Here is a 55,619-nt window from a genome sequence, read left to right as displayed (position 1 = left end):
CTCGCCGGTGCGGATGTCGAGATCGAGGTTCTGGAGGTTGTGCTGACGTGCACCGCGAATCCGGATGAAGCCCTGTGTCATGAATGCCTTGCGGGGTGGGGCAGACATTCTAGGAACCTGGCGAGGCTTTCGCTTGCGGCGGTGGCCTAACGCGCACGGTCATGCAGGGGCATCTCTGGCGAGGACGGCATTGCAGCAGAACAGGCTGGGGCGGCCAGGTTGTAGGCAGATTCACACGCATTTGCAGGCGGCTTTGATCGCGTACCCTACAAATGCCCGCCTCACGTTTGAAGGACGGCGGGCTTTTCGCAACAAATAACCAGGGAGTTCACATGACACCAGAAGAAACGCTTCAACATTGGATCGCAGATGAGCAGGCCGTTCTCGAACGTCTGCAAAGAGGTCGGGGCTCTGCCATCGCGCACCCCGAAGAACTCGCCGGCAAATCCGGACTTGAGGTTATGCAGCAAATGATGGGCGGAGAGTTGCCGTACGCCGAGTGCGCGAAATCGCTAAGCTTCTTCGCGATCAAGGCTGCCCCCCACGTACGGCCAACTCAATCCGATGGGCGCCATTCAGGGAGGATGGATCGGCTCCATCCCCGACTCGGCGTTCGGCTGCGCCGTTCTGTCTTCACTGCCTCCAGGCCAAGCGTACTCAACAAGTGGCCTCGACATCGGGTATCGACAGTTCCTGACACTGAAAACGTCGCGCGTGCGCGTCGAAGTTCGGCTCACATGCACAGAGGGGCGAGATGCGTTTGGCGAGGCGAGTTTGTATGGCCCCGACGAGACCATCTACGCCGAAAGCTCCACGACATGCCGCCTTGTGGGGATTCCTGTCAGGTCGTAGCGCCGACGGTTCGATCGTGCCGGATTGGCTCGGGGAAACAAGATCGATCCAGCTTGCTACGAGGTGATAGACGCTTCGGTTCGCGCAACGGATCGATGCGAGCCGTCGCTGAACTCACCACGGGCGCCTTCTTTTTCACCAGCGCACTGGATATCAATGCACGGCACTCGCGACAGTGCGTCGACGCCTTGTGCGCATCACTGCGGCATGCGCAAGGCGTCGATCACACCGCCGCAGGCAATGAAGCCTAGAGCCTGCTAACACCATCCAAGTCCGTCGCCGATCAGCGTCGCGACTTCCACTCCACCATTTTTCTCGATGCCGAGTCGCATTCGAGCGGAACCACTTGTAGGAAACGTAGCAAACATGATTCTTCTGGAAAAACTCAAGGGCGACAGCTCCCCTTTGCCGCCTCGGCCCTCGACGAAGGCGTTGGCATTCGCCTGGTTAGGCGGCTTTCTGATCATTGCCATCCTGGCCTGCTTGACCAATTGGTTGACCGTGGCAATGGTGCTTGGGTCCTTCGGCGCATCGTGCGTCCTGGTGTTCGGCTATCCCGAAGCGCCCTTCTCCCAGCCTCGAAACGTCGTTGTCGGCCACTTCCTCAGCTCACTCGTCGGACTGGTTTGCATGCAGATGTTCGGGGCGCAGTGGTGGTCAGTTTCCATCGCGGTCGGAACGGCCATCGCGCTGATGATGGTCACACGCACCGTACATCCGCCGGCCGGATCGAATCCCGTCATTGCGTTCCTGGGTGACCCCGGATGGGGTTTTCTGCTCTTCCCCACGCTGGTCGGCGCGATCTGCATCGTGGCCTTCGCGCTTGTGTACAACAACGTGACTCGAACAGATCGGTATCCAAAGTACTGGTGATCGCGGCTTCGCCCTAGGAAGACATGAAGGGGCTTGCCTGCGGCGGCGCAAGGTTGCTCGCCGCGCGGGGCTTCTACTGCGCTACCGTGCAGGGCCTCGCCCGACAACGCACGGGCGCACTTACACGCGGACACACATGACCTACCTCGTCGACGAAGAAATCACCTTCCGGAAGCTGGAGATCCTGCTTGTGTTCATGGAGACAGGGAATCTCGCGCGCACCGCCGAGCGCCTGGACACCAGCACCGTGAGCGTGCATCGGGCGCTGCACTCGCTGGAGACGGGTGCCCGCTGCGCGCTGTTCCGGCTCGAAGGGCGCAATTTGCTCCCCACCGACGCCGCCAAGGCGCTCGCAGACGTTGCGCGCGAGGTGCTGCGCACGATGTCGGACGGTATCCGCGCGACACGCGAGGTGGCCGGCTACTCGGCCGACCGCATTCGCATCGGATCGCTCTATTCGCTCACGAGCCGGACCGTTCCGAAGGTCATCATGGCGATGAAGCTGCGCAAGCCCGACCTTCACACCGAACTCGTCCTGGGCTCGAACGCCGACCTGCTGCAGAAGCTGCGCGATGGCGCGGTCGACGCCGTGTTGATGGCCATCCCCGGGGAAGCGTCCGATGTGGAGTCGGAGCCGCTCTTCGAAGACGACATCTTCTTCGCCGCGCCGCTCGGCTCCCGCTATGCGGAGATGGCTGAAATCGATCTCGGCGCTTGCGCGCAGGAACGCTTTGTCAGCCTGTCGGAAGGCTTCATCACGTACAGCGGCTTCATGGAATCCTTTCGCATTGCCGACTTCACGCCCGACGTGGTGATGAAGACGGGCGACATCTTCTCGCTGATGAATCTCGTGAGCGGCGGCGTGGGGTTCACCTTGTTGCCCGGGCGCGTGCGCGGCGCACTGCCGCCCAACGTGCGATTGATTCCGTTGCAGGCGCGGTATCTCGTGCGGCAGACCATTGCAGTGAACTTCCTGCGCACCCGCGAGCGCGATCCCAATCTCCTGGCCCTGCTGGCGGTCTGCCGCACGTCGAAAACCGAGCTCTCCTGAGCGCGTCCCCGCGACATCGTCGCTGCAGGGTTTACCCGCGACCGTTTCGCGCAGCGTAAGCATCGCGAACCCTCCTTAATTGATTGCGCAGAGGGGCGCCGGTACCTTTCGTCTCCATAGCGCAGCAACTTCAAGCGGCGCAAACAAGGAGACAACCGCATGATCATTCTCGGTACCGCCCTGCTGGCCCTGTGCCACCTGCTAGGCATCTTTCTCGGCGATCTGCTGGGGCAGTTGCTTGGCGTCAAGACCAATGTCGGCGGCGTCGGCATCGCGATGCTGCTGCTGATCTTCGCGCGCATCTACATGCAGAAGCGAAACATGCTGCCCAAGCTGACGGAACTCGGGGTGGAGTACTGGGGGGCGATGTACATCCCCGTCGTCGTCGCCATGGCGGCACAGCAGGACATGGTGTCCGCCTTGCGCGGCGGCCCGGTCGCGGTGCTTTCGGCCATTGCAGCGGTTGCAGTCTGCGCCTGCGTCATCGCGGTGATCAACCGCTCCGAACGGCCTGCTGTCGAGGCCGAGAGCATTCCCATGCTGCACGACAACCCCTTGCTGACCGAAGCGGAGTGATTGACATGATCGAAATCCTCGAAAAAGCCGCCATCCAGAACGGCCTCGTGACGGCCTTCGCAGTGGTCGGGCTGATCATCCTGCTCTCGGGCCAGATCTCGCGCCGATTGACCTTCGGCCGTGTGCACGGCTCGGCCATCGCGATCGTGATCGGCCTGGCGCTCGCCTACTGGGGCGGCACGCAGACGGGCGGTCACAAGGGCATTGCCGACATGTCGCTGTTCGGAGGCATCGGACTCATGGGCGGGGCCATGCTGCGCGACTTCGCGATCGTCGCGACGGCCTTCGAAGTGCAAGCGACCGAGGCACGCAAGGCAGGCTTGATCGGCGTGGTGTCACTGCTGCTCGGCACGGTGCTGCCCTTCATCGTCGGCGCCGCCATTGCGTGGAGCTTCGGCTATTCAGACGCGGTGAGCATGACCACCATCGGCGCCGGCGCGGTCACCTACATCGTCGGTCCGGTCACCGGCGCCGCGATCGGTGCGACCCCCGACGTCATGGCGCTGAGCATCGCGACGGGGCTGGTGAAGGCCATCATCGTGATGGTCGGCACACCCATCGCGGCGCGTTTCCTGGCGCTGAAGACACCGCGCTCGGCGATGGTCTTCGGTGGATTGGCGGGCACCGTCAGCGGCGTTTCCGCCGGACTTGCCGCCACCGACCGAAAGCTGGTGCCTTACGGCGCACTGGTCGCGACCTTTCATACCGGGCTTGGATGCCTGCTGGGCCCCTCGTTGCTGTTTTTTGCCACCAAGGCTCTGGTCGGCTGAGGATTCACCATGGACCGTATCAACTGGAACACCAGGGCGGACAACCGAGCGGCGCGTCTTGCACGAGCGGCTGCCGCACTTGGCAGGCAACTCACCGGCAAGCGCGTGGCCACCGAGGCGATCGGCACATTGCTCGAAGCCGTCCTGGAGCCTGGCGACCGCGTCTGCCTCGAAGGCAACAACCAGAAGCAGGCCGACTTCCTGGCGCGAGCGCTGGTGCAGGTCGACCCCACGCGGGTGCACGGCCTGCACATGGTGCAATCGGTTCTCGCGCTGCCGGAGCACCTCGACGTGTTCGAGAACGGCGTCGCATCCCGACTCGACTTCAGCTTCTCGGGCCCGCAGGGCGCACGGCTCGCCAAGCTGGTCTCCGAAGGGCGCATCGAGATCGGTGCCATTCACACCTACCTCGAACTGTTTGCGCGCTACTTCGTCGACCTCACGCCGCAGGTGGCGCTGGTGGCGGCGCACGCGGCCGATGCCGAAGGCAACCTCTACACCGGCCCCAACACCGAAGACACGCCGGTGATCGTCGAAGCCACCGCCTTCTCGGGCGGCATCGTCATCGCGCAGGTCAACGAACTTGTCGACGGCGCGACCACCACGCTGCCGCGCATCGACATCCCGGCCGATTGGGTGAGCTTCGTCGTGAAGGCGCCCCGGCCCAATTTCATCGAACCGCTGTTCACGCGAGACCCCGCGCAAATCAGCGAAATACAGGTGCTGATGGCAATGATGGCCATCAAGGGCATCTACGCCGAATACGGCGTGCAACGCCTCAACCACGGCATCGGCTTCGACACCGCCGCCATCGAACTGCTGTTGCCGACCTATGGCGAGTCGCTCGGCCTCAAGGGAAAGATCGGCAAGCACTGGGCGTTGAATCCGCACCCGGCGCTGATTCCCGCCATCGAGGCCGGCTGGGTGCAATCGGTGCACTCCTTCGGCTCGGAGCTCGGCATGGAAGATTACATCCGCGCGCGATCCGACATCTTCTTCACCGGGCCGGACGGCAGCCTGCGCAGCAATCGCGCGCTGTGCCAGGCGGCGGGGCACTACGCGTGCGACCTGTTCATCGGTTCGACGCTGCAGATCGATCTTGACGGCAACAGCTCGACGGCGACACTGGGTCGCATCGCAGGCTTTGGCGGCGCGCCCAACATGGGGGCCGACGCGCGCGGCCGCCGCCACGCGAGTCCGGCATGGCTCAAGGCGGGGCGCGAGGCGCGCAACGGCCGCACCGGCGCGGCCGGCACGCCGCGCGGACAGAAGCTGGTCGTGCAGATGGTGGAGACCTTCCGTGAGCACATGCAGCCGGCCTTTGTCGAGCGGCTCGATGCCTGGCAGCTCGCCGAGCAGGCGCGAATGGAGTTGCCCCCCGTGATGATTTACGGCGAAGACGTCTCGCACATCCTCACGGAAGAAGGCATTGCGAACCTGCTGCTGTGCCGCAACGACGCCGAGCGCGAGCAGGCGATCCGTGGGGTGGCCGGCTATACCGCCGTCGGGCTGGCGCGCGATCGGCGTGCGGTCGAGAACCTGCGCGATCGCGGTGTCATCCGCCGACCCGAAGACCTGGGCATCGATCCACGCCAGGCCACGCGCAACCTGCTGGCGGCGCGCAGCATGCGCGACCTGGTGCGTGCTTCGGGCGGGCTGTACCAGCCGCCGCGTCGATTCAGGAACTGGTGACATGCAGCTCACCCCCAGCCTCGCCCACTTCGTGTGGCTCGGACACCCCCTTGCAGGGGGCAATCCCGGCGGCCCGGCAGAGCCGGTTCCGCGGGATTTCTGGCCGCGCTTGTGGCGGTTTCATGCGTCGCTCACAGCGCGCAAAGTCACGGAGCATCAATCATGACAATTCCCGCGGGGCTTGAAGCTCTCGATTTCGTCTTCTCGGGCAGCCGGCCTGCAGGCAGCTTTGCGCCCGTGCTGGTGGGGGTCGTCGGGTCCGGCAACCTCGAGGTGCTGCTCGAGGCGTCCGCCGGCGACGACTGCAGGGTGCGCGTCGAGACTTCGGCGCGGGGCTTCAGCCCGATCTGGGAGGCTGTGCTCGGCGACTTCCACGAGCGCCATCCGCTGGCGGGCGTTCGCATTTCCATCAACGACATGGGTGCGACGCCTGCCGTCGTCAGCTTGCGGCTCGATCAGGCCGTGGCTGAATTGCCGACTGCGGCGCAAGGAGGACGGCCATGATCAGCTTTGCCGAATGCTCGGCGCGAGAACGGCTCGCGTTGCTGCTCGACACGGACAGTTTTCATGAATGGCTGCCGCCGGCCGAGCGGCACACCAGCCCGCATCTCGCGCAACTCGGCGTGCCCTCGTCCTTCGACGACGGCGTGGCGATCGGCCGGGCCAGGCTCGGCGGGCACGATGTGTTTGTGGCCGCGCAGGAAGGCGCCTTCATGGGCGGCGGAGTCGGCGAGGTGCATGGTGCCAAGCTGGTCGGACTGCTGCGCCGTGCGCTGCGTGACAGGCCATCGGCCGTGGTGCTGCTGGCGGAGTCGGGCGGCGTGCGCCTGCACGAGGCGAACGCCGGGTTGATCGCGGTGTCCGAGGTCATGCGCGCGGTGCTCGATGTCCGCGCCGCGGGCCTGCCGGTGATCGTGCTGATCGGCGGCGCCAACGGATGCTTCGGCGGCATGGGCATCGTGGCACGCTGCGCCGACTGCATTGTGATGAGCGACGTCGGGCGGCTCGCGATGTCGGGCCCCGAAGTGATCGAGGCGTCGCATGGCGTCGAGGAATACGACTCGCGGGATCGCGCGCTCGTGTGGCGCACCACGGGTGGAAAGCACCGCTGGCTCACGGGCGATTGCGACATGCTCGTGGAAGACGACGTGGCCGCCTTCCGCAAGGCTGCGCTCGATGCCATCCACATGGCAAAGCCCGTGACGCTGGCTTCGTTGGAACACGAACATGCCCTGCTTGCAGCGCGCATGCAATTGCTGCCGGCTGCCGACCCGGAACTCGACGATGCCACCGCGCTGTGGTCGCGCCTGGGCATCCCTGAGGCCCAACGTGTGCCTGAACTGGATGTGGCTGCGGTGCGCGCACTGCTTCCCCAATGAGGACCGAAACCATGGACTGGAATCTTCTCGCCACCCGGCTCTTCGGAGCCGAACACGGCATCACCGCAGACGGCGATTTCCTGCAAGGCACTGCGCGATTCGATGGGCATCCCATCGCCGTCATCGGCACGACGAACCACGCGCCGATCGGCGTCAAGCTCGCATTGGCGCAGGCGCGCTTGGTGCTGGACACCATCGCCCGGCATCCGCAGCGGCCGATCCTTCTGCTGATCGACACGCAGGGCCAGCAACTGCGGCGGCGCGACGAACTGCTCGGCATCAATCGCGCCATGGCGCACCTCGGAGCGAGCATCGATCTGGCACGAAGGCTGGGCCATCGCGTGATCGGGCTGGTGTACGACCAGGCGCTCTCCGGTGGCTTCATCACGTCGGGCCTGATCGCCGACGGTTGCTACGCGCTGCCCGAAGCCGAGATCCGTGTGATGCGCATCCCGGCGATGGCCCGCGTGACCAAGTTGCCCGAGGACATGCTCAATGCGCTCTCGCAATCGAACCCGGTCTTTGCGCCCGGCGTGTCGAACTATGTCGCGATGGGCGGCGTGCGCTCGCTGTGGGACGGCGACCTGCCCGCCGCCCTGCGGAATGCGCTGGCGCACACGCCGCGCGAAGATGAGCGCGCTGTCGACGGCGCCGAGCGCGGTGGGCGGCGATTGGCCGCGGCCATCACCCAGCGCGTGCTGGACGCAGCCTGAGGTCCGCACATGATGCCGCTGCGCCGCCATCGATTGGTCCACTTGTCCGACGCTGGCTGGGCCGGTATTCGCGCCCGCGCATGGGACACGCAGGCACAGGCCTGCATCGATCACTGGTCGCTGCACCGACTGCCCCTGGTCGTCACACGACAGCCTGCGTGCAACGAGTCATGTGACGCACCGATCGCGCTCGGCTTGCCGGCCCCGCTGCGATGGGACCGGCGGCGCATCGCCGTCCATGTGCCGCGCAGCGCCATCGCGTGGTTCGACGAATTCCCGCGTGCGTCCGAAGCGGCAACGCTCCTCCCACGCGCACCGCGTTCGGCGTGGCGCACGCTGGAGCGCGCTCTTGCCGACTGCGGGGCGCCCGCACGCGTGTACGGCAGCTATGGCTGGCATTTGTTGACCGGGCTGGAGTACTTGCGTGACGGCTCCGATATCGACATATGGATCGCAGTCGGCGACGCCGATCATGCGGACACGGTCGCTCACCATCTGGAGCGGTTGACACCCAAGCATCCGCGGCTCGATGGCGAGCTCGTGTTCGATGACGGAACGGCGGTCGCCTGGCGCGAATGGAGTGCCTGGCGCGCCGGCCGGGCGCGCCATCTGCTCGTGAAGCGCTTGCATGGCGCAGCGATGGCAGACGCGGCCTTCCTGCGCCGCCGTGCGCACGTTCTGGAGATGGCCGCATGAACACGTCCGCGACTCGACGCACTGCGCAGCGGGCGCACGAGCGATGCCTTGCCGCAACCGACATCGGACGCGCCGCCACACTTGCGTTGCACGACGAACTGGAACTCGCCCCCAAGCCGGGACTGGTGTCCTTCGTCGACAGCGGCAGCCACACGGACATGGATGCGCACACGTTCATGCGCAGCCTGTTCGCGCTGCGCCGCTATTTCGTGCAGATCAGTGCCTTGGGCGAAGCTCACGCACCCTTCGAAGCTCTGGAGCGTTGCGGCATCGCTGCCGAGCAATGCATGTTGGCGGCCACGGGAGGCATCAACACCCATCGTGGCGCAATCTTCACGCTCGGCCTGCTGTGCGCTTCGGCGGGCGCCCTCGTTCGCGATGGTGTGCCGCTCAGTCCCGACGCATTGCGCGAATCGCTGCGCCGGCATTGGGGTGATGCACTGCATGCACGCAGCCGGCGCGTCTCGACACTCCCGGGAGGCATTGCAGCGCAGCGGCACGGCTTGCGCAGTGCCTCGCAAGAGGCTGCGCTTGCATTCCCGGTGCTGTTCGAGAGCGCCATCCCTGCGCTCGCGGATGCACAGCGGCGCGGGTTGGGCGCAAGACCTGCGCGCATCGACACCTTGTTCACCGTGATGGCAACGCTGGACGACAGCAACCTCGCACATCGCGGCGGGCTTGCCGGACTGCGGTACGCACAACGCGCCGCACGCGGGTATCTCGCCGATGGCGGCGCCGCACGCGACCATCGATTCGAAGCCGCAGCGGAGATTCACAGCGACTTCGTCTCGCGGCGGCTTTCGCCTGGTGGTGCCGCCGACACATTGGCCGCAGCGTGCTGGATGCGCCGCGTCTGCGAGACCATCTGAAGATCCGTCGTCCATGGGCTTCGCGCTGATCTTCTCGGGCCAGGGCATGCAGCATCCTGCGATGCTTCCGTGGCTGACCGAGGACGAATCGCTGCAGACCGTCGAGCGCGCACTTGGGCGCGATTGGCGCGAACGTCTGGAAGATCCCGCATGGGCCGGCCGCAACGCGCATGCGCAACTGTTGCTGACAGCACTCGGCGTTGCCGCATGGTCGCAACTCGCGCCGGCCTTGCCCGAGCCTGCCGTGATCGCGGGCTACAGCGTCGGTGAACTGGCGGCCTTCTCCGCCGGGGGCGTTTTCTCGCCGCGCGACGCCATCGCCCTGGCGCAACATCGCGCCGCACTGATGGACCGCGACGCCGACAAGTGCGCCACAGGGCTGATGGCAATCAGCGGACTCGCACAAAAAGCGCTGGAACGGCTGTGTGCGGAGTTCGGCTTGGCGCTCGCCATCCGCAACGACCCGGCCAGTGTCGTCGTCGGCGGAGCGAAGGCGGCGCTCATGCCGGCCGCAGAATCTGCGCAGGGCCTCGGCGGCCATGTCACACTGCTCAATGTCCACGTCGCTTCGCATACACCGTGGATGGCCGATGCTGCGAAAGCCTTCGACGAATTGCTTGCCACTGGGCCTTTCGCGTTCGCGTCACCGCGAACCACCTTGCTCAGCGACTTCACGGGCCGCATTCGCGACGGCGCGCACGCCAAGCTCGCATTGGCCGCGCAAATCGATCACACCGTGCGATGGGATGAATGCATGGAAGGCATCGCGGCGCGAGGCGTCCGCTGCGTGCTGGAGATCGGCCCGGGACAGGCTCTGGCCCGCATGTGGAACCAGCAATATCCGGATATCCCGGCGCGATCGGCGGATGAATTTCGCACCGCGCGCGGCGTGATCGACTGGATCGAACGGCATGCCTCGTGACGAAGTTCGGCCGCGTTTCTGTGGATAACGTTGTGTGTTGTACGAGGACGGCTGTGCTCGAAGCGAGGCGCCATGCGGCTTGCCGCTGGATTGCCCGCAAAACGGGCACCACTCGCTGCCAGGAGCGGAACCGGGATCGAACCGGTACGGGAAGACCTGCCAAGGCCTGACCATCGACAGGCTTGGCAAGTCAAACCCCTAACTCATCAAGGCGTATATGCCGCGGTGTGGCAGGGCCCGCCGTTGCAGGTGTCCACGACCTTGCCATCGGACTTGAGAAACTCCGACTTCTGCAGCCGTGCCGCTGGCGTGGCGCGGGGATCGCTGTGCGGGTCGCTCGCCGTCGAAGGTGCCAGATTGTCTTGCGGCGGTGGGGTGACCCGGCCCGGGCCGCTGTCCCACACGACCAGTGCCGATCCGTCGTAGCCGGTGCTGTTGTCCATGCACGAGAGCTGGAAGTAAGGCACGGCGTCAGGATGGCGACCGGGTGCCAGCGCGGGGCAATGGAGCTTCGCACCCATGGTGCGCGCCTCGATCTCGGCCGCCCACATCGACACCTGGTGGTCGCCGAAGGCCGCATGCATCAGCACCTTGTGCGGCGGAGTGTTGGGCAGCGGCTTGTCGGTCATCGTTTGCGCGTAGCCGTTGGCCTCCGCCCGATCCCAAAGTGTCTGCCACAGCGAGAAGATGAACTGCTGATCCAGGCTGTCTGGATAGGCCGCGTACACCATCGAGGCAAATTGCGGGAAGTCGGCGCTGCGTTCGAGCAGCAGCGAGTAGTTCATTCCCGGCACGCCGAGCACGCCGCGATGAATGTCCTGGGCGACGCTCATCAGCATCCCGCCCAGGATGCCGCCTTGGCTGTTGCCGTCGTAGAACAGCTCGCTGGTGTTCAACACGCTCTGCGGGGCCGTGCCCATCTGGAACGCAGGGTCGCTGCCGAAGCCTTGCGCACTTTGCATCGCGCGCCCGAGCATCAGTGTGTTGAGCACGCCTTGCTGCGTGGTGTCAAAGGGCACGCGGGCATTGGAGAGATCGAAGAACGCGAACACCGCGGGAATCAGTTCCGTCTGCGAGAAGCCGTACCAATTGGTGGCGCAGAACACGAAGTTGTGTTCGTTGCCCATGTCGGTGACGTTGCCTGCGTTGACTTCTGTCGGCGTGCCGAACAGGCCATGTCCATAGAGCGAAATCCGCGCCGGATTCACGCTGCCATCGCCGTTGAGCGCGGCGCGCGGAATGTTGCAGATGAAGGGCACGTCCATGGTTGCGCTGCCGGCGCGTACCGGCAGGTCATTGACGCCCGGCGTCGCGGATGCGTAGTTGAACCGAGGCAGCGGCAAAGGGCTGTCGCCGATGGTCGCGAAAGCGGCCTTGATGCTGTCGAGAGCAAGCGGCGCGCGGCCCTGCAGATAAGGTGCGACCGCGTTCGCCACCGGGGAAATGTCGGTGCCGGTATTGGGCGTCACGATGAAACTCGGCACGGTGAGCACGCCCTCGATGTGGCGCGCGACCTTCGCATTCTGCGTGGGCGTGTAGTCCACCTTGGTCGTGACTCTGAACGCCGGCGTGCCATTGGTCAGCGCGGCAAAACCCGCATCGCGGATCGCGAGCATGCGACCGGTCAAGTTGCGCTGCGAAGCGACTGTGAAGTCCCACGTGAGGAAAAGCGAATCTCGCGAGACGCCGGCTTTCTTCAGCGTGGCGAACAGATCTTCAATGTGCGCACGCCGCTGGTTGACGAAGTCGAGGCTGCTTTCGTGGCTGTCGCGGTAGATCCGGAATGCCGGTCCGGCATCGATCGTCTCGCCCTGCGCATTCTTCAGGTTTCGCATGGCGACGATGTAGCGGTGGCCGTAGTCGAGGCTCTTCGCGACGCGGATGTTGAGGGCCTGGCGGTCAGGCGAGCTCACGGTGTTCTTGTCGAGCTCCACCCAGATCAGCTTTTGTTCCAGGGTGTCGGCATCGATCAGCACGAAAGGAGCGTCGGCCTTGAGAGAGGCCGAGAGGTCCGTCAGCATCGGAGCGCCAGTGCGCGCGAGATCGATGCCCGGCACGCGCGTGACGATCATCGCGCCTGGCGAGAAACCGTCGTTGCGGTTCCATTCGGTGGTGTCGATCGGACGATTGGCTGCGATGGCACTGCGCGGCATCGAGGCGGTCTGCAGGTTCAGATGTCGACCGGTGTCGGCGCCCTTGTCGGCCACGGTGTAGTAGTCGTTCGGAAACGGCAGCATGCAATGCGTCGCGTCGAGGAAATCGCATCGCTGCGCCGTGCTGGCGGTGTCGGCCGGCAGCTGGTCGTCGATGCTGGCGAGCATGATTGGCGACGAATTTCCGCCACCACCAGGGTTGTTGCCGGGGTTGTTGTTTCCGCCATTGCCTCCGTTGCCCGAAGGGCGGATGCTGCTCAGGTCAAAAGGTGCGCTGGACCCGCCACCACCGCAGCCCGCGATGACCGCCGCAAGCAATGCGGCGCCTGCGAGCGCAGTCCAGGGCTTGAGCCTGCGGCTAGATAAGGATGGGCGTGCCGTAGGCTGGCCTCGATCGGGCGATTGCATGGGGTCTTGTCTCCTCGTGGGTGTCGTCTGGAACGACAGCACTCTACGAGTGGGCAACCGACAACGCCATTGGCAAACTGCCCCGCGCCGCTGTGCATTTGCACAACTGCTGGTCAGGACTCAGTGCATCGCCGGCGGCGCACCACGGCTCAGGCGGCGCTGGCGCAGCGCCAGGTACATCCGCGACAGCCATGCCATGTCGTCGAAGCTCGCTCCGAGCACAGTCTCGATGTGCGCGAGCCGGTGGAACAAGGTGTTGCGGTGGATGCCCAGTGCAGCCGCCACGGCCTTGTGGTTCTGGCGGTGGTCGAAATACGCCTCGAGCGTCTCCAACAATGCGGGCTCGGCTGCGAGGCACGCGATCATCTCGCCGCAAAGGGCGGACACTTCGGAGGACTCGCGCATCAGGGTGTCCAGCGCGAATTCGGAGTAGCGAAAACTCAAGCTCCCCTTGTGCATCCTGCGACCGAGATCGATGGCGGCCATCGCCTGCTCGGCGCTGCTGCGCCAGCCTGCGACGCCGGCGCCCGGCAGGCCGACTCCCGCCGCCTCCACTTCCGGGCAAAGCCGCAACAGCTGCTTGACGCGTTCGGTCAGACCCCGTTCGCGGGCATCGGCCGACTCCCCGGCGAGCACCGGCACCCAGATCAACCAATGGCCGCGGTGCTGGCCTGCGGCGGCCGCAGCCGCAAGCTCGGACGCCGATGCAAGCAGCACCTCCAACGCGTGCTCAGGGAGCGACAGGTGTTCCGCGACGGGCCCCGTGATCTTCACCCGCATCGCCAACGCGACGTGGGGATGGTCCGCCGCAATGCCGAGCGCACGGGCCGCATCGTCAAAAGCGCCGGCGCGCACCGGATCGAACACCGCTGCGCAGAGCCGCGCCTGCATCTGCTCCCGCCACCGCATCTCGCGCGTGTGCTCGGCCAAGTACGCATCGCTGATCGTGCGGCTCATCAGGTCGCTGTAATAAAGCAGGAAAGGCGAGACCTTGAACAGCACCTCGTCACCGAGCGACCGATGCTGCCGCACATGCGAGAGCATCGCGTCCATGTAGACGCGTGAGCCCGTTCGATAGGCTTGCAGCAGCGCGGACAGCGAAAGCGCCTGGGCGTGCCGCCTTTGGCTGAATTGGCCGATCCATTGCAGATCGTCCACGTGCGGGCTGCCGCTCGCGAGGAGAGCGTCATACCAGAGTTCGGCGTTCTTGACGCCGGCACGATACACATCCTGCGCCAGGGAATCGCCCAGCGCGCCGTATTCGGGAATGGTGCTGCGCAAGATGTCGAGCATGCGTGAGGACAGTCCCGAGCTGTCTTCGCGCAGGTTTTGCACCAGGCTGCGCAGGTTTGGCGACAGTGGCTCGATGGCGGGATCGTTCGTCGGTTCAGGCATCGCAGCGGTTCTCGGTCGGCTTGTCGTCTCGTTTTCTTGTACTTTCGTCCTTCGCTGGGCGCATTCGCCTTGCCTGGACGCCACGGATCTTCGGCAAGGCGGCGTGCCGATGCAAGAGTGATAGCCAGAGGTACCCCAATGAAAAGAGGCCTCGTATCGGGAAGATACGAAGCCTCTATGTCGAGCCGAGGGCCAGGCCCTCATGCCGGAAAGCCGGTCAGTCGTTCGCGTAAATGTCCACGTCCTTCGTCTCGCGAATGAAGATCGTGCCGACCACGAGCGTCACTGCCGCGATGATGATCGGGTACCACAGGCCGTTGTACATGTTGCCGGTGCTCGCCACGATCGCGAAGGCAGTGGTCGGCAGCAGGCCGCCGAACCAGCCATTGCCGATGTGATACGGCAGGCTCATCGATGTGTAGCGGATGCGGGTCGGGAACAATTCCACCAGCATGGCGGCGATCGGGCCGTAGACCATCGTCACCAGCAGCACCAGCCAGAACAGCAGGACCACCGTCATGACCTTGTTCATCTTGGCGGGGTCGGCCTTGCTCGGGTAGCCGGCGGCCTTGAGCCCGTCGGCGACCGACTTCTTGAACGCGGCGATTTCCTTGCTCGAAGCTTCGTCGAACTTGTGATTGACGACATTGCCGGCCGGCGCGGTGATCGCCGCCTCGCCGATCTTGACCACGGCGGGCGAACCGGCCGGGCCATCGATGCGCTCGTAGCTCACCGAGTTCTGCACCAGGAAGCGCTTGGCGATGTCGCAGGAGCTGTTGAAGTCGATCTCACGCGCCACGGGGTTGCCCTGGAACGAGCAGGAGCGCGGATCGGCCGTCACGGTGACGCCGGCGGTGGCTTGCGCCTTCGCGAGGTCAGGGTTGGCGGCTTCGGTCAGCATCTTGAAGACCGGGAAGTAGGTCACCACCGCCAGCAGGCAGCCGGCCATGATGATCGGCTTGCGGCCGATCTTGTCGGAGAGCGCGCCCCACACGACGAAGAAAGGCGTGCCGATCAGGAGTGCCGCGGCGATCATCAGGTTGGCGGTGGTGCCGTCGACCTTGAGCTGCTGCGTCAGGAAGAAGAGTGCGTAGAACTGGCCCGTGTACCAGACGACGGCCTGGCCGGCGGTGAGGCCGATGAGCGCCAGCAGAACGATCTTGAGGTTCTTCCATTGGCCGAACGATTCAGCCAGCGGCGCCTTCGATGTCTTGCCTTCGGCCTTCATCTTCTGGAAGGCGGGCGACTCGGACAGCGACAAGCGGATCCACACCGAGATGCCGAGCAGCAGGATCGACACGAGGAACGGAATGCGCCATCCCCAATCGGCAAAGGCCGCTTCGCCCACGCCTTCACGCACGCCGAGAACGACCAGCAGGCTCAGGAACAGGCCAAGCGTCGCGGTCGTCTGAATCCACGATGTGTAGGCGCCGCGCTTGCCGTGGGGCGAATGCTCCGCCACATAGGTGGCCGCGCCGCCGTACTCGCCGCCGAGCGCGAGGCCCTGCAGCATGCGCAATGCAATGAGGATCACGGGTGCCGCGACGCCGATGGTGCCGTAGCTGGGCAGCAGGCCGACGATGAAGGTCGACAGGCCCATGATCAGGATGGTGACCAGGAAGGTGTACTTGCGGCCGATCATGTCGCCGAGCCGGCCGAACACGATGGCGCCGAAGGGACGCACCAGGAAGCCCGCCGCAAAGGCCAGCAGCGCGAAGATGAAGGCCGCGCCCGCATCCAGACCGCTGAAGAACTGCTTGGCGATGATCGCCGCGAGCGAACCGTAGAGGTAGAAGTCGTACCACTCGAACACGGTGCCGAGGGACGAGGCGAAGATGACTTTCTTCTCCTCCGCGCTCATGGGCCGGGGAGCGCTGTGCGGCGCGCCCCTTGAATCTAGTGTGGCTGACATGTCGTCTCCTTCGTATGAAATGCGCCCACGGCGTGGGACGTGTCGCATTCTTGGAGGGCCGACTGACCCGAGCCTGTCGCGAAACTGAATGCTCGCTGACGACTTAAGGTGAAACCCGCTCTTCGCATTTCAGCCTGTAGAAAAAGCCTATGTGCACCGCACAAATCCCCGCACGCCCCCGGTCGGGGGCGGAGAGCGACACGAAGTGCGCGAGCCTGGGGGCGAGCTACTTCCTCAGCAGCGAAGGCCGCTGATCCGCGGTCGCCCACTCAGGCCCGTCGAACCAGGCGTCGCCTTCGAGGTAGGCACGCAGCATGGCCAGGCCGTCGAAGCCCCACAACATGCGGCCGTCGACTTCATAGGCCGGCACGCCGAAGACGCCGTGCGCAATGGCCTCGTCGGTGTTGGCCTTGAGTTGCGCCTTCACCTCGTCGCTGCCCACGTCACGCACTTGCCGAAGCTGCGCCGACAGTGCGGCAAGACGCGTCGCATCGGCGGCTTCGGCGCCCGTGCACCACACGTCGCGAAAGATCGTCTCCGCCACGTACCGGTTGATGTCGCCATCCATCGTCGTCGCGAGTGCCAGACGCAGATGCGGCAACGGGTTGTACGGATGCGAAGCAGGCATCTGCATCGGGATGGCATTCGCGCGAGCCAGCCATAGCACTTGGCGATAGGTCCAGGCGCGCTTTGCAGGAATCTCCGCCGGCCCGAGCTGGCCGTGGTGCTTCAGCAGTGCGCCCAGCAGCACGGGCCGGTAGGCCACGCTGTAGCTCAACCCTTCGAGCGCCTGCGGCAACTGCTCGAAGGCGAGATAGGCATACGGTGAGAGAAAGTCGAGATAGAAGACGATGTGCTTCATGCCTTTTCTCCGGAAGCGACGAGAAACCCGGCTTCGGCGCGCAGCTCGATGGCGCGCCATACGCGGCGCTTCTCGGCGTCGTCCATCCGGCTCCATGCGGCGATCTCCGCGAGGGTTCGCAGGCAGCCTTCGCAGAAGCCGCTCGCAGGGTCCATGCGGCAGATCGAAATGCAGGGCGACGGCACATCGCTCGCTGTTTCGCGAGCCGCAATGGCGCGATCGGCAAGCCCGGTCACACCACGTCCGCTACCGGCGCGCCGGTCAATGCTTCGAGATCTTGCGGGCGCAGGCGCACCACCGCATGCGGATGTCCGGCTGCCGCCCAGATGTCCTCGAATCGAAAGAGCTCGCGGTCGATCAGCATCACGGGCGGCGTGGCATGCGCGAAAGGCGAGACGCCGCCGATCGAGAAGCCGGTGCGCGATTTCACGAAGTCGGCATCGGCACGGCCGAGCTTGCCGACCAGCGCCTCGACCTTCTTCTCGTCGACGCGCTTGTCGCCGGAGGTCACGACAAGCACCGCAACCTCGTCGACCTTGCGACGGAACACGATGCTCTTGGCGATCTGGCCCACGCCGATGCCCAGCGCATCGGCGGCCTGCTGCGCAGTGCGCGCGGCGTCGTCGAGCATCTGCGGCGCATGCGGATGGCCCTTGTCTTGCAGCAGGCGCGCCACGCGCTGCACGCCATCAGGCAAAGCTGTCAATTCAGCGCCGCACATCAGCCGGCCCTCTTCGTCAGGATGGCCTTCGACGCGCGCGAGTTCGGCGCACGGCCCAGCGCATCGCTGATGTAGACGCCCGCATCGATCAGCTTGTCGAGATCGATGCCCGTGTCGATGCCCATGCCGTGCAGCATGTAGACCACGTCCTCCGTCGCCACGTTGCCCGTCGCGCCCTTGGCATAGGGACAGCCGCCGAGCCCTGCCGACGACGTGTCGAACTGCCACACGCCCATCTCCAGGCTGGCGAGCGTGTTGCCGAGCGCCTGACCATACGTGTCGTGAAAGTGTCCTGAGATGTCGTCGATGGCGTAGTGCTTCAATGTCGCGTCGATGGCGCGCTGCACCTTCACGGGCGTGCCGGTGCCGATGGTGTCCGCCACGCCGATGTGCTGCACACCAATCCCCTTCATGAGGCCCGCCAGCATTTCGACGCGCGAAGGATCGATCTCGCCTTCGTAAGGGCAGCCGAGGGCGCACGACATGGCGCCACGCACGTAGATGCCCTTCTCCCGCGCCGCTTCGACGACCGGCCGGAATCGCTCGATGCTTTCGGAGATGGAGCAGTTGATGTTGCGCTGGCTAAAGGCCTCGCTCGCGGCGCCGAACACCACGATCTCGTCCGGCCATTCATCACGGGGCGCCGCAATGGCGGCCTCGAAGCCCTTCATGTTCGGTGTCAGCACCGAATAGCGCACGCCGGGCTTGCGCCGGATGCCGTGCATGACCTCGGCGTTGTCCGCCATCTGCGGCACCCACTTCGGCGACACGAAGCTGGTGACTTCGATTTCCTTCAGCCCCGCGTCCTGCAGGCGATGGACGAGGCCGATCTTGATTTCTGCCGCGACCGGCTGCTTCTCGTTCTGAAGGCCGTCGCGCGGGCCGACGTCGACGATCTTGACTCGGGTGGGGAGTTTCATGGCGTTGTCTTTGGGTATCTATCTACAAGGCTGCAATGCTGCGAGGCTGCAAAGAAAGGCGATCAGTATCCGCGCTGGACATCGACCACGCCGGCAACAGGCTCTCCGCGCTCAATCGCCCGGATCTTGCCCGCGATCTGCGCGATCGATGCTTCGCGTTCGGTGCGCGCCGAACAGTGCGGCGTCACGGTGATCTTCGGATGCCGCACAAACGGATGGTCGGCGGGCAGCGGTTCGACCTCGAACACATCGAGCGTCGCCCCCGCGAGCTGCCCGCTGTCGAGCAAGGGGATCAGATCGGTTTCCACCAGATGCGCACCCCGCGCCACGTTGATGAGATAGCCGCCAGGCTGCCCCCCATTGAGCTTCGACAGCGTGCCACGATTCAGGATGCCGCGCGTCGCAGCCGTCAGCGGCAGCAGATTCACCAGCACCCGGCTCGCCCCCAGAAAGCCGTCGAAGGCTTCTTCTCCGGCAAAGCAGCGAACCCCTTCGATGTCCTTCGCGGATCGGCTCCAGCCATTCACCGGAAACTCGAACTGCGCCACAGCCTTGGCGACCCGTTCCCCCAACACCCCCAGCCCCATGATGCCCACTGCAAAGTCCCGCCGTTCGCGAGGCTTGCGGTAACTCCACCGCCCCGCCCGCGATTCAGCCTCATACGCATCGAATTCGCGAAAGTGCCGAATCAGCGCATGACAGACGTATTCCGCCATCTGCACCGACATCCCCGCGTCGTCCAGCCTTACCACCTGCGTCTGCGGCGGCACCTTCAGCTTCAGCAGCGCATCCACCCCTGCCCCGATATTGAACAGCCCTCGCAGCCCCGGCTGATCGTCCAGCAGCGCCTGCGGCGGCGCCCAAACCACAGCATGGTCCGCCGCAGCCGCCCCTGGCGCCCAGTTTTCAACCTCCGCCTCCGGCAAGGCAGCACGAAGTCCATCGATCCATGGGTCAGGTCGGTTGTCGGTCAAGCAAACAGTAATGCGCATGTTCAGAAGGAAGAAACAAACCAGAAACCCACAAGCCTACATCCCCGCCCCAGCCTGCCCGCCCCGTTCGTGAAACACCGCGGAACCGGCTTTGCCGGGCCGCTGGTGTTGCCCCCTGAAAGGGGGTAGGCGAAGCGACACGAAGTGCGCGTAGCCTGGGGGTTAGTCATATAGGACACTGGCGATTTTCGGATCCGCGATGTTGGTCTTGTCATACCAGAAGAACCCCGTATCCACCACCTTCGGCACCGGCTCGCCCTTCGCCGCCTTCACCGCCATTTCCACCGTCTTGTAGCCCATGCCGACCGGGTTCTGCGTGATGGCGCCGGCCATGCTGCCGTCGAGGATCGCGTTCTTCTGCTGCTTGCCGGAGTCATACCCGATGATCACGACCTTGCCATTGCGCTTCATCTCTTTCACGCCGTTGACCACGCCGATCGCCGATCCCTCGTTTGCACCGAAGATGCCCTTCAGGTTCGGGTAGGCCTGCAGGATCGACTTGGTGATCTCCGTGGATTTGAGCTGGTCGCCACCGCCGTACTGCACGCTCACGATCTTGATGTTCGGGTAGTTCGACTTCATGCGGTTCAGGAAGCCGTCGCGCCGGTCGATGCCGGTGCGGCTGGTCTGGTCGTGCACCACCAGTGCCACTTCGCCGGACTTGCCGATCAGTTCGGCCATCTTGTCGGCGGCGAGCGCGGCAGCGGCCTTGTTGTCGGTAGCGGTGGTCGTCAACGGGATGTCGCTGTCGACACCCGAGTCGAAGGCAATGACGGGGATCTTCGCCGCCTGCGCCTTCTTCAGCAGAGGAATGGCGGCCTGGCTGTCGAGCGCGGCGAAGCCGATCGCCTGCGGCTTCTTGGCCAGCGCGGCGGAGAGCATGTCGATCTGCTTGTCCACCATGGCCTCGGTCTCGGGCCCCTCGAAGCTGATCTTCACCTTCAGGTCCTTCGCCGCCTGCTCGGCGCCGGCCTTCACGGCCTGCCAGAACTGGTGCTGGAATCCCTTGGACACGAGGGGGATGTACATCTCCTGCGACTGCTGCGCATGGGCGAAGCCCGAGAGCCCGACGAGGGCTGCGCCGAGCGCGAACGTGGCTGCTCTTCTCTGGATCATGCAAAGTCTCCTGTGGTGTGGGAATCGAATCTTCTACTGCTTGCTCGCGCTGCGGCGGCGCAGGATGTCGGCATACACGGCGAGGATGATGATCACGCCAGTGACCACCGTTTGCCACTCCTGAGCGACAGAAAGGATGCGCAGGCCATTGGTCAGCACGCTCATGATGAAGGCGCCGATGATCGTGCCGACGATGGTGCCGGTGCCTCCGCTGAGCGAAGTGCCGCCGATCACCACCGCCGCGATCGCATCGAGTTCATAGCCCTGCCCCAGCGCAGGCTGCGCGGAGTTCAGGCGCGAAGCGATCAGCAGCCCGGCGATGCCGCAGATGCCGCCGCTCACGGTATAGACGAGGATCTTCCAGAAGTCGGTGTTCACGCCGGACAGCCGCACCGCCTCTTCATTGCTGCCGAGCGCAAAGGTGTAGCGGCCCAGGATGGTCTTGTTGAGCACGATGCTCGCGGCCACAGCGACAACAAAAAGGATGAGCACCGCATTCGGGATCGGCAGCGCGGGGATGAAGTAGCCGATCAGCGAATCCTGCGAGATCACCGTGAAGCCCGGCGTGTCGTTGAAGTAGATCGGCTTGGTGCCCGAGATCACCAGCGACAGCCCTTTGAGCAGCATCATCATGCCAAGCGTTGCGATGAAGGGCGGGATTTTGAGCTTGGCGATCAGCACGCCGGAAACGAATCCTGACAGCGCGCCGAAGAAGATCGCCGCCGCAATGCCGAGCGCGAGCGGCATGCCCATGTAGGTGAGCACCACGCCCGCCATCACCGCGCAGAAGGTCATCAGCGTGCCCACCGAGAGGTCGATGCCGGCCGTGATGATGACGAAGGTGCAGGCGACCGCGAGCACGCCGTTCACGGCGGTCGATTGCAGGATGCCCACGAGGTTGTCGGTCTGCAGGAACTGTGACGAGGCGAGGCTGAAGAACAGCATCAGCGCGATCAGGCTGGCAAAGGCGAGCAGCTTCTGCCGCGTCGCCGGGCGGAACAGCCTCGCCCTCAGCGAAAAGCCCGGTGCGGCAACGGTCGAGCTGGCGGTGGGTGTCGTCAAGGCGCGTCTCCTGTCGTCGCGGCTTCGCGCCGCGTAGCGAGTTGCATGATCTTTTCCTGCGAGGCTTCGCGCCCGGCAAGCTCCCCGGTGATGCGGCCTTCGCACATCACCAGCACACGATGGCTCACGCGCAGGATCTCCGGCAGCTCCGAAGAGATCATCACGATCGCCTTGCCGCTCTCCGCCAGCGCCTTCAGCAGGCGATAGATCTCGGCCTTGGCACCCACATCGATGCCGCGCGTCGGCTCGTCGAAAAAGAGCACGTTGCAGTCGCGCAGCAGCCACTTGGCGACGACGATCTTCTGCTGGTTGCCGCCGGACAGCAATCGCACCTGCTGGCGCACCGAAGGCGTCTTGATGTTGAGCTGCTTGACATAGCGCTCGCCCGCCGCCTCGATGGCGGGCTGGTCGACAAAGAAGCCCATCGACAGGAATCGCTTCATGCTTGGCAGCGCGATGTTCGTTTCCACGTCCATGCCGGTGGCAAGCCCGAAATGCTTGCGGTCTTCGGAGAGATAGCCGATGCCGTGCGACACGGCATCTTGCGGCGACTTGATCTTCACCTCGCGGCCATGCAGCCAGACTTCGCCGGAGTCGATGGGGTCGGCGCCGAACACTGCGCGAGCCAATTCAGTGCGGCCTGCACCCATGAGGCCGGCAAAGCCCAGGATCTCGCCCTTGCGCAAGACGAAGCTGGCGTCGCGCACCATGGCGCCGCGGTGGATGCCCTTGGCTTCGAGCACGATCTCGTTCTGCGAAGTGTCCGGAAAATCGTTCTCGACGTCGGCGAGATGGCGTCCGACCATCATGGCGATGAGCGAGTCCATGGCGGTGTCGGCCATCCGCACGGTGGCAATGTACTGGCCATCGCGCATCACCGTCACGCGGTCGGCAATGCGCTTGAGTTCATCCATCTTGTGCGAGATATAGACGATCGCGACTCCCTGCGAACGCAACTGGCCGATGATGCGAAACAGATCGCTCACCTCCTCGGTGTTCAGCGCGGCGGTGGGCTCGTCCATGATGAGCACGCGCGAGTCGTACGACAGCGCCTTGGCGATTTCCACCATCTGCTGCTTGGCGACGGTGAGCTCGCCCACGGGCGTGTCCGGCTCGAGCCGCAGGTGCATGCGCTCGAAGATGCGCCGTGCCTCGACGCGCATCGCCTGCTCGTCGATGAACACGCCGAATCTCCGGCGCGGCTCCCGGCCGATGAAGATGTTCTGCGCGGCGCTCAGGTGATTCATCAGGTTCAGCTCCTGATGAATGATCCCGATGCCCAGCGCCTGCGCAGCGCGCGGGCTCTCGATGTCCACCGGCCTTCCGTCGAAAGTCACTTCACCGGCATCCTTGCGGTAGACGCCCGCGAGCACCTTCATCAACGTGGACTTGCCCGCGCCGTTCTCCCCCATCAGCGCGTGCACCTCGCCGGGCAGCAGGTCGAACTGCGCCCTGTCGAGCGCACGGACGCCTGCGAAAGACTTGGTCAGATCACGGATGGTGACGATGGGTTGCGGCATGGGGTGTCGACCGGTCGTCCGACGACTCTGCCATAGGGCCGAATTGGCCTGACCAGAACAAACCCTCAGGCGCCGAGGGTAAGCAGCTCCGCGCCTTCGGCGACCTGGTCGCCCGGCGCGTAGAGCAGCTCTTGCACGGTGCCGTCCGCGGGCGCGGCGATCGTGTGTTCCATCTTCATGGCTTCCATCACGGCGAGCGGCTGGCCGCGCGTGACCTTGTCGCCCGCCTTCACCGCGAAGGAGACGACCTTGCCGGGCATCGGTGCCGTGAGGCGCCCGCCTTCGGCGTGGACCTCGCCCGCATGCGCGAGCCGGTCGATGGCCGTGATCCGCGTCGCGCCGTCGGCAGCGAAGACGTAGGCGGTCGACTCCTCTTCATAAACGTTCAGCGTGTGTCGGCGCCCGGCAAATTGCACTTCGATCTCACCCGAAGGAAAGCCGCCGATTTCGAGGATGCCCGATGTCCCGCCGACGCTGAGCGACATCGCGCCATCGTGCAAATAGCGCAACTCGGCCACCTGCGGTTCGCCACGAAACTCGAATTCGAAAGGCCGCACCGCCACGCCGTGCAACTGCCATCCGTCGCGGCGGCTGAACGGATCGGCCGTCGCTGTGGCGGATTCGTCCAGGAGCGTGCGTGCAATCGATGCGGCGGCCGCAAGCGGCAGGCCGAGCGGCTCCTGGTCGAACAGCACGGCGCGCTCGCGTTCGATCAGGGCGGTGTCGAGCTTCGCCTTCGAGAACGAATCGGTGCGCAAGATGCCGCGCAAGAACTGCACGTTGGTCGCAACGCCGACGATGTGCGTCTGCGCCAGCGCGAGATCGAGCCTTGCGAGCGCTTCGTCACGCGTGGCGCCATGCACGATGAGCTTGGCAATCATCGAGTCGTAGAAGGGCGAGATCACGCCGCCTTCGCGCACGCCGTCATCGATGCGCACCCGGCTGCGCTGGAACGCAGTCGCCTGCGGCTTGCGGTAGACGCGAAGGGTACCGGTGGCGGGCAGGAAGTTGTTGTCCGGGTTCTCGGCGCAGATGCGCGCTTCGATCGCATGGCCGTGGATCTGGAGCTGGTCCTGCTTCAAAGGCAATGCCTCGCCCGAGGCCACTCTCAGTTGCCATTCAACGAGATCGAGCCCTGTGATGGCTTCGGTCACCGGGTGCTCCACCTGCAAGCGGGTATTCATCTCCATGAAGAAGAAATTCATCTCACCTTCGCCGCGCTGCTCGACGATGAACTCCACCGTTCCCGCACCCACGTAGTTCACCGCGCGCGCCGCGGCGACGGCCGCCTCGCCCATCTGCTTGCGCATGGCCTCGGTCATGCCGGGCGCGGGCGCTTCCTCCAGCACCTTCTGGTGGCGGCGCTGCACGGAGCAATCGCGCTCGAAGAGGTAAACGTAGTTTCCCTTCGTGTCGCCGAAGACCTGGATCTCGATGTGGCGCGGGCGCTGCACATACTTTTCGATGAGCACCGCGTCGTCGCCAAAGCTGTTGATCGCCTCGCGCTGGCACGAAGCCAATGCCCCCGCGAAGTCGCCAGCCTTCTCGACCACGCGCATGCCCTTGCCGCCGCCGCCCGCACTTGCCTTGATGAGCACGGGATAGCCGATGCGATCGGCTTCGCGCTGCAGCAGTGCCGGGTTCTGGTCCCTGCCGTGATAGCCCGGCACCAGCGGCACGTCGGCCTTTTCCATCAGTTGCTTGGACTCGGCCTTCAGGCCCATCGCCTTGATGGCCGAAGGCGGCGGCCCGATGAAGACCAGGCCCGCATCGGCGCAGGCCTGGGCGAACTCTTCGTTCTCGCTCAGGAATCCGTAGCCCGGATGGACCGCTTCGGCGCCCGTGGCCTTGGCCGCTTCGAGGATTTTTTCCCAGCGCAGGTAGCTGTCCTTGGGCGCGCTTCCGCCAAGGTGGACCGACTCATCGCAGGCGCGCACATGATTGGCGTGCGCGTCCGCGTCGGAATAGACAGCCACCGTGCGAACCGCCATGCGGCGGGCTGTCGCTGCAACTCTGCATGCGATCTCGCCGCGATTGGCGATCAGGATCTTCTTAAACATTCGATGAGTCTCCGGGAGGATTCTTCTTGAGCTGGAACGCGGGCACCACGCCCGGATCGGCATGGCCGCTGAAGATGCGGGCCACGCGGCTGAAAAGCGATTTGAGGAAGCGCCAGCTCTTGCGGATGAGCCAAACGCTGAGCACGAGCACGCCGATGAACAGCACGCCGAAGACCAGCGGATGCGCAACCGCCAGCCACAAGCCGGCCGGAACCATGGTGTCTTCGACGAGCGAGGCGCCGATGTTGCTGAAGGGTTCCGGCGACGTATTGATGGCCGCGCGAGTCGTCGCCTTGGCCGCATGCGCCGTGGCCGCAAAGCTGCCACCGAGCAGCGCCGCGACCAGGGCCATCGCCGCATGGTCGGCGCCGAACACACCAGCCGCCAGCGCAGCGCCGGCTGGGATGCGGATCGCAGTGTGGACCATGTCCCAGATGGAGTCGAGGCCCGGGATCTTGTCGGCGAAGAACTCGACAAAAACCATGAAGCCGCTCGCCGCGATGACGACTGGATGCGCGAGCAATTGCAAGCCTTGGGGCAAGGGCAGCCAGCCAAGATAGCCGGCAAGCCCCGTCAACAGCACCACCAGATAGAGGCGAACGCCACTGGCCCAGCCCAACGCCGCGGCCAACGCCAACAGTTGGGGCATATCCAAAGACGTCATCGCTCACCCCCAGCATTCAGCATGCTTGTCAGGCCAGCCAACTCGGCTTGCGCTTCTGCAGGAAGGCCTGAACGCCTTCGCGCCCCTGTTCGCTCGCGCGGATGTCGGCGATGCCCTGGACTGTCTTGGCGACCAATGCGTCGTCGATCTCCTGGCCTGCGACATCGGCAATAAGGGTCTTGCACGCACGCACCGCCGCTGGGCTGGCGTTGGTGAGCGCCTTGACGATCTCCGCGACCTTCGCATCGAGACCGTCGGCGTCGACCACCTCATGCACGAAACCGATGCGGTGCGCTTCCTTGGCAGAAAAGCGTTCGGCCGTGAGGAACCAGCGTTGCGCTGCGCGCGTGCCCATCGCACGCAGCACGTAAGGGCTGATGGTGGCGGGGATCAAGCCGATCTTGACTTCGCTCAGGCAATACCAGGCGGTGTCGACGCTCACGGCGATATCGCAGGCGGCAACCAACCCCATGCCGCCCGCATAGACATCTCCCTGCACGCGAGCGATGACGGGCTTGGGGCTCTCGTGGATCGTGCGCAGCATCGCCGCGAGCGCCGCCGCGTCGGCGGTGTTTTCCTCGCGCGTGAAATCGGCCGCGCGGCGCATCCAGTTGAGATTCGCGCCCGCGCAAAATGCCGGGCCGTTGGCGCCGAGCACGATCACGCGCACCTCGGCCGCCGCACTCGCTTGCGCAAACGCTTCGCCCAATTCACGGATGACAACGTCATCGAACGCATTGCGCAGTTCGGGCCGGTTGAGCCAGATCCGTGCAACCGCGCCTTCGATGGCAAGTTCGAGTGTGGTGAAGTTATTCATTCAATGCTCTCTGTGAACACCTGCAGGCTGGGACGAGGGATTCATCCCTTGCTTTCCTGCTGCAACAGATACACCCAGTCCAGCTCGGGGCCGGGGTGGACCATTGCCGTCAGTGCGGCCGTCAATTGGCCGCGGTGATGGGTCGCATGATTGAAGACATGGCCAAGCGCCGGCGCGAAAGGGATCCGCACCTCCTCGCCGTTGTTCCGCGTGTAGACCAGCTCGCCATTGAAGCGCTCCGGCTCCAGTGTTGCCAGCCAGGGGCTCCAGCGTGTCACGGCTTCCCCGAGTTGCTTGCAGACCTCGGCGCGGTCGGTGTGCAGCTCGGTGTCGAGCGCAAGGCGCGGCGACTTGCCTTCCGCAAAGCGCGAAAACCAGATGGTGTCCGTCAGCAGCAGGTGATTGACGGTGCGATGCACGGAGCGAAAGAAAAGCCCGCAGTCGCGGTGCCAGTCGTCGTCGGACAGTCCGTGCAGGTTCGTTCCGATCAACCTGTTCGTCGCCCAGACGTGATAGCGCCCCAGGCTTGCGAAGTAATTCGGTAGCGTCATGGCACTCTCCTCACATGCGGAAGACGCCGAACTTCGGCTCTGGGATTGGCGCATTGCGCGCCGCCGCAAGACCCAGCGCCAGCACGCGGCGCGTATCGGCCGGGTCGATGATGCCGTCGTCCCACAAGCGCGCCGTCGCGTAATACGGGTGCCCCTGCGCTTCGTACTGGCTGCGGATCGGCGCCTTGAACGCCTCTTCTTCGTCCGCGCTCCACTGCCCGCCCTTGGCCTCGATGCCGTCGCGCTTGACGGTGGCGAGCACGCTGGCAGCCTGCTCGCCGCCCATCACGCTGATGCGCGCGTTGGGCCACATCCAGAGAAAGCGTGGCGAGTAGGCTCGGCCGCACATGCCGTAGTTGCCGGCTCCAAAGCTGCCGCCGATGATGATCGTGAACTTCGGCACGCTGGCGGTGGCTACCGCAGTCACCATCTTGGCGCCATGGCGCGCGATACCTTCGTTCTCGTACTTGCGGCCCACCATGAAGCCGGTGATGTTCTGGAGGAACACCAGCGGGATCTTGCGCTGACAGCACAGCTCGATGAAGTGCGCGCCCTTCTGCGCCGATTCGGAAAAGAGGATGCCGTTGTTCGCGACGATGCCCACCGGCATGCCTTCGATCTCCGCGAAGCCGCAGACCAGTGTGCTCCCGAAGCGCGACTTGAACTCGTGGAATTCGCTGGCGTCGACGATGCGCGCGATGATCTCGCGCACGTCGAAGGGCTTGCGGGTGTCGACCGGAATGACGCCGTACAGCTCTTCGGCTGCAAAGGCGGGCGGGCGCGGCGTCGCAACATCAGCGTTCGCGTCGTTCGCGCGAGCGCGTGCATTGAGGTTGGCGACCGCCGTGCGCGCGAGCGCCAACGCGTGCAGATCGTTTTGCGCCAGATGGTCGGCCACGCCCGAGAGCCGCGTGTGCACATCGCCACCGCCGAGGTCTTCCGCGGTGACCACCTCGCCGGTCGCCGCCTTCACGAGCGGCGGGCCGCCCAGGAAGATGGTGCCCTGGTTCTTGACGATGATGCTTTCATCGCTCATTGCAGGAACGTAAGCACCACCGGCCGTGCATGAGCCCATCACCACCGCGATCTGCGCGATGCCCTGAGCGCTCATGTTCGCCTGGTTGTAGAAGATGCGCCCGAAGTGATCGCGATCGGGAAAGACCTCATCCTGGTTCGGCAGGTTGGCGCCGCCGGAGTCGACCAGGTAGATGCAAGGCAGGCGATTCTGCTCGGCGATCTCTTGCGCGCGCAGATGCTTCTTGACCGTCATTGGGTAGTAGGTCCCGCCCTTCACCGTCGCGTCGTTGCAGACGATCATGCAGTCGACGCCACTGACGCGGCCGATGCCCGCGATGAGGCCCGCACCCGGCGCCGCGCCGTGATACATGGCATGCGCGGCGAGCGGTGCCACTTCGAGAAAGGGCGTGCCGGGGTCGAGCAACTGCGCGACGCGATCGCGCGGCAGCAGCTTGCCGCGTGCCGTGTGCTTGCTTCGTGCGGCCTCGCCGCCGCCGGCTTCGACCTTGGCGAACTGATCGCGCAGGTCATCGACCAGCGCGCGCATGGCCGTTGCATTGGCCTGGAACTCGGCCGAGCGCGCGTTGAGTTTCGAATCCAGTTTCATTGGGCCCCCACGCTCGGCACTGTTGTGTCCTCGCTTCCCCCCAAGGGGGCGCGAGCTTGCTTGAAGCGGTTCTGCGCTGCGCTCATCATGCTGTCTTGTCCTCATCGAGCCCCAGGCGGCCCTTCATCGCTTCGCGAATCTTGAATTTCTGAATCTTGCCGGTGACCGTCATCGGGAATTCGGTGACGAACTCGATGTACTTCGGCACCTTGTAGTGCGCGATCTGGCCCTTGCAGAAGTCGCGGATCTCGTCGGCGTTCACTGTCTGTCCCGGCTTGGCAATCACCCAGGCGCAGAGTTCTTCGCCGTATTTCTTGTCGGGCAGGCCCACCACCTGAACGTCCTGCACCTTCGGATGCCGATACAGGAATTCCTCGATCTCGCGCGGATAGATGTTTTCGCCGCCGCGAATCACCAGGTCCTTGATGCGGCCGACGATGTTGACGTAGCCCTCGGCATCCATCGTGGCGAGGTCGCCGGTATGCATCCAGCCTTCGGAATCGATGGCTTCACGCGTCTTCTCTTCGTCTTCCCAGTAGCCGTGCATGACCGAGTAGCCGCGCGTGCAGAACTCGCCGGACTGGCCGCGCTCGACGATCTCGCCGGTGACAGGGTCGATGATCTTGATTTCGAGATGCGGCTGCACCGTCCCAACGGTCGACACGCGCTTTTCGAGCGGCGTGTCGGTCGAGCTCTGGCAGCTCACCGGGCTTGTTTCGGTCATGCCATAGGCGATGGTGATTTCGCTCAGATGCATCTGTTCGACGACGCGCTTCATGACCTCGGTCGGGCAAGGCGAGCCGGCCATGATGCCGGTGCGCAAGGTCGAGAAGTCGAACTCCTTGAAGCGCGGGTGGTCCAGCTCCGCGATGAACATCGTGGGCACGCCATGAACGCCGGTGCACTTTTCGGCTTGCACCGTCTGCATCACCGTCAGCGGATCGAAGCCGTCATTGGGATAGACGATGGTCGATCCGTGCGTGATGCACGCCAGATTGCCCAGCACCATGCCAAAGCAGTGATACAGCGGCACCGGAATGCACAACCTGTCCGCCGGCAAAAGCTTCATGCATTCGCCGATGAAGAAACCATTGTTGAGAATATTGCGGTGCGTCAGCGTCGCGCCCTTGGGAAAGCCTGTGGTGCCGCTGGTGAACTGGATGTTGATGGGGTCCGTCGCCTTCAATGGCTTGGCCGCGGCTGCCACCTGCGGGTCGTCGGCCGATCCGCTGGCCAGCAGGCTCGAGAAGCGCATCAGCCCCGGAAGCTCGCCGCTGTCAGCATCGGTATCGATCCACGCCACAGCGCGCAAATGCGGCAAGCGCGCGGCGCTCAAGGCGCCAGGCGTTGCGCTCGCGAGTTCAGGCGCCAGTTCGCGCAGCATGCCGACGTAGTCGCTGGTCTTGAAACTCTTCATCGTGACCAGCGCCTTGCACCCCACCTTGTTGAGCGCGTATTCAAGCTCCGAGGTGCGATAGGCCGGATTGATGTTGACCAGGATGATGCCGACCTTCGCCGTGGCGAGCTGCATCAGCACCCAGGGCGCGTTGTTGTGCGACCAGATGCCGACGCGATCGCCCGGAACCAGCCCCAGCTTCAGCAGCGCGCTCGCGAGCCGGTTGGATTCGCGCTGGAGTTCGAGGTAGCTGTAGCGCTTCTTCTCATGCACGCTGACCAGCGCTTCGCGATCACCTTGCCGTGCGGCCATGTCGTCGAAGAAGTCGCCGATGGTCTGCTCGATCAGCGGGACGTCGGTGGCGCCTTGCGCCAGGCTGGGCGTCAGGGTCATGGCGACTCCTTCAGGCGGTTTCCGAAAACAACTCGCGGCCGATCAGCATGCGGCGGATTTCGGACGTGCCCGCGCCGATTTCGTAGAGCTTGGCATCGCGCCACAAACGCTCGACCGGAAAGTCCTTGGTATAGCCGACGCCGCCAAGCGCCTGGATCGCCTCGCCGGCCATCCAGGTCGCCTTTTCGGCCGAGTAGAGGATGGCGCCGGCGGCATCCTTGCGGAAGGTGCGCGCATGGTCGTTGCGGTCGCAGGCCTTGCCGACGGCATACACGTAGGCGCGCGTGGCCTGCCATGTCGAATACATGTCCGCCAGCTTGCCCTGCATCAGCTGGAATTCGCCGATGCTCTGGCCGAATTGCTTGCGCTCGTGGACAAAGGGCAGCACGGCATCCATGCACGCCGCCATGATGCCCAGGGGGCCGCCGGAGAGCACGGCGCGCTCGTAGTCCAGTCCACTCATCAGCACCTTGGCACCCTGGCCCTCGCCGCCGAGCACGTTTTCCTCAGGCACTTCGCAGTTGTCGAAGAAGAGCGGAAAAGTGTTGGAGCCGCGCATGCCGAGCTTGTCGAGCTTGGTCCCTGCCGAGAAGCCCTTGAAGCCCTTTTCGACGATGAAGGCTGTCATCCCGCGGGCGCCCATCTCCGGCTCGGTCTTGGCGTAGATGACCAGCGTGTCGGCATCGCCGCCGTTGGTGATCCACATCTTGCCGCCGTTGAGCACGTAGCGGTCGCCCTTTTTCTCGGCCCGCAGCTTCATGCTGACGACGTCGGAGCCGGCGTTGGGCTCGCTCATCGCCAGTGCGCCGACGTGCTCGCCGCTCACCAGCTTGGGCAGGTACTTCTTCTTTTGCGCATCGGTGCCGTTGCGATGGATCTGGTTGACGCACAGGTTGGAATGCGCGCCGTACGACAAGCCCACCGACGCCGAAGCGCGCGAGACTTCTTCCATGGCGACGATGTGCGCGAGGTAGCCGAGCTCGGTGCCGCCGTATTGCTCCTTGACCGTCATGCCGTGAAGGCCGAGGTCGCCGAGCTTTTTCCAGAGATCGTGCGGGAACAGGTTGTCGCGGTCGATGTCCGCGGCGCGCGGCGCGATTTCCTCGGCGCAAAAGTGCTGGATGGCGTCGCGAAGCGAATCGATGGTGTCACCCAGGTCGAAGTTCAGGCCGGGATCGTGCATGGGGTTGTCTCCTCAAAAGCATCGGCCGCGCGGGATTTTCGTGCGCGGAAAGACCGCAGCTTACGCCGTGTGCCGTTGCAATTGGCGCCACAATGGTTGCAAATCACGCCACCATCTTCAGCCGCCGCCATGTCCTCATCCCCCTTTCGCAGCGCCGGCCGAGCAGCCACGCCGATGGCCTTTGTGAGAGCGATTGCGCTAGGGTACGAGCGCTATGGGATGGACCCCGCAGGCGCCTTGGCAGAGGCACGGATTGCGCCGCAAGAGGTGCGAAATCCGCAGGCAAAAGTGACGGCAGCGCAGTTCGAGGTGCTCTCGGGGCACGCGATGCAAGAGCTGGACGACGAGGCGCTCGGCTGGTTCTCGCGCAAGCTGCCCTGGGGCACCTACGGGATGCTGTGCCGCGCCTCGATCGGATCTCCGGATCTGGGCGTGGCAATCAAGCGCTGGTGCCGCCACCATCGCCTGCTGACCGAGGACATCACGCTAGATCTGACGGTGACTGGCGGCACGGCAACCGTATCGATCACCGAACATCGCGCACTGGGTGTGTTCCGGGAGTTCTGCCTTGTATCGAGCCTGCGCTTCTTGCATGGCTACGCCTGCTGGGCCATCGACTCCCGCGTCTCGCTGAGCGCCGCATCGTTTTCCTTCGAGGCACCGCCGCACTGCGACGCCTACCCGTTGATGTTCGGCGGCGAATTGCGCTTCGGTGCCGACCGGACGAGTTACAGCTTCGATGCCCGCTACCTCGAGCTGCCATTGCAGCGCGACGAGCGGGCGCTCCGGACGATGCTGAAGCGCGCCCTGCCGCTGACGGTGCTGCAATACCGCCGCGACCGGCTGCTAGGACAGCGCGTGCGCGAACTCTTGCGAAAGCGCGGTAGCGAAGGCGCAACGGCCGATGCCATCGCCGCGCTGCTGAACGTGTCCAGCCGTACCTTGCACCGTCAATTGCTGGAAGAAGGCGTTTCGCTGCAGACGCTGAAGGATGAAGTTCGCCACGAATTGGCTGCGGAGCAACTGCGCCGCACCGACCGGCCCATCAAGCAGATCGCGCTGGCCGTGGGGTTCCGCAACGAAAAGAGCTTTTCGCGTGCCTTCCGGGCATGGTCCGGCGCCACGCCCGGCGCCTTCAGGCGTCGCGACCTGCCGAGCGGCTAAGGAAGTCGGCCCAACGAAAGCTGTAACCGCCGTTGGATTTGTGACTAAATGCTCACCCCAGCCATCCACGCCTTTGGCTACGCCAGAAGGCCCTCGATGGTGCCCCTACGATCGCCGTCATGCAGAACTTTCCCGACACCGACAGCGAAGACTTTGCCGACCTCATGGACTTCATCGTCACGTCCGGACGCACGCGCAACGGCACCTTCGTGACTGAAAACGCTGAAAAGCTGGTCAATCAGATGTGGGCCGGCCGCGCCCAAGCCATGACCCAATCGCTGATCGCCGTGGCGAATGCTGCAGCGCCGGGCAAGCGCTGAGCACCTTCATTCGCCTTCAGTCGCCTTCAGTCGCCTTTGACGCGCCCAGCGACTGCCTGAGCGCCTGGAAATCCGGCGATCGCCGCAACGCACTGCGGCCTGCTGCGATCAGCCGTGTGACTTCCTCGTCGCCGATCGAGAACGCCGTCGGGATCTGAAGCAGCCGCAAACGCAGTTCACCATCGGCTGCGTCCCGAAGATTCACCTGCACCACGTGGATCTCGGCATCTGGCGCGAACGCATCCTTGCCATCGGCGCTTCGGACTTTCAGGTCTTCGCGCCACTGCCGCGTGGTGTCGAGCAGGAATTCCTGCGTCTCCAGGGTCGCCCGCGCGCCAGCGCCGAACAGCAGTGTGTCGGCCACCGCCCTGATGCCCGGCAGCTTGTCGCTGCGATCGATGTTGTTGGCCGGATCGCGCGCCGAGTTGACGCTGATGACCACCAGCTTGCGCACCGTGCCGGGCGGAATGCCGACTTCCTCGAAACTCCGGCGCAATCCGCCTCCCACCAGCGCGCGGTCGAGCAGCCTGCGCACGGCGAGGTTGTCGGCGACGCCGCCGTCCACGAGGTGAATGAAAGGACGCGCTTCCCCATCGAGATAGCTGTTCGCCTGCATGCGGAACATGCGGGCGCGATAGTTGCCGCCGACGCGTGCGGCGAGCCGCGGCACGATGCCTCGTTCCCGGCACTCCAGCGCGTAGTTCTTCAGCGTCAGCGGGCTCAGCAGGATCGGCACGGCCGACGATGCCGCGACCGCGAACGACAGCGGAACGCTCTGCAGATCGGAACAGATCAGCTCGAACTGGTCCGCGGTGAACTCGAACGGTGTCCCCAGCGACATGTCGGTCGCGGCGATCACGAGCTGTGGATGGCGTGGATTGCGCTCCACGTCGGCGTAGGTCTTGCCTTGGTAGATCTCATCGAGCCGCCGCGCCAGCAGATGCGTGCGGCCGTACCAAGGCGAGGTGAGGTCGTACAGGCTGCCGGGCCGAAGCGCCTGCCATATCAGGCTGTTCTGGAAGTTCTGCCGCAGGAAATCGCGCTCGAAATCAGGCAACCTTTCGGCGCCGAAGGCTGCGTAGTAGGCAGCTAGGATGCTGCCGCCGGACACGCCGCTGATGACGTCGGTCGCGTCGAGCAAGTCAGTGTCGTGGCCGCTCCATTTGAATGTGGTGTTGTGGAGCTCTTCGAGCACGCCGTAGCCGAAAGCGGCGGCACGCGCGCCGCCGCCGGACAGGGTGACGGCCACCAGAATGCTCGGGTCGCGGCCCGTTGCGCCGGCGACCAGGCCGCTGGCCGGCGGATTCTCGGGCAGCGGCTCGTTGAGCCATGGGCGCAGCGACGAACAACCCGCGACGCAGGCGGCGATCAAAAGACCGCAGGCTGCGCGCAGACCCTGCATGCGACTCAGGCCGCAACCGCTCGCCAATCGGCAAGCAGCGACGGCAACTGCGCCATGTCGGTGAACACATGCGCGACTCCGACGGCGCGCAGCGCATCAGGGCTGCTGTGGCCAAGATCGCTCGGGCTGTAGCCGAAGACCGTCGCCCCGGCGGCCACACCCGCCCTGGCGCCGGTGATGGTGTCTTCCACCACCGCGCAGCGCGCCGGATCGACGCCCAGAGCGGCCGAAGCAGCCAGGTACACGTCGGGCGCAGGTTTCGAGCGCGGCTGTTCATGGCCGCTGAAGATGCGGCCTTCGAAGCAGTCGAGGATGCCGATCTTCTCGAGCTGCAGTTCGACCTTGAACCGGTCGGCGCCCGACGCGCAGGCGATGCGGCCGTCCAGGGCGGCATGCAATGCACGCGCCGCCAGTGCCGCGCCCGGAATGGCGACGAGGTCGCGTTCCAGCGCTTCGTTGCGGCGCAGGCGAAAGCGATGAAGCCATTCGGGCGTGATCGCAAAGCCGGTGCGTGCCTCGATCAGCGCGGTTTCGTCCTTGACCGCCTTGCCCGTGAAGATCCGCATGGATTCGTCGACCGTCAACTCCCAGCCGAGTTCGCCGAGCATTTCGGCGAGGACGCGGTTGGTGATGGGCTCGGAATCGACGAGGACGCCGTCGCAGTCGAACAGGACGGCATCGAAGGGGATGGCTTTCATGGCGGCCATCGTAATCATTTTGCGGACCCGGGCCGCGGGCCCGCCCTTGTCATTTCACTGCGTCTTGCGGATCGGGATGTACATCTCGCCGCCCGCCGCCTTGAACTCGGCCGACTTGTCCGCCATGCCGTCCTCCATGGCCCGGACCTCGTCGACGCCCTTCTGCGCCGCGTACTCGCGCACTTCCTGAGTGATCTTCATCGAGCAGAACTTGGGGCCGCACATGGAGCAGAAGTGCGCGACCTTGCTGCTGTCCTTGGGCAGCGTCTCGTCATGGAATTCGCGCGCGGTATCGGGGTCGAGGCCGAGGTTGAACTGGTCCTGCCAGCGGAATTCGAAGCGGGCCTTGGAAAGCGCATCGTCGCGCGCTCGCGCTCCAGGATGGCCCTTGGCGACGTCGGCCGCATGCGCAGCAATCTTGTACGCGATGATTCCCTGCTTCACGTCGTCGCGATCGGGCAGGCCCAGATGCTCCTTCGGCGTGACATAGCAAAGCATCGCGGTGCCGGCCCAGCCGATCATGGCGGCGCCGATCGCGCTGGCGATGTGGTCGTAGCCCGGCGCGATGTCGATGGTCAGTGGCCCGAGCGTGTAGAACGGCGCCTCATGGCAGTGCTTGAGTTGCTCGTCCATGTTGGCCTGGATGAGATGCATCGGCACGTGGCCCGGGCCTTCGATCATGGTCTGCACGTCGTGCTTCCATGCAATCTGCGTGAGCTCGCCGAGCGTGCGCAGTTCGGCGAACTGGGCTTCGTCGTTCGCGTCCGAAGCGCAGCCAGGACGCAGACCGTCTCCGAGCGAGAAGCTCACGTCGTAGGCCTTCATGATGTCGCAGATGTCTTCGAAGTGCGTGTAGAGAAAGCTTTCCTTGTGATGCGAGATGCACCATTTGGCCATGATCGACCCGCCGCGCGAAACGATGCCGGTGCGCCGATCCGCCGTGAGATGAATGAAGGGCAGGCGCAGCCCGGCGTGGATGGTGAAGTAGTCGACGCCCTGCTCGGCCTGCTCGATCAGCGTGTCGCGGTAGATCTCCCAGGTCAGGTCTTCGGCCACGCCGCCAACCTTTTCGAGCGCCTGGTAGATGGGCACCGTGCCGATCGGCACCGGGCTGTTGCGCACGATCCAGTCGCGCGTGGTGTGGATGTTCCGGCCGGTGGAAAGGTCCATCACGTTGTCCGCGCCCCAGCGGATCGCCCACACGAGCTTCTCGACCTCTTCTTCGATGCTGCTCGTCACGGCCGAATTGCCGATGTTGGCGTTGATCTTGACCTTGAAGTTGCGGCCGATGGCCATCGGCTCGACTTCGGGGTGGTTGATGTTGGCCGGGATGATGGCGCGGCCCCTCGCGACTTCGTCGCGCACGAACTCCGGCGTGATGATCTTCGGGATGCTCGCGCCCATGGGGTTGCCGGCCAGGCGCTTTTCGCGCGCGGCGTCGGCCAGGTATTCGGCCATCCATTCGCGGCGGCCGTTCTCGCGAAGGGCGACGTATTCCATCTCCGGCGTGACGATGCCGCGGCGTGCGTAGTGCATCTGCGTGACGTTGCCGCCGGCTTTGGCGCGCCGTGGCGTGCGCTGCAAGGCAGCGGCAGCGGCACGCAGGTCGGCGATGCGCTGGGAGTCGCGGTCGACGTTGGTGGCGCCATCGTCGAGCGCAAGGTGCAGGCGGCCTTCGTAGCTTTCGGTGTCGCCGCGTTCGGCGATCCATGCGCCGCGCACGCCCGGAAGGCCGCGCCGCACGTCGATGTCGGCCGCCGGATCGGTGTAGGGGCCGGAGGTGTCGTAGAGCGATACGCGCTCGCCGTTGGTGAGCAGGACTTCGCGCACAGGCACGCGCAAATCGGCTCTGCTGCCCGATATGGCGCTCTTGCTCGAAGCGGGAAAGGGCTCGCGCGTCAGCGTGAGGAGAGAGGCGAACTTGTCGACGGCATTCATGCGGGGCACTCCTGGTTGTGGGACAACGGGTGCTCCGCGATCGCTCCGGACGGCATCGGTCACAAGGGACGGACGGGATGCCGGGGAGTCGCAGCTCTTCTTACGCTGGTATGAACCAGATCAAGTTCGCGGGTTCGGCCGCTTGGCCATCTCAGCACACATCTGCATGCACCCCGGAGCGGGGCCGATTCTAGGCCCGTCCCAGGAAAGGGATCAAGCGGGATTGGCGGCGACGATGGACGAATCGACGGCAGGCGATGTCTCGCCGGACTGCGCCACCCAGGCGTCCAGACCGCCTGCAAGGACGCGCACGCGGGTCACTCCGGCATTGCGAAGTACCCGCGCCGCCGCGATGGCGGAGCCGTCATCGGGGCAATCGCAGAAGACGACGAGTTCGCGGCCGTCCGAGAAGGCTTCGAGACGCTTGGGCAGCTGCTTGAGCGCAATGCCGAGGGCGCCCGGGATCGCACGACCGTCGAGCGCCCGCGCTTCGTCCGAGCGCACGTCGATCAGCGTCAGCCCGGCGCCGGCCGCCATCGCGGCGCGCAGGGCAGCGGCTTCGATGCGCTCGATGTCGAGAGATCGAAGGGCCATGCGGCGCTGCCGATAGCGCCAAAGCACGAATGCACCAAGCAGCACGAGGCAGATCACCGTCGCGACCATCCCGATGCTGGAGAGCACCGAAAGGACATCCGTGATGGCGGCATGGAACACGCGTCCGATCAGGAGGAAGCCCAGCGTCCAGATCAACGCGGCCACCGTTTCATAGGATAGAAACCGGAGATTCGACATTCCGAGCGCGCCTGCCATGGGCGGCGCAACCACCGACACCCCCGGCACGAACTTGGCGGCAATCAGCGACAAGCCGCCCCAGCGCCCGAGGATGGATTCGCTGTGCTTGACGCAGGAATCGGGCGACAGCGAAATGCGGCAGAGCAGCCGCATGACCCGGTACCCCCAGCGGCGTCCGGCAATGAACCAGACGCCGTCGCCGAGGATGTTGCCGAGCACGGCGGCCAGCGTCACCGCGAGGAAAGAAACCTGTCCGCCAAAAGTCAGTCCGCCGGCAACGATCAAAAAAGGCACCGCCGGCACCGGCGCGCCCAGACGCGTCGCCAGGGTGGCGACGAACACCACGGCGGGGCCTTGGCTGGCGAGGAGCGAGACGAATTCGTTCATGACGGCGATATGTGCGATATGGGGGCGGTTTCGATGGTTTCGAGGCCGCTATTGCGCAGGTTTCGCCGCGCCGGACGCGGGCGCGGAAGCAGTGACACCGCGCAGATCGATGTCCGAGAAATACGAGATCCCTCGAGACTTGGTGTTGTCCGCGTCCGCCTGGATCGCCACGCCCACCACATCGGGCAGCGTATCGCCAGCCTCGGCGCCGAAGGCTCGCTTGTAGTCGGCCACCAGGTTCCGGCGCTCGCTGAGCCAGCCGCCGGCCTTGTCGGTCGCGCCCGATTCGATGACGTCCATGCGGATGCGCTTGGTGAAGGCATTGTCGAACTCGCTGCCCTTGCTTTCCTTGACGTCCCAGACGTAGCAGAGGGTTTCGGTGGGTACCGTTTCGCCGGTCGAGCCTTTTGCCAAGGCGAGCTTGGTTCGCTCACCCACGGACAGCCGGTCTGACGGGAAGTCGAAGAACACGCAGACCTTGGCCGCGCCATCGTCGCCGCCCTTGGTGCGCAGATCGGCGCCTTCCACGAATTCCTCGACCTTCCAGCGCCAGGCCAGCGTGGCCTGGTCGTTGAGCTGAACCCGCGTGGCATGAACCAGATTGCCGTAGGACTTGTCGGCGTCGACCTTGAGCACCTTCTGGCCGTCGAGTTGGGTGATCTCGAACTTGGTCGGCGCCTTGTTCGGCAAGGTCGTGAAGCGCCATGGTGCGGGCGCTTGCGGACCTGGCGCAGTCGAGAACGCCGTCAACACGCCCTCTGCGCGGGCCGCCGGGACCGCTATGCAGGCGATCGCGGCCACAACAGGGAATGCCGTCGCGGACAGCGAAGGCCGCCGGTGTCCAAACTGGAATCTTTTGTTGTCCATGGCTGGCCTCTGTGGCTGGTGGTTGAGGGTGCTGGCGGCGCTGGTGATGGGCGCCACGCGCCTGCACCAACACGGAGTGTGATCCAGGCGCGCCACAAGATAAATACCCATTTTGGGAATTGCTCTGTCTCCCGCCTGCACACAATCGCGCCGCACCGCGCGGCACAACCCGTCCTGTCAGTGCAGATCGCCGTCCACGTAATACCACCGGGGCAGCGGTCCGCTCTCCTCACGGACGAAGCGGCTGCGCTCGTGCAGGCGAGATGCCAGACCCGCACTGCTGCGCTGCCGGGCGACGAATTCGACTTCTGCATGGTCGGCGTCGAGGACCGAACGCGAGCGCACGTCGAGCCCGAGCCATTTCACGCCGGGCTCGAAGCCGATCGTCGCCGGCCGCGTCGAGGGGTGCCAGGTCGCAAGCAGATAGTCCGCCCGCTCGCGCACGAAAGCCGTGTAGCGCGAGCGCATGAGCGATTCGGCATCCGGAGCTGGCGTGTTGTCGAAATCGTCGACATAGCGCCCGCAACACTGCGCGTAGGCGAGCGGGAGTTCCCGCCGGTCGCGGCGCCCGCAGGGACAGGGAATACGGGCAGGATCGGGAGCAGGCATGGGGTATTGGCGAGGGGTTCAGCGCGTATTGTGCAGACCCTCGCGTAAACCCTTAGGCCAGGGCGCGCTGAATCAGCAGCTTCTGGATGTCCGAAGTGCCTTCGTAGATCTGGCAGACGCGCACGTCGCGATAGATGCGCTCCAGCGGAAAGTCATTGACGTAGCCATAGCCGCCGAGCGTCTGGATCGCGGCGCTGCAAACGCGCTCGGCCATCTCGCTCGCAAAGAGCTTGGCCATCGCCGCTTCCTTGAGGCATGGCCGGCCGGCGTCTCGCAGGCTGGCGGCATGCCAGATCAGTTGGCGCGCCGCTTCGATCTGCGTGGCGCAATCGGCCAGCCTGAAGCCCACCGCCTGCTGGTCGAAGATGGCGCCGCCGAACGCCTGGCGCTCCTTCGCGTAAGCCACGGCGACGTCGAATGCGCTGCGCGCCATGCCGACGCTCTGGGCGGCAATGCCGATGCGCCCGCCTTCGAGCGCACCGAGCGCGATCTTGTAGCCCTCGCCTTCCTGGCCGATGAGATTCTCGAAAGGAATGCGGCAACTGTCGAAGTTGATCTGCGCGGTGTCGCTCGAATGCTGGCCGAGCTTGTCTTCGAGGCGTGCAACGTTGTAGCCCGGCGCATCGGTCGGCACGATGAAAGCGCTCATCCCGCGCTTTCCGGCGCCCTTGTCGGTGACCGCGATGACGATCGCGACCTGGCCGTTCTTGCCGCTGGTGATGAACTGCTTCACGCCATCGATCACCCAGCCTTCGACGTCCTTGCGCGCCGTGGTGCGCAAGGACGATGCATCGCTGCCGGCTTGCGGCTCGGTGAGGCAGAAGGCGCCGAGCATCTGTCCCTGTGCGAGCGGCTGCAGCCACTTCTTCTTTTGCTGCGCATTGCCGTAGCGCATGAGGATGGCGTTGACCGGGCAGTTGGTCACGCTGATGGCGGTGCTGGTTCCGCCGTCGCCGGCAGCGATCTCTTCGAGCACCAGCGCGAGCGTCAGGTAGTCGAGCCCGGCGCCGCCGTCTTCTTCAGGCACGCAGATGCCATAGGCGCCGAGCGCCGCCAGGCCGGTGTGCGCCTCCTTGGGAAAGCTGTGCTCGCGGTCCCAGCGCGGCGCGTTGGGCCAGAGTTCGGCTTGCGCGAATTCGCGAACGGCATCGCGGATCGCTTCCTGGTCGGCATTGAGCAGCATGGCGGCTTCCTTGCTTTCTTGGCGTGCTTGTCGTACTTGGGCGTTGTCTACTTGGCCTGCCCGAGATCCATGATCAGCTTGCTGGCCATGTACAGGCGACGCGGAATGGCACTGGTGTCCACGTACTCGGCCTTGTCGCTGTGATAGCCGAAGCCGGGCAGGCCCAGGCTTTCGATGACGGGCTTGCCCGACAGCGCGGCGTAGGCGGCGTCGGTTCCGCCGCCGGTGCGCTCGACGATGGTGAGTTCGCCGCCGGCTTCCTTGTAGTAGCCGATGGCCTTGTCGACCAGCTTGCGGCCGCCTTCACCCGCATTGAAGGCCGGACGGCCGCGCGTGATCAGCACTTTGACGTCGGCATCGGGCAGCTTCTTCTGCTGGGCCTTCTGTTCGAGCGTCTTCATGGCGGCGTCGAAGTCTTCGTTCTTCGCGTAGCGAACGTCGGCGTTGAGCGTGGCGCTCGCGGGGATGATGTTGGACACCGCGCCGGCCTTGGCGATGGTCCAGTTGAAGCGCAAGCCCTTCGCCTTGTCGTCGATGCTCATCGTGCGCAGGACGAGATCGGACGCCTCGACGAGCGCGTTCACGCCAAGTTCGGGGGCGGCGCCGGCGTGCGAGGCCTTGCCCGTGATGTTGACCTGCACATAGGCGATGCCGGAGGTGCCAAGCGAAAGGTCTTCCTTGCCGGCGCCCGTGGGTTCGAAGGACAGCACGTAGTCCGCCTTGGCCGCTTCTTCCTGGATCAGGTCGCGCGAGCCGAAGGAGCCCTTTTCCTCGTCCGTATTGAACAGTACCGTGATGCTGCCGAAGTCCTGGAAGCCGCGCGCCTTGAGCAGCTTGAGCGAATGCACGATGACCGCGTTGCCGCCCTTGTCGTCAGCGATGCCCGGGCCGTACGCCTTGTCGCCTTCGACCTTGAACGGCGCCTTTGCGAGGATGCCCTTCAGGTAGACCGTGTCCATGTGCGAGATCAGCAGCAGGTTCTTGCCGCCCTTGCCCTTGAGCTTGCCGACGATGTTGTCTCCGACCACGATGCCGGCCGACTTGCTGCGCGTGACGGTGAAACCCAGCGACTTCAGTTCGTCTTCGAGGTACTTGCCGGCCGATGCGAGCCCTTCGGCATCGCCCGTGCCCGTTTCGATGTTGACGAGGTTCTCGAGCGTCTTGATGACCGCTGGCTTTTCAGCGGTTGCAGCATCGAACAAGGCCTGGTCGCGCGTCTGGCTCCAGACGGCGGGGGCGATGAAAGCGGAAGCGAGCAGCGCGGCAACTGCGCTGAGATGGAAGGCCGGATGCATGTGAACAGAGTCTCCAAGAGGGCAAAAACGGGGCTTCATTCTAGGCAGCCCCTTTGTGCGGATGAGAGCGAACTCAGAGCGGATCAGAGCAGTTCGATCGCCACCGCCGTGCCTTCGCCACCGCCGATGCACAGCGTCGCAACGCCGCGCTTCTTGCCGCGCTGCTGCAGCGCATGGATCAGCGTGACCATGATGCGCGCACCACTGGCGCCGATCGGATGGCCCAGCGCGCAAGCGCCGCCGTGCACGTTGACGATGTCGTGCGACACCGAGAGCTCGTGCATCAGCGCCATCGGCACCACCGCGAATGCTTCATTCACTTCCCACAGGTCGACGTCCTTCACCGTCCAGCCGGTCTTCTTGAAGAGCTTGGCGACCGCGCCCACCGGTGCGGTGGAGAACCACTCCGGCTGCTGGGCGTGCGTGGCGTGCGCGACGAGCCGGGCGATGGGCTTTGCACCGTACTTCTTCGCGGTGCTCTCGGTCATCATCACGAGCGCGGCGGCGCCGTCGTTGATGGACGAGCTCGATGCCGCCGTGATGGTGCCGCCGTCCTTCTTGAAAGCCGGCTTGAGCGTCGGGATCTTGTCGAGCTTGACCTTGCCGGGTCCTTCGTCGATGTCGATCACCGTTTCGCCCCCGCGGCCCTTGACGGTCACGGCGGCGATTTCAGCCTTGAATGCACCCGACGTGGTCGCTGCCTTGGCACGCTCCACGCTCGCGATGGCAAAGGCGTCCTGCTGCTCGCGCGTGAACTTGTACTTGGCCGCGCAATCCTCGCCGAAGGTGCCCATCGAACGGCCCGGCTGGTAGGCGTCCTCGAGGCCGTCGAGCATCATGTGGTCGAAGATGCGGTCGTGGCCCATGCGGTAGCCGCCACGGCCCTTGAGCATGAGATAGGGCGCGTTGGTCATGCTTTCCATGCCGCCGGCCACCATCACGTCATGCGTGCCTGCGAGCAGCATGTCATGCGCGAGCATCGCCGCCTTCATGGCCGAGCCGCACATCTTGCTGAGCGTCACCGCGCCCGCGCTGTCGGGCAGGCCGCCCTTGTAGGCCGCTTGCCGCGCCGGCGCCTGGCCCTGCCCCGCCATGAGGCAGTTGCCGAACAACACCTCGCCGACGCTGTCGGCGGTGATGCCCGCACGCTCCACGGCGGCCTTGATGGCAACGCCGCCGAGGTCATGCGCTGCAAGAGAAGAGAAGTCGCCCTGGAAGCCGCCCATGGGGGTGCGGGCTGCGCCGACGATCACGATCGATTCGCTCATGAAAATGCTCCTTCAGTGGTCTTGGAAAGTGGTCTTGGAAAGTGGTCAGGGAAAGTGGTCAGAAATAAGGGTTGTGGCTGTCGTGACGAAAGCGCTGCGCCTCGTCATACGGAAAAACGTCCAGCATGTGACCGGCCTGGATACGCTGCTTGTGGCTCTGCCAGAAAGCCGCGTCGAGAAGATTGGCGTGATGCGCCATGAAGGCTTCGCGCACAGCCGGATTGCCGAGCAGAAAAGGGCCGAATGTCTCCGGGAAAACATCCTTCGGGCCGACGGCATACCAGACCTCGCCGCTCATCTCTTCCTCTTCGTTGCGAGGCGCCGGCACCTTGCGGAAATTGCAGTCGGTGAGGTATTCGATCTCGTCGTAGTCATAGAACACGACCTTTCCGCCGCGCGTGACGCCGAAGTTCTTGAACAGCATGTCGCCCGGAAAAATATTGGCGGCCACCATGTCCTTGATCGCATTGCCGTATTCGATGACCGCATGCTCGAGCTGCTTGCCTGCGCGCTTGGCATGGTCGGGATGATCGAGCTGGTCGAACGCCTCCTGCAGGTAGATGTTGAGCGGAATCATGCGGCGCTCGATGTAGACATGCTTGAGCACGATCTCCATCTCCCCATTCCCGTCGCGGTCGCCGATCTCGAGCTGGCTGGGCGCGAAGTTCCTGATCTCCTCAATGAGTTCGGGCTCGAAGCGGTCCATTGGAAAGCCGACATCGCTGTACTCCAGCGTGTCGGCCATGCGGCCCACGCGATCATGTTGCTTCACCAGCATGTACTTGCTCTTGATCTGCTCGCGCGTGGTGTCCTTCTGCGGTGGAAAGAAGTCCTTGATCAACTTGAACACGTATGGAAAGGACGGCAGGTCGAACACCAGCATCACCATGCCCTTGATGCCCGGCGCGATGCGGAACTTGTCCGTTGAATAGTTCAGGTGGGAGAGAAAGTCGCGATAGAAAAGCGTCTTGCCCTGCTTGGCGAGCCCCAGCGCGTTGTAGATTTCCGCGCGCGGTTTCCTGGGCATGAGCGATCGCAAAAACTGCACGTAGGCCGACGGCACTTCCATGTCGACCATGAAATACGCGCGCGCAAAGCTGAAGAGCATCTGCAAGTCTTCTTCGCCGAAGAGCACCGCATCGACATAGAACCTGCCCTTGGCATCGTGCAGGATCGGCAACGAAAAAGGCAGCTCCGTGAAGCCGTTGATGATCTTGCCAACCAGATACGCGCCCTTGTTGCGATAGAAAAGGCCCGACAGCACCTGCACCTGGAAATTGGCGCGCAGCTTGATCTGGTGAAAGCGCCCCAGGATCGCAGCCGCCACGCGCTCCGCATCGCGGCGCATGTCGGCGTAGCCGCTGCCTTGCAGCGCGTAGTCGTCCAGGATGCATTCAATGGTGTCGGCGAGCGTTTCCTGCGCCGGGTAGTAGGCGCGATAGGTCGGCGCACCGCGCGGCTCGATGTATTCCGTGCTGATGGCGGGCCGCACGAAGATGAAGTCGTTCTGGAAATACGCCCGGTGCAATATCTTGGTTGTCACCGAGTTGAAGAAGGTCTCCGCCAACTCGGGCTGGTGATGATCGACCAGCAGCCCGATGAAGTGCAGCTTGATCTGGTGCCAGACGTCCATCGGCTGCTCGCCGGCCTTGAATTCCTTTTCGAGCCGCGCAACGGCTTCGTTAACGCGCAGGTCGTAGAACTCGATGCGCTCCCGCTGCGCGCGCTGCTGGCCGTGCCAGTCCGCCGTCTCGAAGCGATGCTTGGCACGCGACGACTCGGCACGAAACAGCCTGTAATGCCGGTCGAAGCCGTCGCGCATCGCCTTTGCAACGTCGTAGGCAAGCGGCGAATCGAGGCGCTGTGGAAACATGGCTTCGACCGATGGCCTGACGAACTACTTGGCGGACTCGGACAGGGTCAGTTCGCCAGGCTTGCTCCACTTGTAGCGAATGCGTTGCACTGCGGCGCGATACTGGTTCTCGATCGGCTTGTTGCCGTCGACGGTGATGCCGAGGTCCTGGATGAGCCCGTCGTGCACGCCGAAGGCCCAGCCATGAATCGTCACGGCCTGCCCGCGGCTCCATGCGTCGACCATCACCGTGCTGACGGACACATTCACCACCTGCTCGGCGACGTTCAGCTCGCACAGCGCGTCGGCGCGTGCTGCTTCGGGCAACGTGTCGAGCATCACGCGATGCCGGTCGCGCACGTCCTGGATGTGGCGGATCCAGTTGTCCGCGATGCCGATGCGCGCGCCTTCGAGGGCGGCCTGCACGCCCGAACAACCATAGTGGCCCACCACCATGATGTGCTGCACCTTCAGCCGCTCGACGGCGAACTGGATCGCCGACAGCGCGTTCAGGTCGGAATGCACCACGATGTTTGCCACGTTGCGGTGCACGAACACCTCGCCCGGCTCCAGCCCGGTGATCTGGTTGGCCGGCACACGGCTGTCGGAGCAGCCGATCCACATGTAGCGCGGGGTCTGCTGCTTCACCAGGCTGGTGAAGAAGCCAGGACGGTCGCGCTCCATGCGTGCGGACCACGCCCGGTTGTGGGCGAACAGATCGTCGAGGGTTTCGGGTGCGTTTTCCATGGTCGTTCTTGGATGAGTTGAAGGTGAGATTGGCGCTCAGCGCGTCTTCTGTCTTGCGGCGCGCGCGAGCGCGGCGCGTGCCTGTTCTTCCTGCTGGCGGACCTCGGCGAGGTTGGCCTGCAGTTCCGACAATTGAGATTCGAGCTGTTCGCGATGACTGCCCAGCACGCCAAGGAAGCGCTGCAACTGCAAGGCTGTGTCGCGCGGACTGTCGTACATGTCGAGGATTTCCTTGACCTCGGTCAACTTCAGACCGAGTCGCTTGGCGCGCAGGGTGAGCGTCAGGCGGGTCCGGTCGCGCGCCGTATAGATCCGCTGCATACCAGCTCGCCGCGGCGCGAGCAGGCCCATGTCCTCATAGAAGCGGATGGCCCGCGTGGTGAGATCGAACTCCTTGGCGAGTTCGCTGATGGTGAAGGTCTGCGACGGCATGAGAATGGCTCAAAAGCAATGAGTAAGCGCGCCGGAGCGGCACTGCCTACAATGGTGGCTCCTTGCCATGACGTTTACGTTAACGTCAATCGTACATGAACCTCCTCGAACGCGAACTCCATTACCCCCACGGCGACACATTGCCGGCCCCCGGGGAGGCGCTTGAAGTCGCTCCCGGCGTGCGCTGGATCCGAATGGCGCTCCCCTTCGCGCTCGATCACATCAACCTCTGGCTGCTGCGCGACACGATCGACGGCGTCGAAGGCTGGACAGTGGTCGACTGCTGCATCTCCCACGAAGCCTCGCGCAAGCAGTGGGAACAGATCTTCGAAACACAGTTGCAGGGTCTGCCGATCCTGCGCGTGATCGTGACCCACATGCACCCGGACCACATCGGCCTGGCTGACTGGCTGTGCAAGCGCTGGAACGCGCCGCTGTGGATCAGCTCGACCGACTATCACGTCGCACGGGTGCTGACCTCCACGGGCGACACGCTGGCCGGCGGCGATGCCGCCGCGGATTTCTTCGCGACGCACGGCCTCACCGATCCGGAAGCGATCGCCAAGATTCGCGCCCGCAGCAACTACTACTCGAACATGGTGCCGTCAGTGCCGGACAGCTTCGTGCGCATGCTGGACGGCGACGTCGTCCAGATCGGCGGCCGGGGCTGGCGCTGCATCAGCGGCTATGGCCATGCGCCCGAGCACATTGCCCTGTATTGCGAGGAACTCAATGCGCTCATTGGCGGCGACATGATGCTGCCGCGCATCTCGACGAACGTGAGCGTGCATGCCGGCGAGCCGGAAGCCAATTCGCTGCGGCTCTTTCTGGACAGCATCGAGCGCTTCAAGTCCTTGCCGGAGAACACCTTGGGTCTGCCTTCGCACGGCAAGCCTTTCACCGGCATTCATCGCCGCGTCGAGCAACTCAAGGAACACCACCGCGACCGCCTGGCCGAACTGCTCGAAGCCTGCATCGCCAAGCCACACAGCGGGGCCGAAGGCTTGCCGATTCTCTTCAAGCGCGCGCTCGACCTGCACCAGATGACCTTCGCGTTGGGCGAGACCATCGCGCACCTTCATCTGCTGTGGTTCTCGGGACAGTTGCAGCGTCGGCGCGGCGAGGACGGGGTCTACCGGTTCGGCACCTTCGCATGAACACGTTGAGCCAACTGCGCGCGGGCGAGTTGGCCGGATCGCAGCGCCTGCATCTGGGCGGCGGCCTCTCGGAGTTCCCGCGCGAGATCTTCGACCTTGCCGACACGCTGGAGGTGCTGGACCTCTCCGGCAATGCATTGAGCGCGTTGCCGGACGATCTTCATCGGCTGCACCGGCTGCGCGTCCTGTTCTGCTCCGGCAATCGGTTCACCACGCTGCCAGAGGCCATCGGCCGTTGCCCGCGACTCAGCATGGTCGCGTTTCGGGCCAACGATATCGTCGAGGTGCCGGCGGCCGCACTGCCGCCCGAGTTGCGATGGCTGATCCTGACGGACAACCGGATCGAAGCACTGCCCGCCGAAATCGGCCGCTGCACCAAGCTGCAGAAGCTGTTGCTGGCCGGGAACCGCTTGCGCGCCCTTCCACCCGAGATGGCGGCCTGTCGCGCACTGGAGCTGGTGCGCATTTCCGCCAATGAGCTCGATGCACTTCCTGCTTGGCTGCTCTCGCTGCCAAGGCTGTCATGGCTGGCCTTCGCGGGCAATCCATTCGATGAAGCACCTGAGGCGACGGCGCTCGACTCGCAGCCGACTGCATCGATCGATTGGCGGCAGCTCTCGCTGCAGCACAAGCTCGGCGAAGGCGCTTCCGGCGTGATTCATCAGGCCGAATGGCGCCACCCTGATGGCAGCACGCGGCCGGTCGCGGTCAAGCTCTTCAAGGGCGCGGTGACCAGCGATGGATGGCCGCACAGCGAGATGGCGGCGTGCATCGCGGCCGGCACGCATCCCAACCTCATCAGTGTGCTGGGGCGCATCCAGGATCACCCCGAGGCCACGCCGGGACTCGTGCTGGAACTGGTGCATGCCGGCTTCGGGAACCTGGCAGGGCCGCCGAGCTTCGAATCGTGCACCCGCGATGTCTACGCGGAAGGCGCGGGCTGGTCTGTCCCTATCGCACTGCGCATGGCCAGCGGCATCGCTTCGGTCACGGCCCAACTGCATGCGCGCGGCATCCTGCACGGCGACCTGTATGCCCACAACATCCTGTCGAACGTCGAAGGCGATGCCTTGCTAGGTGACTTCGGTGCCGCATCGTTCCTTCCTGTTGACGACAACGCGAGAGCCCACGCGTTGCAGTGCATCGAGGCGCGCGCCTTCGGCTGCCTGCTTGAAGAGCTGCTGGCGCATTGCACGCCGACGACGCGAGACGAGCATGCGACTTTCGCGCTCCTCTCCGACCTTCGCTCGCGCTGCATGGATGCCGAGGTCATGGCGCGGCCAGCCTTCGGCGAAATGGCTGCCGCACTGGCCGCGGCCGGCCTCTGACGAACGAGCCTCGCAACTTATGCGCGCCTTGCCGTTGCCCATGCGAGATGGCGTCGGCGCAAGCTGTGTGGCCCTGCCAGATGGCGAGTGGCCGACCATCGCGGCTTTCCTCGTGCAGCGCTTCGCGGCGATCCCGCGCTCGACCTGGGACGCGCGCATGCGGGCCGGCGACGTGGTCGACGAGCACGGTGTGCCGGTCACCGAGGCCCGGCCCTACGAGCCGCGGCTGCGCGTCTACTACTACCGCAGCCTCGAAGCAGAACCTCGCGTTCCGTTCGAAGAGCGCATCCTTTTTCAGGACGAGCACCTGTTGGCGGTCGACAAGCCCCATTTCCTGCCCGTCACGCCCGTCGGCAAGTACGTGCAGGAAAGCCTCCTGGTGCGGCTGAAGCGCAAGCTGGGCATCGAAGATCTGGCACCCGTTCACCGCATCGATCGCGAGACAGCCGGGATCGTGCTGTTTTCGGTGCAACGCGCGACACGTGGCGCCTACAGCGCATTGTTCGCCGACCGGGCGATCACCAAGCAATACGAAGCCATCGTGCATCCGGCCGCCGAGTTCGCGCCGCCAGCCTTGCATCGAAGCCGGCTGGAGCCGGACGATCATTTCATGCGCATGCGAGAGGTCGCGGGGGAGGCCAATGCCGAGACTCGCATCGAGGTGCTGGCGACTGGTGAAGGATGGGCGCATCTCGGCCTCTCGCCCGTGACGGGCCGCAGGCACCAACTGCGCGTGCATTGCGCAGCGCTCGGGATGCCGATCCTGAACGACGCGATCTATCCCATGCTGCTGCCTGAAGGCAGTGACGATTTCGACCGACCGTTGCAGCTGCTGGCCAAGGAGGTTCGCTTCCGCGACCCGGTCACCGGCGCCGAGCGGCACTTCACCAGCACGCGATCGCTCGCACTGCCGGTGGCGCCAATGTGACCCCACTCGGCCGCGTGTCGCACTAAGCTGCTCACGAAACTCAGGAGACACGCACCATGGACACGACCCAACTTTTCTCGCTCAAGGGCCGCACCGCCCTCATCACCGGCGGCTCGCGCGGCATCGGCCGAATGATCGCCGAAGGCTTTCTGGCGCAAGGCGCGCGCGTCTACATCTCGGCGCGCAAGGCCGACGCCTGCGATCAGACTGCGAAGGAACTCTCCGCTTTCGGCCATTGCGTTTCGCTGCCGGCCGATGTGTCCACCATCGAAGGGGCGCAGGCCTTGGTGGACGCGTATGCCAAGCACGAAGGCTCGCTCGACATTCTGGTTAACAACGCCGGCGCCGCATGGGGCGCGCCTTACGAAGAATTCCCAGAAAGCGGCTGGGACAAGGTCGTCGACCTCAACCTGAAGGCGCCGTTCTTCCTGACCCAGGCTCTCACGCCGATGCTCAAGAAGGCTGCGACAGACCATCTCGCGAAGGTGATCAACATTGCGTCCATCGACGGCATTTCGGTCAATCCGCAAGAGACCTATTCGTATGCCGCGAGCAAGGCGGGGCTCATCCAGCTCACGCGCCGGATGGCCCTGCGGTTGGCGCAAGACCGCATCGCAGTGAGCGCGATCGCGCCGGGCGCATTCGCGTCCAACATGAACAAGGATGCGCGCGACCACGGCGATGAAGTCAAGGCGCGGATTCCGGCGGGTCGCATCGGTGAACCGGAAGATATGGCAGGCGCGGCGATTTACCTGGCTTCGCGGGCTGGCGACTACGTGGTGGGTTCGACGCTGATCGTGGACGGTGGAGTGACGCACGCGCGTTGAGAGGTCATCGGCGCGGGCACCTGCGAATCGTGAGGAGGCAGGACGAGCAGGCGCCAGGTCCCTGCCCAGCAACGAAGTGTCATAGCCGGCCGCCGCAGAGGCTCCTAGCCTACTTGCCCGCTGCTTGTGCCGCCGTTTCAACCCAAGCGCCTAGGTTGGTCCGGCCATCATCCTTATTCCAGAGGTAGTGCTTGTATCCGCTCGCGCGCAGAGAGCAGCAGTCCGTAGTGTTCCCCTGCATGTCGGCGATCTTGCTAATGTCAATCGTCAACAGGCCGTTGCCGCGGGCAATGCTTTGCTCGATCTCGTAACGGACCCACTTGCTTTTGTGGGTGTTCGCGCCGACGAGAACCACAGTCACGGACGTGCCGCTCAGTTGGTTGTCGATCCATGTCTTAATGGCGTTGTCGCCTTCTCGTTCGACCTTCTCAAAATCGGCCTTATCAATGAAGCCCGATTTCATGACGCCGCCGATAACATTGCTATTGCGCACATTCATGGCGCGATGCACGTCGTCGTACTTGAAGCTAAAAAATACCTTCCGAGCCATTTCAATTCCTCGATGCGCAGCGGCGCTTAGCGGTTTAGTTGTTTGACGATGTCGGTGATGGTTCTAACCATCTCCTTGTGCGGGGTTTTTGGGTCGGCGAGCTTTTCGACCATCGGAATAACCCATTTGAAATTGCCGTAGTACTTGTCCAAGTTTGTCTCGATGTCTTGCCAGAGCTCTTCCGCCATGAAGCCGGTCGCGGCGACCGGGATGGGCAGGAGACCGTGCTGCAGTGCGATCTCGAACTCACGCCTGACGCCATTGGCGTTGACCAAGTTTCCGCCATCGAGCTTGTTCCCAAACAGGAACAGCGCGATACCGGCAAGGCTGATCATTCGCTGGCGGTACTGCTCCCACAGCGCCGGCAAGTTCTCGCCTTGCTGGGGAAAGGGCCGGACGATCAGCTGAGCCTCGGAATACTTCTCGGGTTTGCCGTAGATGGCTTCCAAGGCGCCGTTTATAACGGCGCTGCCGATACCCCAGCCAAAGCCGTTGACCACGCGGCAGTTGGCCTCGACGCAGTTCGCTGCCACGTTGTGGACAAAGTCCATCGCGTCCCGCCGGGACCAGGTACCGTACTCCTCGGCACTACCTGAGAAGAACACGGTCCGCTTCCGGTACAGGGCCTCGATCTTCCTCAGAATATCGTTGATGTCCGAGTAGTTGTCGACCAATAGCGTCTGAATGCCGAAGCGCTTGAGGTCCTCAATGCGGAGCTCCTGCTTGCGGCGCTTGTAGTTGAAGAGCTCGTCATCGTCATCCGCAGTGCGCTGGGCCTCGCGCATGAAGCAGTAGTGGTTGCGCTTGGTGGTCCCGCCATGCAGCCGGCTCAGGACGTAATCGAGGTTTGGGTCGGTAAAGCTGAAGCCGATAAACAGGAAGGTCTTGGAGATGAGGTCGCCGCTCAGCGCCGTGATGAAGGGCGCGTGGGTGAAGTGGTACTTCTCATACTGCTCCTTGTAGATGATCGCCTGCTGGGGCAGGTGGACGTCGCCATGCATCTTGTAGACGATGGCGTCACGCTTGGGCCTAGTGATGCTCAAGTGATCCACTAGGTACTTCACGTCCGGCACCCTAAAGGCCCTACGCAGCGCGTCCTCGATCAGGGCGTCATAGTTGGTTGTCCAGAAGCTGCGGATGGGCAGGCGCGCGACAATGTCGTGCACCTCGGACGGCTCGGCCTGCTCGGAGAATTCCTGCAGGATCTTCTTGGCTAGGCCGTCGCTGGTTCGCCGCGTATTCACATGGAACTGAGCTAGCGAGATGAGGTCGTGCTCCTTCTCGACGTTCAGGCCAAGTTCTTTGGCGATGTCGCGCAGCAGCTCTGGCCAGTCCACGTAGCCGCAGCCCTTGGACATACCCGCGCCAGCAAAGATCGCAGCGCTATCGTTGTGCAAGTCCTGGACGAAATCCTTGATGAAGCTATCGATGACGTGTTGCGGCGACATGGTCTAGAAGCTTGCAAGGATTTGGGGCGACTGCGATCCCTTCTGGTACCAATACAGGGATCCACCCGCTGCGGCCTGGTCAATCCGCCGGTAGAGCTGGAGGTACTCGTTGCCGTAGTAGTTGCCCGAGGCGTCGCGCGTCGCGATGACCGCGATCTGCTCGTTGCGCTTTATGCCATCAGCGAAGCCCAGTTCCCATGGACACCAACGCGAGCCCATCGAGTCCCTCGTCGCAAGGAACAGGAATACGTCTGCGCCGCGGATCACCGTGCGGATGCGAGTCGCGGTCGTCGCGTCGGGCGACTCGGGCATCGACGCGTCCTGCCAGTCGATGTACAGGTCCATCCCCTGCTCCTTAAGCCACTGCTGCAGTCCCACCGCCAATTCGCGGTCTTTGTGGCTGTGGCATAAAAAGCCCGTCTTCTGCGAGAAGCCCTTGCTCTGCTGGTTCTTGGCAAAAACGTTTCTGGTTGCAGCGCTTCTCAAATCGTATTGAGCGATCGTCATTCGTATATCCCAGTCGTCCTCAACCCAATAGCTTTTTCAGATTGTCCCAGTTCCATGCATACAAGCGACCAGCGTTTGGAACAGGTGTGTAGTCACCGTCTTTGTAGCCAATGACTTGAACGATCTTCACGCCGGCCTCTCGTGCCATGGCAACTTCTTTGAGAACGCCGCGAGCCTCAGACGTCTTCGGGCCGACCATGACTAGGACAATTTCAGACCTTTGGATCGCTGTTCGAGCTTTCTCTTCCCAGTCTTTCTCGGGTGCTGCTTCTTTGAGCGAGTGGTCGATGACCTCGAAGGGCGAGTCTGCCAGTTTGGCTTGACCCAAAATGAAGTCCTTGATCACTCGATCGTAGTCGAAGTCAAAGCTCACGAAGACGCGTGTCTTTGCCATTTAGCTCTCCTCCACAGATGAATAAAGGAATGCAAAGGGGACCGTCCGTTCTTATCCTCTTGCGGCCGCCCACTGCGTTGCCCCGCAATGTAGTCGATCAGAAAGGAGCGGCTTCTCCTCAAAAGGATGGAGTCCAAGCACGGCCAGTGAAATATGTCGCAGCATCCGAGCATCTTTTGTGCAGGCGTCATCGAACTAAGTGCACTGTGCCGACATTCGTTGTTAGGTTCAGGTACCTTGAACAACCAGGCGAACAAAGCCGTGCTCACCCATACTTGGACACGATCCTCGCTCGCCATCGCAACGCGTCCTGGGCCTTCTCGGCCTGACCCGCGCTGGCGCCCCAGCTAGTGCTTTGGCGCGAACGGGAGCCGCCTCCAGTGTCGGCGCAAGAGTAGAGCAAGATGCAAATGAAGCGGGTCGTTGTCCTAGCCGTGATGGCCTGTTGCTGTGCGACGGTCTTTTCGCGACAAGGGATCTTCGTGTGCGGCACCGAGTACGGCAACGTCGACGACGGGGACGCAGCGCGCGCGGAATGGTTCTTGTCCAAGGGTTGTGCGCCTGTATCGTCGAATAATGACGTCAGCGAAGGTGCTCCACCGGTGCCTGAGTTTGCCAACGAGGTCGCCAGAAGCGCGTACCTTCGTTGGTCTGCTGCCATTTCGGATGGGCTGCGTCATGTGATCACGGTTGAAACTGCGCGAAGCGAGTTCGTGCAACTGGTCTGGTTTGAGAGCCAGCGCCAAAAGACCGATCCGGGAGTGGTGCTGGCGCTCATCGAGCAGTCGTCCAACTTCAACCGCTTCTACAGGGGCGCCAACGATTCGCGCGGGCTCTTGGCGGTGCCGGCGCGATGGGCCAAGCGGATTGGCAACGGCGACGAGACGCTGCTCTTTCACGAGCAGACCAACCTGCGGTACGGCACCGTGATCCGCGCCCACTACGCCGCGGAGGCGAACGGGGACATGCAGCACGTGGCGATCGCCGCTACCTGGCCGACAGCCGGGGCCTGAAGCCCACGGATCCCCAGATCCCCGGCCTGGTCGCGAAGTTCTAAGAACTAGGCGTTCACCGAATAGGCGACCCAATAACCGGGCAGGCTCCTTCCCTCAGGGCACAGCAACGGGGACTTCCGAGGCGGCTTCCGGAGGAGCCCTCGACCGCTCGTTGCGAATGACCGCAGGGCCCTAACTTGCAGTCATTCGCGACGCCTGGGTCTGAGGACCGCTATCGCTTGCGGATTCAACCGGTCGATGCAACGGTTTGGCTGAACATCTCAGCCGGTGTTCGGAAGTTGAGAGTCTTCCTGGGTCGCTCGTTTAATCTTCTCGCCAACGCATTCAGCTTGGCTTGCGAGTAGGTCGAGACATCAATGCCCTTGGGG

At 64.2% G+C, this 55,619-nt stretch carries 54 protein-coding genes, 1 pseudogene and 1 riboswitch (1 of these 56 running past the window's edge); of the genes and pseudogenes, 19 read left to right on the top strand and 36 right to left on the bottom strand.

The genetic code is table 11. The features are described from left to right. Nucleotides 1-81 carry the start of an excinuclease ABC subunit UvrA gene (gene uvrA / locus AC1DEK_RS14310; RefSeq protein ID WP_478126312.1) on the bottom strand. Its footprint begins 5,742 nt before the window's first position, so only the first 81 of its 5,823 coding nucleotides appear in the window; the start codon lies at nucleotides 79-81; its stop codon lies off the left edge, out of view. 866 nt (nucleotides 82-947) lie between these two features. Here uvrA and AC1DEK_RS14305 point away from each other — a divergent pair. The 12 genes from AC1DEK_RS14305 to AC1DEK_RS14250 all read left to right on the top strand — a co-directional run bounded on the left by AC1DEK_RS14305 (nucleotide 948) and on the right by AC1DEK_RS14250 (nucleotide 10,393). Further along, entirely contained in the window at nucleotides 948-1,103 is a 156-nt protein-coding gene (locus AC1DEK_RS14305; protein WP_478125913.1) for a hypothetical protein, read from the top strand. A gap of 115 nt (nucleotides 1,104-1,218) precedes the next feature. Then, the gene (locus tag AC1DEK_RS14300) at nucleotides 1,219-1,725 is read left to right on the top strand and encodes an HPP family protein (protein WP_478125912.1); all 507 of its coding nucleotides are present in this window, start codon (nucleotides 1,219-1,221) and stop codon (nucleotides 1,723-1,725) included. A gap of 136 nt (nucleotides 1,726-1,861) precedes the next feature. Beyond that, nucleotides 1,862-2,776: a LysR substrate-binding domain-containing protein gene (locus AC1DEK_RS14295; protein ID WP_478125911.1), complete on the top strand. Its 915-nt coding sequence runs from the start codon at nucleotides 1,862-1,864 to the stop codon at nucleotides 2,774-2,776. Between the two features lie 159 nt (nucleotides 2,777-2,935). Then, nucleotides 2,936-3,352 carry a malonate transporter subunit MadL gene (gene madL / locus AC1DEK_RS14290; RefSeq protein WP_478125910.1) on the top strand — a complete coding sequence of 139 codons (417 nt, stop codon included), beginning with the start codon at nucleotides 2,936-2,938 and terminating at the stop codon, nucleotides 3,350-3,352. A 5-nt stretch (nucleotides 3,353-3,357) separates the two neighbouring features. Then, on the top strand, nucleotides 3,358-4,122 hold the full coding sequence (gene madM / locus AC1DEK_RS14285) for a malonate transporter subunit MadM (RefSeq protein ID WP_478125909.1): 765 nt from the start codon (nucleotides 3,358-3,360) through the stop codon (nucleotides 4,120-4,122). A gap of 9 nt (nucleotides 4,123-4,131) precedes the next feature. Next, nucleotides 4,132-5,814, top strand: coding sequence for a malonate decarboxylase subunit alpha (gene mdcA, locus AC1DEK_RS14280; protein ID WP_478125908.1), 1,683 nt, complete (start codon nucleotides 4,132-4,134; stop codon nucleotides 5,812-5,814). A gap of 159 nt (nucleotides 5,815-5,973) precedes the next feature. Further along, nucleotides 5,974-6,318 (top strand): malonate decarboxylase acyl carrier protein, encoded by a 345-nt coding sequence (gene mdcC, locus AC1DEK_RS14275; protein ID WP_478126311.1) that lies wholly within the window; start codon nucleotides 5,974-5,976, stop codon nucleotides 6,316-6,318. After that, a complete protein-coding gene (locus tag AC1DEK_RS14270) occupies nucleotides 6,315-7,193 on the top strand; it encodes a biotin-independent malonate decarboxylase subunit beta (RefSeq protein ID WP_478125907.1) in 879 nt (292 codons plus the stop codon). Before mdcC ends, AC1DEK_RS14270 begins: the two co-directional genes overlap by 4 nt. A gap of 11 nt (nucleotides 7,194-7,204) precedes the next feature. Then, complete coding sequence (locus AC1DEK_RS14265) at nucleotides 7,205-7,906, top strand: biotin-independent malonate decarboxylase subunit gamma (protein WP_478125906.1); 702 nt, start codon at nucleotides 7,205-7,207, stop codon at nucleotides 7,904-7,906. A gap of 9 nt (nucleotides 7,907-7,915) precedes the next feature. Next, on the top strand, nucleotides 7,916-8,602 hold the full coding sequence (gene mdcG, locus AC1DEK_RS14260) for a malonate decarboxylase holo-[acyl-carrier-protein] synthase (protein ID WP_478125905.1): 687 nt from the start codon (nucleotides 7,916-7,918) through the stop codon (nucleotides 8,600-8,602). Beyond that, nucleotides 8,599-9,471: a triphosphoribosyl-dephospho-CoA synthase gene (locus tag AC1DEK_RS14255; protein ID WP_478125904.1), complete on the top strand. Its 873-nt coding sequence runs from the start codon at nucleotides 8,599-8,601 to the stop codon at nucleotides 9,469-9,471. The genes mdcG and AC1DEK_RS14255 overlap by 4 nt, the downstream gene beginning before the upstream one ends. 13 nt (nucleotides 9,472-9,484) lie before the next feature. Beyond that, nucleotides 9,485-10,393 (top strand): malonate decarboxylase subunit epsilon, encoded by a 909-nt coding sequence (locus tag AC1DEK_RS14250; RefSeq protein ID WP_478125903.1) that lies wholly within the window; start codon nucleotides 9,485-9,487, stop codon nucleotides 10,391-10,393. Between the two features lie 206 nt (nucleotides 10,394-10,599). Here the strand turns inward: AC1DEK_RS14250 and AC1DEK_RS14245 are convergent, their stop codons facing one another. The 18 genes from AC1DEK_RS14245 to AC1DEK_RS14160 form a co-directional block, all read right to left on the bottom strand. Continuing rightward, nucleotides 10,600-12,954 carry a hypothetical protein gene (locus AC1DEK_RS14245; RefSeq protein WP_478125902.1) on the bottom strand — a complete coding sequence of 785 codons (2,355 nt, stop codon included), beginning with the start codon at nucleotides 12,952-12,954 and terminating at the stop codon, nucleotides 10,600-10,602. A gap of 120 nt (nucleotides 12,955-13,074) precedes the next feature. After that, a complete protein-coding gene (locus tag AC1DEK_RS14240; protein WP_478125901.1) occupies nucleotides 13,075-14,349 on the bottom strand; it encodes a PucR family transcriptional regulator in 1,275 nt (424 codons plus the stop codon). Nucleotides 14,350-14,566: 217 nt separating this feature from the next. Continuing rightward, nucleotides 14,567-16,261, bottom strand: a complete 1,695-nt coding sequence (locus AC1DEK_RS14235) for an MFS transporter (protein WP_478125900.1) — start codon at nucleotides 16,259-16,261, stop codon at nucleotides 14,567-14,569. A gap of 226 nt (nucleotides 16,262-16,487) precedes the next feature. After that, complete coding sequence (locus AC1DEK_RS14230) at nucleotides 16,488-17,123, bottom strand: DsbA family protein (protein WP_478125899.1); 636 nt, start codon at nucleotides 17,121-17,123, stop codon at nucleotides 16,488-16,490. Further along, entirely contained in the window at nucleotides 17,120-17,359 is a 240-nt protein-coding gene (locus AC1DEK_RS14225; protein WP_478125898.1) for a DUF1289 domain-containing protein, read from the bottom strand. Before AC1DEK_RS14225 ends, AC1DEK_RS14230 begins: the two co-directional genes overlap by 4 nt. Then, nucleotides 17,356-17,844, bottom strand: coding sequence for a YbaK/EbsC family protein (locus AC1DEK_RS14220; RefSeq protein ID WP_478125897.1), 489 nt, complete (start codon nucleotides 17,842-17,844; stop codon nucleotides 17,356-17,358). Before AC1DEK_RS14220 ends, AC1DEK_RS14225 begins: the two co-directional genes overlap by 4 nt. Further along, a complete protein-coding gene (locus tag AC1DEK_RS14215) occupies nucleotides 17,844-18,764 on the bottom strand; it encodes a hydroxymethylglutaryl-CoA lyase (RefSeq protein WP_478125896.1) in 921 nt (306 codons plus the stop codon). The genes AC1DEK_RS14220 and AC1DEK_RS14215 overlap by 1 nt, the downstream gene beginning before the upstream one ends. 62 nt (nucleotides 18,765-18,826) lie before the next feature. Beyond that, nucleotides 18,827-19,756, bottom strand: a complete 930-nt coding sequence (locus AC1DEK_RS14210; protein ID WP_478125895.1) for a 2-hydroxyacid dehydrogenase — start codon at nucleotides 19,754-19,756, stop codon at nucleotides 18,827-18,829. Between the two features lie 162 nt (nucleotides 19,757-19,918). Beyond that, complete coding sequence (locus tag AC1DEK_RS14205) at nucleotides 19,919-20,872, bottom strand: substrate-binding domain-containing protein (protein ID WP_478125894.1); 954 nt, start codon at nucleotides 20,870-20,872, stop codon at nucleotides 19,919-19,921. A gap of 33 nt (nucleotides 20,873-20,905) precedes the next feature. Continuing rightward, nucleotides 20,906-21,934: an ABC transporter permease gene (locus AC1DEK_RS14200; protein WP_478125893.1), complete on the bottom strand. Its 1,029-nt coding sequence runs from the start codon at nucleotides 21,932-21,934 to the stop codon at nucleotides 20,906-20,908. Further along, on the bottom strand, nucleotides 21,931-23,454 hold the full coding sequence (locus AC1DEK_RS14195; RefSeq protein ID WP_478125892.1) for a sugar ABC transporter ATP-binding protein: 1,524 nt from the start codon (nucleotides 23,452-23,454) through the stop codon (nucleotides 21,931-21,933). The genes AC1DEK_RS14200 and AC1DEK_RS14195 overlap by 4 nt, the downstream gene beginning before the upstream one ends. 65 nt (nucleotides 23,455-23,519) lie before the next feature. After that, on the bottom strand, nucleotides 23,520-25,514 hold the full coding sequence (locus AC1DEK_RS14190) for an acetyl/propionyl/methylcrotonyl-CoA carboxylase subunit alpha (RefSeq protein WP_478125891.1): 1,995 nt from the start codon (nucleotides 25,512-25,514) through the stop codon (nucleotides 23,520-23,522). Beyond that, a complete protein-coding gene (locus tag AC1DEK_RS14185) occupies nucleotides 25,507-26,178 on the bottom strand; it encodes a DUF4126 domain-containing protein (RefSeq protein WP_478125890.1) in 672 nt (223 codons plus the stop codon). Before AC1DEK_RS14185 ends, AC1DEK_RS14190 begins: the two co-directional genes overlap by 8 nt. Nucleotides 26,179-26,206: 28 nt before the next feature. Next, a complete protein-coding gene (locus AC1DEK_RS14180; protein WP_478125889.1) occupies nucleotides 26,207-26,995 on the bottom strand; it encodes an enoyl-CoA hydratase/isomerase family protein in 789 nt (262 codons plus the stop codon). A 41-nt stretch (nucleotides 26,996-27,036) separates the two neighbouring features. Then, on the bottom strand, nucleotides 27,037-27,546 hold the full coding sequence (locus AC1DEK_RS14175) for a DinB family protein (RefSeq protein ID WP_478125888.1): 510 nt from the start codon (nucleotides 27,544-27,546) through the stop codon (nucleotides 27,037-27,039). Between the two features lie 10 nt (nucleotides 27,547-27,556). Further along, nucleotides 27,557-29,170 (bottom strand): carboxyl transferase domain-containing protein, encoded by a 1,614-nt coding sequence (locus tag AC1DEK_RS14170; RefSeq protein ID WP_478125887.1) that lies wholly within the window; start codon nucleotides 29,168-29,170, stop codon nucleotides 27,557-27,559. Between the two features lie 85 nt (nucleotides 29,171-29,255). Beyond that, nucleotides 29,256-30,959, bottom strand: coding sequence for an AMP-binding protein (locus AC1DEK_RS14165; protein WP_478125886.1), 1,704 nt, complete (start codon nucleotides 30,957-30,959; stop codon nucleotides 29,256-29,258). Between the two features lie 10 nt (nucleotides 30,960-30,969). After that, complete coding sequence (locus tag AC1DEK_RS14160) at nucleotides 30,970-32,142, bottom strand: isovaleryl-CoA dehydrogenase (RefSeq protein ID WP_478125885.1); 1,173 nt, start codon at nucleotides 32,140-32,142, stop codon at nucleotides 30,970-30,972. Between the two features lie 129 nt (nucleotides 32,143-32,271). On the opposite strand from AC1DEK_RS14160, the gene AC1DEK_RS14155 reads away from it, so the two are divergent. Together AC1DEK_RS14155 and AC1DEK_RS14150 are read left to right on the top strand one after the other, a co-directional pair. Further along, the gene (locus AC1DEK_RS14155) at nucleotides 32,272-33,306 is read left to right on the top strand and encodes an AraC family transcriptional regulator (protein WP_478125884.1); all 1,035 of its coding nucleotides are present in this window, start codon (nucleotides 32,272-32,274) and stop codon (nucleotides 33,304-33,306) included. A gap of 119 nt (nucleotides 33,307-33,425) precedes the next feature. Beyond that, complete coding sequence (locus AC1DEK_RS14150; RefSeq protein ID WP_478125883.1) at nucleotides 33,426-33,626, top strand: hypothetical protein; 201 nt, start codon at nucleotides 33,426-33,428, stop codon at nucleotides 33,624-33,626. A 16-nt stretch (nucleotides 33,627-33,642) separates the two neighbouring features. Here AC1DEK_RS14150 and AC1DEK_RS14145 read toward each other — a convergent pair whose 3' ends face one another. From AC1DEK_RS14145 to AC1DEK_RS14090, 12 genes are all read right to left on the bottom strand, one after another. Further along, a complete protein-coding gene (locus AC1DEK_RS14145) occupies nucleotides 33,643-35,028 on the bottom strand; it encodes a patatin-like phospholipase family protein (RefSeq protein WP_478125882.1) in 1,386 nt (461 codons plus the stop codon). A 5-nt stretch (nucleotides 35,029-35,033) separates the two neighbouring features. Then, complete coding sequence (locus AC1DEK_RS14140) at nucleotides 35,034-35,726, bottom strand: HAD family hydrolase (RefSeq protein WP_478125881.1); 693 nt, start codon at nucleotides 35,724-35,726, stop codon at nucleotides 35,034-35,036. A 54-nt stretch (nucleotides 35,727-35,780) separates the two neighbouring features. After that, the gene (gene thiC / locus AC1DEK_RS14135) at nucleotides 35,781-37,664 is read right to left on the bottom strand and encodes a phosphomethylpyrimidine synthase ThiC (RefSeq protein WP_478125880.1); all 1,884 of its coding nucleotides are present in this window, start codon (nucleotides 37,662-37,664) and stop codon (nucleotides 35,781-35,783) included. 80 nt (nucleotides 37,665-37,744) lie between these two features. Then, nucleotides 37,745-37,850, bottom strand: a riboswitch (TPP riboswitch). A 27-nt stretch (nucleotides 37,851-37,877) separates the two neighbouring features. Beyond that, entirely contained in the window at nucleotides 37,878-38,843 is a 966-nt protein-coding gene (locus AC1DEK_RS14130) for a rhodanese-like domain-containing protein (RefSeq protein WP_478125879.1), read from the bottom strand. 48 nt (nucleotides 38,844-38,891) lie between these two features. Beyond that, nucleotides 38,892-39,710, bottom strand: coding sequence for a DUF3047 domain-containing protein (locus AC1DEK_RS14125; RefSeq protein WP_478125878.1), 819 nt, complete (start codon nucleotides 39,708-39,710; stop codon nucleotides 38,892-38,894). 177 nt (nucleotides 39,711-39,887) lie between these two features. Continuing rightward, entirely contained in the window at nucleotides 39,888-40,319 is a 432-nt protein-coding gene (locus AC1DEK_RS14120; RefSeq protein WP_478125877.1) for a YchJ family protein, read from the bottom strand. Between the two features lie 52 nt (nucleotides 40,320-40,371). Then, nucleotides 40,372-41,502, bottom strand: coding sequence for an acyl-CoA dehydrogenase family protein (locus tag AC1DEK_RS14115; protein ID WP_478125876.1), 1,131 nt, complete (start codon nucleotides 41,500-41,502; stop codon nucleotides 40,372-40,374). Nucleotides 41,503-41,549: 47 nt separating this feature from the next. Then, complete coding sequence (locus AC1DEK_RS14110) at nucleotides 41,550-42,797, bottom strand: glutamate carboxypeptidase (RefSeq protein WP_478125875.1); 1,248 nt, start codon at nucleotides 42,795-42,797, stop codon at nucleotides 41,550-41,552. An 83-nt stretch (nucleotides 42,798-42,880) separates the two neighbouring features. Beyond that, nucleotides 42,881-44,065, bottom strand: a complete 1,185-nt coding sequence (locus tag AC1DEK_RS14105) for an acetyl-CoA C-acyltransferase (RefSeq protein ID WP_478125874.1) — start codon at nucleotides 44,063-44,065, stop codon at nucleotides 42,881-42,883. A gap of 58 nt (nucleotides 44,066-44,123) precedes the next feature. Next, on the bottom strand, nucleotides 44,124-45,938 hold the full coding sequence (gene aceK / locus AC1DEK_RS14100; protein WP_478125873.1) for a bifunctional isocitrate dehydrogenase kinase/phosphatase: 1,815 nt from the start codon (nucleotides 45,936-45,938) through the stop codon (nucleotides 44,124-44,126). 24 nt (nucleotides 45,939-45,962) lie between these two features. Beyond that, the gene (can, locus tag AC1DEK_RS14095) at nucleotides 45,963-46,664 is read right to left on the bottom strand and encodes a carbonate dehydratase (RefSeq protein WP_478125872.1); all 702 of its coding nucleotides are present in this window, start codon (nucleotides 46,662-46,664) and stop codon (nucleotides 45,963-45,965) included. Between the two features lie 36 nt (nucleotides 46,665-46,700). Continuing rightward, entirely contained in the window at nucleotides 46,701-47,096 is a 396-nt protein-coding gene (locus tag AC1DEK_RS14090) for a MerR family transcriptional regulator (protein WP_478125871.1), read from the bottom strand. Nucleotides 47,097-47,191: 95 nt separating this feature from the next. Here AC1DEK_RS14090 and AC1DEK_RS14085 point away from each other — a divergent pair, with 95 nt between their 5' ends. From AC1DEK_RS14085 to AC1DEK_RS14070, 4 genes are read left to right on the top strand one after another with little or no spacing between them, the layout of a single operon-like run. Continuing rightward, on the top strand, nucleotides 47,192-48,253 hold the full coding sequence (locus AC1DEK_RS14085; protein ID WP_478125870.1) for an MBL fold metallo-hydrolase: 1,062 nt from the start codon (nucleotides 47,192-47,194) through the stop codon (nucleotides 48,251-48,253). Further along, nucleotides 48,250-49,581, top strand: a complete 1,332-nt coding sequence (locus tag AC1DEK_RS14080; RefSeq protein ID WP_478125869.1) for a leucine-rich repeat-containing protein kinase family protein — start codon at nucleotides 48,250-48,252, stop codon at nucleotides 49,579-49,581. Before AC1DEK_RS14085 ends, AC1DEK_RS14080 begins: the two co-directional genes overlap by 4 nt. A gap of 19 nt (nucleotides 49,582-49,600) precedes the next feature. Beyond that, nucleotides 49,601-50,509 (top strand): pseudouridine synthase, encoded by a 909-nt coding sequence (locus AC1DEK_RS14075; protein WP_478125868.1) that lies wholly within the window; start codon nucleotides 49,601-49,603, stop codon nucleotides 50,507-50,509. Between the two features lie 56 nt (nucleotides 50,510-50,565). Beyond that, a complete protein-coding gene (locus tag AC1DEK_RS14070; RefSeq protein ID WP_478125867.1) occupies nucleotides 50,566-51,336 on the top strand; it encodes a glucose 1-dehydrogenase in 771 nt (256 codons plus the stop codon). A 109-nt stretch (nucleotides 51,337-51,445) separates the two neighbouring features. Here AC1DEK_RS14070 and AC1DEK_RS14065 read toward each other — a convergent pair whose 3' ends face one another. Genes AC1DEK_RS14065 through AC1DEK_RS14050 form a run of 4 tightly spaced genes read right to left on the bottom strand, consistent with a single transcriptional unit; the run spans nucleotide 51,446 to nucleotide 54,235 of the window. Further along, nucleotides 51,446-51,886, bottom strand: coding sequence for a TIR domain-containing protein (locus AC1DEK_RS14065; RefSeq protein WP_478125866.1), 441 nt, complete (start codon nucleotides 51,884-51,886; stop codon nucleotides 51,446-51,448). 26 nt (nucleotides 51,887-51,912) lie between these two features. After that, nucleotides 51,913-53,334 carry an SIR2 family protein gene (locus AC1DEK_RS14060; protein ID WP_478125865.1) on the bottom strand — a complete coding sequence of 474 codons (1,422 nt, stop codon included), beginning with the start codon at nucleotides 53,332-53,334 and terminating at the stop codon, nucleotides 51,913-51,915. 3 nt (nucleotides 53,335-53,337) lie between these two features. Next, nucleotides 53,338-53,841: a toll/interleukin-1 receptor domain-containing protein gene (locus tag AC1DEK_RS14055; protein WP_478125864.1), complete on the bottom strand. Its 504-nt coding sequence runs from the start codon at nucleotides 53,839-53,841 to the stop codon at nucleotides 53,338-53,340. A 19-nt stretch (nucleotides 53,842-53,860) separates the two neighbouring features. Next, on the bottom strand, nucleotides 53,861-54,235 hold the full coding sequence (locus AC1DEK_RS14050; RefSeq protein WP_478125863.1) for a TIR domain-containing protein: 375 nt from the start codon (nucleotides 54,233-54,235) through the stop codon (nucleotides 53,861-53,863). A 410-nt stretch (nucleotides 54,236-54,645) separates the two neighbouring features. Here AC1DEK_RS14050 and AC1DEK_RS14045 point away from each other — a divergent pair, with 410 nt between their 5' ends. Then, nucleotides 54,646-55,248, top strand: coding sequence for a lytic transglycosylase domain-containing protein (locus tag AC1DEK_RS14045; RefSeq protein WP_478125862.1), 603 nt, complete (start codon nucleotides 54,646-54,648; stop codon nucleotides 55,246-55,248). A gap of 229 nt (nucleotides 55,249-55,477) precedes the next feature. Here the strand turns inward: AC1DEK_RS14045 and AC1DEK_RS14040 are convergent. Continuing rightward, nucleotides 55,478-55,619, bottom strand: a pseudogene (locus tag AC1DEK_RS14040) (IS30 family transposase); the annotation flags it as partial.

Source organism: Variovorax sp. 10N420 (assembly GCF_056394705.1).
This window is presented reverse-complemented; position numbering and strand designations above follow the sequence as displayed.

Excerpts from the sequence above, each read along its gene's own strand:
- AC1DEK_RS14305 (WP_478125913.1), top strand. The coding sequence starts at position 948 with ATGCGAGCCGTCGCTGAACTCACCACGGGCGCCTTCTTTTTCACCAGC.
- AC1DEK_RS14300 (WP_478125912.1), top strand. The coding sequence starts at position 1,219 with ATGATTCTTCTGGAAAAACTCAAGGGCGACAGCTCCCCTTTGCCGCCT.
- AC1DEK_RS14295 (WP_478125911.1), top strand. The coding sequence starts at position 1,862 with ATGACCTACCTCGTCGACGAAGAAATCACCTTCCGGAAGCTGGAGATC.
- madL (WP_478125910.1), top strand. The coding sequence starts at position 2,936 with ATGATCATTCTCGGTACCGCCCTGCTGGCCCTGTGCCACCTGCTAGGC.
- madM (WP_478125909.1), top strand. The coding sequence starts at position 3,358 with ATGATCGAAATCCTCGAAAAAGCCGCCATCCAGAACGGCCTCGTGACG.
- mdcA (WP_478125908.1), top strand. The coding sequence starts at position 4,132 with ATGGACCGTATCAACTGGAACACCAGGGCGGACAACCGAGCGGCGCGT.
- AC1DEK_RS14270 (WP_478125907.1), top strand. The coding sequence starts at position 6,315 with ATGATCAGCTTTGCCGAATGCTCGGCGCGAGAACGGCTCGCGTTGCTG.
- AC1DEK_RS14265 (WP_478125906.1), top strand. The coding sequence starts at position 7,205 with ATGGACTGGAATCTTCTCGCCACCCGGCTCTTCGGAGCCGAACACGGC.
- mdcG (WP_478125905.1), top strand. The coding sequence starts at position 7,916 with ATGATGCCGCTGCGCCGCCATCGATTGGTCCACTTGTCCGACGCTGGC.
- AC1DEK_RS14255 (WP_478125904.1), top strand. The coding sequence starts at position 8,599 with ATGAACACGTCCGCGACTCGACGCACTGCGCAGCGGGCGCACGAGCGA.
- AC1DEK_RS14250 (WP_478125903.1), top strand. The coding sequence starts at position 9,485 with ATGGGCTTCGCGCTGATCTTCTCGGGCCAGGGCATGCAGCATCCTGCG.
- AC1DEK_RS14245 (WP_478125902.1), bottom strand. The coding sequence starts at position 12,954 with ATGCAATCGCCCGATCGAGGCCAGCCTACGGCACGCCCATCCTTATCT.
- AC1DEK_RS14240 (WP_478125901.1), bottom strand. The coding sequence starts at position 14,349 with ATGCCTGAACCGACGAACGATCCCGCCATCGAGCCACTGTCGCCAAAC.
- AC1DEK_RS14235 (WP_478125900.1), bottom strand. The coding sequence starts at position 16,261 with ATGTCAGCCACACTAGATTCAAGGGGCGCGCCGCACAGCGCTCCCCGG.
- AC1DEK_RS14230 (WP_478125899.1), bottom strand. The coding sequence starts at position 17,123 with ATGAAGCACATCGTCTTCTATCTCGACTTTCTCTCACCGTATGCCTAT.
- AC1DEK_RS14220 (WP_478125897.1), bottom strand. The coding sequence starts at position 17,844 with ATGTGCGGCGCTGAATTGACAGCTTTGCCTGATGGCGTGCAGCGCGTG.
- AC1DEK_RS14215 (WP_478125896.1), bottom strand. The coding sequence starts at position 18,764 with ATGAAACTCCCCACCCGAGTCAAGATCGTCGACGTCGGCCCGCGCGAC.
- AC1DEK_RS14210 (WP_478125895.1), bottom strand. The coding sequence starts at position 19,756 with ATGCGCATTACTGTTTGCTTGACCGACAACCGACCTGACCCATGGATC.
- AC1DEK_RS14205 (WP_478125894.1), bottom strand. The coding sequence starts at position 20,872 with ATGATCCAGAGAAGAGCAGCCACGTTCGCGCTCGGCGCAGCCCTCGTC.
- AC1DEK_RS14195 (WP_478125892.1), bottom strand. The coding sequence starts at position 23,454 with ATGCCGCAACCCATCGTCACCATCCGTGATCTGACCAAGTCTTTCGCA.
- AC1DEK_RS14190 (WP_478125891.1), bottom strand. The coding sequence starts at position 25,514 with ATGTTTAAGAAGATCCTGATCGCCAATCGCGGCGAGATCGCATGCAGA.
- AC1DEK_RS14185 (WP_478125890.1), bottom strand. The coding sequence starts at position 26,178 with ATGACGTCTTTGGATATGCCCCAACTGTTGGCGTTGGCCGCGGCGTTG.
- AC1DEK_RS14180 (WP_478125889.1), bottom strand. The coding sequence starts at position 26,995 with ATGAATAACTTCACCACACTCGAACTTGCCATCGAAGGCGCGGTTGCA.
- AC1DEK_RS14175 (WP_478125888.1), bottom strand. The coding sequence starts at position 27,546 with ATGACGCTACCGAATTACTTCGCAAGCCTGGGGCGCTATCACGTCTGG.
- AC1DEK_RS14170 (WP_478125887.1), bottom strand. The coding sequence starts at position 29,170 with ATGAAACTGGATTCGAAACTCAACGCGCGCTCGGCCGAGTTCCAGGCC.
- AC1DEK_RS14165 (WP_478125886.1), bottom strand. The coding sequence starts at position 30,959 with ATGACCCTGACGCCCAGCCTGGCGCAAGGCGCCACCGACGTCCCGCTG.
- AC1DEK_RS14160 (WP_478125885.1), bottom strand. The coding sequence starts at position 32,142 with ATGCACGATCCCGGCCTGAACTTCGACCTGGGTGACACCATCGATTCG.
- AC1DEK_RS14155 (WP_478125884.1), top strand. The coding sequence starts at position 32,272 with ATGTCCTCATCCCCCTTTCGCAGCGCCGGCCGAGCAGCCACGCCGATG.
- AC1DEK_RS14150 (WP_478125883.1), top strand. The coding sequence starts at position 33,426 with ATGCAGAACTTTCCCGACACCGACAGCGAAGACTTTGCCGACCTCATG.
- AC1DEK_RS14145 (WP_478125882.1), bottom strand. The coding sequence starts at position 35,028 with ATGCAGGGTCTGCGCGCAGCCTGCGGTCTTTTGATCGCCGCCTGCGTC.
- AC1DEK_RS14140 (WP_478125881.1), bottom strand. The coding sequence starts at position 35,726 with ATGAAAGCCATCCCCTTCGATGCCGTCCTGTTCGACTGCGACGGCGTC.
- thiC (WP_478125880.1), bottom strand. The coding sequence starts at position 37,664 with ATGAATGCCGTCGACAAGTTCGCCTCTCTCCTCACGCTGACGCGCGAG.
- AC1DEK_RS14130 (WP_478125879.1), bottom strand. The coding sequence starts at position 38,843 with ATGAACGAATTCGTCTCGCTCCTCGCCAGCCAAGGCCCCGCCGTGGTG.
- AC1DEK_RS14125 (WP_478125878.1), bottom strand. The coding sequence starts at position 39,710 with ATGGACAACAAAAGATTCCAGTTTGGACACCGGCGGCCTTCGCTGTCC.
- AC1DEK_RS14120 (WP_478125877.1), bottom strand. The coding sequence starts at position 40,319 with ATGCCTGCTCCCGATCCTGCCCGTATTCCCTGTCCCTGCGGGCGCCGC.
- AC1DEK_RS14115 (WP_478125876.1), bottom strand. The coding sequence starts at position 41,502 with ATGCTGCTCAATGCCGACCAGGAAGCGATCCGCGATGCCGTTCGCGAA.
- AC1DEK_RS14110 (WP_478125875.1), bottom strand. The coding sequence starts at position 42,797 with ATGCATCCGGCCTTCCATCTCAGCGCAGTTGCCGCGCTGCTCGCTTCC.
- AC1DEK_RS14105 (WP_478125874.1), bottom strand. The coding sequence starts at position 44,065 with ATGAGCGAATCGATCGTGATCGTCGGCGCAGCCCGCACCCCCATGGGC.
- aceK (WP_478125873.1), bottom strand. The coding sequence starts at position 45,938 with ATGTTTCCACAGCGCCTCGATTCGCCGCTTGCCTACGACGTTGCAAAG.
- can (WP_478125872.1), bottom strand. The coding sequence starts at position 46,664 with ATGGAAAACGCACCCGAAACCCTCGACGATCTGTTCGCCCACAACCGG.
- AC1DEK_RS14090 (WP_478125871.1), bottom strand. The coding sequence starts at position 47,096 with ATGCCGTCGCAGACCTTCACCATCAGCGAACTCGCCAAGGAGTTCGAT.
- AC1DEK_RS14085 (WP_478125870.1), top strand. The coding sequence starts at position 47,192 with ATGAACCTCCTCGAACGCGAACTCCATTACCCCCACGGCGACACATTG.
- AC1DEK_RS14080 (WP_478125869.1), top strand. The coding sequence starts at position 48,250 with ATGAACACGTTGAGCCAACTGCGCGCGGGCGAGTTGGCCGGATCGCAG.
- AC1DEK_RS14075 (WP_478125868.1), top strand. The coding sequence starts at position 49,601 with ATGCGCGCCTTGCCGTTGCCCATGCGAGATGGCGTCGGCGCAAGCTGT.
- AC1DEK_RS14070 (WP_478125867.1), top strand. The coding sequence starts at position 50,566 with ATGGACACGACCCAACTTTTCTCGCTCAAGGGCCGCACCGCCCTCATC.
- AC1DEK_RS14065 (WP_478125866.1), bottom strand. The coding sequence starts at position 51,886 with ATGGCTCGGAAGGTATTTTTTAGCTTCAAGTACGACGACGTGCATCGC.
- AC1DEK_RS14060 (WP_478125865.1), bottom strand. The coding sequence starts at position 53,334 with ATGTCGCCGCAACACGTCATCGATAGCTTCATCAAGGATTTCGTCCAG.
- AC1DEK_RS14055 (WP_478125864.1), bottom strand. The coding sequence starts at position 53,841 with ATGACGATCGCTCAATACGATTTGAGAAGCGCTGCAACCAGAAACGTT.
- AC1DEK_RS14050 (WP_478125863.1), bottom strand. The coding sequence starts at position 54,235 with ATGGCAAAGACACGCGTCTTCGTGAGCTTTGACTTCGACTACGATCGA.
- AC1DEK_RS14045 (WP_478125862.1), top strand. The coding sequence starts at position 54,646 with ATGAAGCGGGTCGTTGTCCTAGCCGTGATGGCCTGTTGCTGTGCGACG.